Here is a 57671-nt window from a genome sequence, read left to right on the forward strand (position 1 = left end):
AGCGCTTCGATCAGGCCTGCGAACGCTGGCGGGGCCTCTACCGTGCGGCGCTTGCCCAACGCAATACCCAGGACCGCATTATCACCGATCCTTCGCGCAGTCACCAGGATAAGGAGAGTGCCCAGCGCCTGCGCGCCGAGGCCGAGTCACAACTGCTGCTGCTGACCAGTGGCGATCACGATAGCGATGTCAATGTCGAACAGTCCGACTTCTATAGCTATCGCTACTTTGCCAGTGAGGGCTTCTTGCCGGGCTACAACTTCCCGCGCCTGCCGCTCTCGGCCTATATCCCGGCACGCCGTACCAGGCAGCGCGATGAATATCTCTCGCGTCCGCGCTTCCTGGCGATTGCCGAATTCGCGCCGCGGGCGATCATCTATCACGAAGGCTCACGCTATGTCATTCATCGCTCGCTGCTGCCGCGGCAGGCTGATGGCTCGGGCGTCATCACCTCCTCGGCGTACCTCTGCTCCCATTGTGGCTACCTGCATCCGCTGACGGCAGAGCGTAGCCTGGAGGTCTGCGATGCCTGTCAGCGTCCGCTGAGCCGGCGCCTGGACCAGCTCTTCCGCCTGCAGAACGTCTCGACGCGGCGCCGTGACAAAATCACTTCCGACGAAGAGGAGCGTTTGCGCGAGGGCTATGAGATCTACACCGCCCTGCGCTTCTCCGAAAGCCGCGGGCGCTCCTTGCGTGTCGTCGCACGCATAGAGAGCAGGGGCCAGACGCTAGGCTCTCTGATCTACGGGCAGTCGGCAACGCTCTGGCGCATGAACTTCGGGCGGCTGCGACGGCGAAACGAGGCCAGGCGCGGCTTTGTCCTCAACAAGGAGACGGGCGAGTGGGGCAAGGAGGATGCCATTGCCAGTGACCCAACTGATGCCCTGCCGGCTGGCACCATTCGCGTCATTCCCTACGTCGAAGATACGCGCAACTGCCTGCTTTTCAAGCCGGAGCAGGAGCTGGATGTGGCACAGATGGCCTCGCTGCAGTCGGCGCTCAAGAGCGCCATCCAGCTCTGTTACCAGCTTGAAGATAACGAGCTGGCCGCGGAGCCATTGCCACACGCCGATCAGCGTCAGTTACTGCTCTTCTACGAGGCTGCCGAGGGTGGGGCTGGCGTCTTGCGCCAGTTGATCGATGTGCCGGAGGCGCTGGCGCGAGTCGCATGCGAGGCTCTGCGGCTCTGCCACTATGATCCCGAGACCCTGGAGGACCGGCGCCGGGCCTCGCGCGCCCGCGAGGACTGTGAGGCGGCCTGCTACTACTGTCTGATGACCTACGCCAATCAGCGCGACCATCGCTTGCTGGATCGCGCGCGTATCCGTGATCTGCTGGCCGAACTAAGAGAGTGTCGCGTCGTGCTGGCTGAGGAGACGGGTCCCGCGCTCGCTGCGACTGCGGCAGAGGAGGTGTCTGCCACGCTGCTGGATGAGGCCCGCGAGGAGATCGAGCGCGAGTGGTTGCGCTGGCTGCAGGAGCAGGGCTATCGCCTGCCGACCCGCGCCCATTGGCAGCCGCCGTATTGCTCGGCTACCCCTGACTTCCTCTACGATGGGGATGCTGATGCGGCAGCCATCTATGTCGACGGCGACGGGCCTGCCGGCGTTGCCCGCGCCGCCCGCGATGTGGAGAGCAGTGAGGAGCTGTACGATCAGGGCTATCTGGTCCTGCGTTTTGGCCCTCGGGAGCAGTGGGGTGAGCTATGTCGCCGTTATCCACACATTTTCGGGAGGGAGCCATGAATTACGCCGTCGGTTCTCTGGTCAAGGTGCGAGGGCGTGAGTGGGTGGTATTGCCGGAGTCGAGCGCCGATCTGCTGGTCTTGCGTCCCCTCGGCGGGACCGATGAGGAGGTCACAGGGGTCTACCTGCCGCTGGAGCCGGTTGAGCCGGCGCAGTTTGCGCTGCCTGATCCGCGTCAGTGGGGTAACCACCCCTCGTGTGCCTTGCTCCGTGATGCCGTGCGCTTCGGCTTCCGTGCCAGTACGGGGCCTTTCCGCTCGTTTGCCCATCTGGCGTTTGAACCGCGGCCCTATCAGCTCGTACCGCTATTGATGGCCTTGCGCCTCGATCCGGTACGCTTGCTGATCGCTGACGACGTGGGGATTGGCAAGACTATCGAGGCGGGTTTAATCGCGCGCGAGCTGCTGGATCGACGCGAAGTCAGGCGCCTGGCGGTGCTCTGTCCGCCGCATCTGGCCGAGCAGTGGCAGGCTGAGCTGCGCGAGAAGTTTCACATTGAGGCGGAGCTTGTGCTCTCCAGTACGGTGGCTCAGCTAGAGCGCAGGCTGCCTGAGCGGGACCTCTCGCTCTTCGAGTACTATCCCTTCGTCATTGTGTCGCTGGACTTTATCAAGGCGGACCGGAGGCGCGACGAGTTTTTGCGGACCTGCCCCGAGCTGGTGATTGTCGATGAGGCCCATACCTGTGCTTTCCCTGGCCACGAGCGGAGCGGGCGCCATCAGCGCTATCAGCTGGTCGCCGGGCTGGCGGCTGACCCGCGCCGTCACCTGATCCTGGTCACGGCTACGCCCCATAGCGGCAAAGAGGAGGCTTTTCGCTCGCTGTTGGGCTTCCTGAAGGAGGAGTTCAAGGAGCTGCCGCAGGACTTGAGCGGGCGGGAGAACGAGCGTCACCGCATCCGTCTGGCGGCGCATTTTGTGCAGCGACGGCGCGCCGATATCCGCTCCTATTTGGAGCGTGAGACGCCGTTTCCAGAGCGTGATGATCGTCTGGAATCTTATAAGCTTTCCGATAGTTATCGCCGATTGATGCAGAAAGCCCTCAGCTATGCCAGCGAGGTGGTGCGCGATCCCACTGGCGGGCAGACGCGGCGTCGGGTGCGCTGGTGGTCGGCGCTGGCCCTGCTGCGCTCGCTGGCTTCGAGTCCGGCGGCGGCAGCGGCCACGCTGCGGAGCCGCGCCCAGGTGGCTGGAGCCGAGAGCGTAGAGGAGGCCGATCAGATTGGACGCCAGACGGTGTTTGATCTGCTGGACAGCGATGCGACCGAGGGCCTCGATCTGGTCCCGGGCAGCGACTTCGAAGAGGGAGACGAGGAAGGGGCGGACATCAGCGAAGAGCAGCGGGTTCGACGCCGTCTGCTGGCGATGGCGCGCGAGGCCGAGGCTATTACCTCTGAGCAGGATATGAAGCTGCAAAAGGCGATTGAGCTGATCAAGGGGTTGGTGCAGGGAGGCTATCAGCCGATCGTCTTCTGTCGCTTCATCCCGACTGCCGAGTATGTAGCGAAGGCGCTGCGGAAGCGTTTGCCGGAAGAGATTGAGGTCTCGGCCATTACGGGTCTCTTGCCGCCGGCGGAGCGCGAGAACCGGGTCCTGCAGCTGGCTCGGCACGAGCGCCGGGTCCTGGTCTGCACCGATTGTCTGAGCGAGGGTATCAATCTCCAGGAATATTTCAATGCTGTGCTCCATTATGACCTGTCCTGGAATCCGACGCGCCACGAGCAGCGAGAAGGGCGTGTCGATCGCTTTGGGCAGGCCAGCCCACTGGTGAAAGTCATAACGCTCTTTGGGGAAGATAATCAGATCGATGGGGTGGTGCTGCGGGTCTTGCTTGAGAAGCATCGGGAGATTCGCTCGAAGCTGGGAATTTCGGTGCCGGTGCCGCTGGATACCGAGCAGGTGATCGAGGCGATCTTTGAGGGCTTGCTCTTGCATGAGAGCCTGACCGGAGCGCATGCGGGGCAGCTGCTGCTGCCGGGCTTTGAGGACCTGCTGAAGGGGGAGCAGAGGAATCTCTACCGCGAGTGGGAGGCGGCCTCTGATCGAGAGCGCCGCTCGCGCACGCTCTTTGCGCAGCATAGTATCAAAGTGGAGGAGGTCGCTCAGGAGCTGCGCGAGGTGCAGGCGGCCATCGGGTCGAGCGAGGATGTGGAGCGCTTTACGACCGAGGTGCTGCAAGCCTATAAGGCCTCTCTGAAACAGCTTCGCAGCGAGCCAGACGTCTGGGAGGTCGATCTGCGGGAGACGCCTGCACCTTTGCGTGATGCTGTCAATCTGCCGCGCTATGCTGGTCCCAACGGCCAGCATCTGCGGGTGAGCTTCAGACGCCTGGGCCTGCCGCGCACGCTCTATCTGAGTCGTACGCATCCATTCGTTGAGGGGCTGGCGACCTATGTGCTGGATACGGCCCTTGATCCGGTCGATGATGTGAATAATCCTCGCGTTGCTCGACGCTGTGGGGTTTTTCGCACCAGCCATGTCGAGAAGCGCACGACACTGCTGCTGGTGCGTCTGCGCTTTCATCTGCGGACGGCGACGCGCGGCGAGGAGGAGGCGCTGTTAGCGGAGGAGTGTCAGCTTTATGCCTTCCGTGGGGCACCGGCGCAGGCCGACTGGCTTGAAGATGCTGAGGAGATTGAGGCGCTGGCCCAGGCGCCTGCCGAGGCCAATCTGGCGCCGGAGCAGATTACGGATTTTCTGCAGCGAGTCATCGATGGGTATCCACAGCATCTATTGCCGTACCTGGAGGAACAGGCCCGCAGGCGAGCTGAAGCCTTGCGCGAGTCGCATCGGCGCGTGCGTCAGGTGGCGTCGCTGAGCCTGCGGCAGCTGGCGGTCGAGCCGCTGCTGCCGCCGGATGTGCTGGGTATCTATGTCTATCTTCCTTTGCTGGCCCGTTGAGGTAGGAGGCCCGGGCGAGAAAAAAAGAAGACGAACGAGCAAGTTCTTGCTCTGACAGGCGACCATCGATTCTCTCAAGGAAAGGCGGAGGCATCTATGCAGCAACGGCAGGAGATCACTTTCTCGACGATCGAGTCTGAGGGGGCTTTGCTGCCGCCGGATCTTCTGGCGCGCATCGATCAGGGGGATAAGGCGCTGGGTGGGCTGAGTTCTGCTGAGTATCATTGTCCAGGCGAGCAGTTGAACGAGGTGATCAGCGATGCCTGGGCGCGCGTCCGCCGGCGCTGGCTGCGCTTTCAGGAGGCGCTGGTGCGCTATCCGCAGATGGATGAGACGCAGCTGACGCATGAGCATTGGCTCTTGCCGCTTTTCCATGAGTTGGGCTATGGGCGGTTGGTGAAGGCACCTCCGCAGGTGATTGGGGAGAAGAGCTATCCGATCGCTTATTTCTGGGGGCAGGAGCCTGTACAGGTGCCCGTGCCTATTCATCTGGTCGGCTGGCGTACTGATCTTGATCAGACCCAGCGTCTCGCCAGCGGTGGCCGCAGCAGTCCTTTTAGCCTGGTGCAGGAGTGGCTCAATCGTTCGTCTGGCCATTTGTGGGGCATTGTCTCGAATGGGCTGCGCTTGCGGCTGCTGCGTCGCAACGTCAGCCTGACGCGCCAGGCCTATCTGGAGTTCGATCTGGAGGCCATGCTGCGCGGAGAGGTCTACGCCGATTTTGTGCTCTTCTGGCTGCTCTGCCATCAGTCACGCTTTGAATGTGAAGACAAGAATCCCGCTGAGTGCTGGCTGGAGCGCTGGTCACGGCAGGCGCACGAGGAGGGGGTTCGGGCGCTGGAGCATTTGCGCCAGGGGGTGACCACAGCTATCGAGGAATTGGGGCGTGGCTTTCTGGCGCATCCGGCCAATCATGCTTTGCGTGATCGCTTGCGCTCCGGTGAGCTGAGTGCGGATGATTATTATCAGCAGTTGCTGCGTCTGGTCTATCGTTTGATTGTGCTCTTTGTGGCGGAGGATCGCGATGTGCTGCTGCGGCCCGATGCTGATAAGGAGGCGCGGAGGCGCTATGTGAACTATTATTCGACGGCGCGGCTGCGTCGTCTGGCGCGCGCGCGGCTGGGGACGCGCCATAGCGATCTCTATCGGGCGCTGCGTCTGGTGATGGAGCGGCTGGGGAGCGAGCAGGGCTGTCCAGAGCTGGGGCTGCCGGCGCTCAATGGCTTTTTGTTCTCGCGTGAGGCCCTGCCCGATCTGGCTGACTGCGAGCTGACGAATTATGCGCTGCTGGTGGCGGTGCGGGCCTTGGCGACGGTCCAGGATGAGCAGAAGGTCCTGCGTGTCGTCAACTACAGAGACCTGGGGTCCGAGGAGCTGGGCAGCGTCTATGAGTCGCTGTTGGAGATGCATCCTTCCATCAATGTGGAGCAGACGAACTTTACGTTGGAGGTGGTCGCGGGCAGTAAGCGCAAGACGACGGGGACCTACTATACGCCGACCAGCCTGATCGAGTGCCTGCTTGATTCGGCGCTGGAGCCGGTGCTGGAGCGGGCCTGTGCGCAGCCTGATCCTGAGCAGGCTATTCTGAGTCTGAAGGTCTGCGATCCGGCCTGCGGGAGCGGCCATTTTCTGATTGCTGCAGCCCATCGCATAGCGCGCCGGCTGGCGGCGGTGCGCACGGGCAGCGAAGAGCCGGGACTGGAGGCCCGGCGGCGAGCCTTGCGCGATGTGGTGGGGCGCTGCCTCTATGGGGTCGATGTGAATCCGATGGCGGTGGAGTTGTGCAAGGTGAATCTCTGGCTGGAGGCGCTGGAGCCGGGCAAGCCTTTTTCTTTTCTGGATGCGCATATTCAGTGCGGCAATAGCCTGATCGGGGCGACGCCGGCCCTGCTGCGCGAGGGCATTCCCGATAGCGCTTTTGAGAAGGTTGAGGGCGATGACTCCGCGCTGTGTGGGGAGTACAAGAAGCTCAATCGGGCCCAGCGGGCGGGCCAGCTCAGTCTGTTTACGCTGGATGCGCAGCTCTGGCAGGACCAGGGCCGGATTGTGGAGAGTCTGACGCACATGGAGGCGATTGGTGATGATGATGTTGAGCAGTTGCATCGTAAGCAGGAGCGCTATCGTCAGTTGCTGAGATCGCAGGAGTATCAGCGGGCGCGCTGGCTGGCCGATGCCTGGTGCGCGGCCTTTGTCTGGCGCAAGCGGCGGACGGCTGAGCTGCCGTATCCGATTACGGAGGAGGTCCGGCGCAAGTTTGAGGAGGCGCCCGAGCAGGTGCCAGGCTGGATGAAGGCCGAGATTGCGCGCCTGCGCGAGCTGTACGGTTTCTTTCACTGGCACCTGGCTTTTCCAGGGGTCTTCCGTCTGCCGGAGCCGGGCGAGGAGCCGGAGAACCCCGAGACTGGCTGGTCGGGCGGCTTCGATGTGGTGCTGTCTAATCCGCCCTGGGAGCGCATCAAGCTGCAAGAGAAGGAGTGGTTTGCCTCGCGTCGGCCTGACATTGCCAATGCGCCTAATGCGGCGCAGCGGCGGAAGATGATCGCGGCTTTGCAGGACGAGGACCCTGCCTTGTACGCTGCTTTTGAGGAGGAGCTGCAGCGGGCAGCCTACGAGAGCCATTTCGTGCGCAACAGCGGGCGCTTTCCTCTCTGCGGACGGGGCGATATCAATACCTATTCGATCTTTACTGAGACGATGCGCCTGCTGCTCGCCCCGCGCGGGCGCCTGGGCTGCATTGTGCCCTCCGGGATTGCGACGGACGATACGACGAAAGCGTTCTTCCAGGATATCATGAGTGCGCGCTCGCTGCTCAGTCTCCATGATTTTGAGAATGCGGCTGGTATTTTCCCTGGAGTGCATCGGAGCTATAAATTCTGCCTGCTGACGCTGACCGGTTCCGCGGAGCCGGTGTCGCAGGGGGCGACCTTCGCCTTTTTCCTGCGCAAGGTGGAGGAGCTGCAGGAGCCGGAGCGCTGCTTTACTCTTTCCGCCGAAGATGTGGCTCTGATCAATCCCAATACGCGCACCTGCCCCGTCTTTCGCTCGCGCCGCGATCTGCAGTTGACGAAGGCCATCTATGAGCGTGTGCCGGTGCTCGTCAGGGAAGGCTCTGCTGAGGGGAATCCGTGGGGGGTGAAGTTTACTACGATGTTTCATATGGCTAACGACTCGCATCTCTTCCGCACGCGCGAGCAGTTGGAGCGCGAGGGCTGGCGGCTGGAGGGAAACATCTTTCGCAAGGGAGAGGAGACCTATCTGCCGCTGTATGAGGGAAAGATGATCACTCATTTCGATCATCGCTTTGCCAGCTATGCCGGCGAGCAGGCTGCACGCCAGGATAAGCCGCTGGAGTTGAGCGAGGAGCAGCATCACGATCCGTTTGCGCTGCCTTTGCCAAGGTATTGGGTTCATCAGACAGATTTTGCGAGCAAAGTAAAGACCAGCAGAACAGCATTGTTAGCATTTAGAGATGTTGCTAGATCTACGGATATGCGGACAGCTATATTTTCTATGATTCCTTTTGTACCATGTGGGCATAAATTGCCTATTTTCATTGAACCTGTAGACATTCAGTCTCTGGTTTATCTGGCTACTTGCTGTTCCTCAATGCTATTCGACTATGTTACGCGCCAGAAATTGGGAGGAACTAGCCTCGGTTTCTTCATCCTCAAACAGCTTCCTGTCCTGCCGCCGGCGCGCTACCAGCAGCCGTGTCCCTGGGAGAGCGACCGCACGCTCGGCGACTGGATCAGGCCGCGTGCCCTCGAACTCACCTACACCGCCTGGGACCTGGCCGCCTTCGCCCGCGACTGCGGCTACGACGGGCCGCCCTTCCGCTGGGACGAAGAGCGGCGCTTCCTCCTGCGCTGCGAGCTGGACGCCGCCTACTTCCACCTCTACGGCATCGCCCGCGACGACGTCGACTACATCATGGAAACCTTCCCCATCGTCAGGAGCGAAGACCTCAAGCGCTACGACGACTATCGCACCAAGCGGGTCATCCTGGAGATCTACGACGAACTGCAGCGTGCCAGCGCAACGGGCCAGCCCTATCGCACGCGCCTCACACCGCCGCCCGCCGACCCCGCCGTCGCCCATCCGCCGCGGCCCCACCAGTCCTAGTTATCCGCCCATCGGCCAGGCCCCAGCCCGGATCAAAGGGGCCTGGCCCTGGTGGGCCACCACCACCGCTCTCCCTCCTGCCAGCTCTCCTGGTCTCCTCACCCTGGCACGACAGCCACCAGCGGCGGCTCGCCCGCCGCACGCCACGCGCCGCCCGCTGTGCCCTTCCCTGCAGAATCCGCCAATCATTGGCGACGATTATTCTATCACCCTGCCTCAAAGCGTCTCTATAATACCCAGCGGATAGAGAGAAGCAAAGCAAAGACGCACTCCTCACAAGACAAAAACAGAACACTCCGATAGACGAGCGCACAAGCGAAAGGAGAGATACACGTGAAAGCAGCCATCTTCCGTGGCGCTGGCAACGTTGTCGTAGAAGAGCGACCCGATCCAGTCATTCAAGAGCCGACCGACGCCATCGTACGCATCGTCCGGGCCTGCGTCTGCGGCTCCGACCTCTGGTATTATCGCGGCATTTCGCCCCATCCCGAAGGTCCCATCGGCCACGAATTCATCGGCGTCGTCGAAGAAGTCGGCCCTGAAGTCAAGACCATCAAGCGCGGAGACTTCGTCATCGCCCCCTTTGCCATCAGCGATGGAACCTGTCCCCACTGCCGCGCTGGCTTCCACACCGCCTGCATCCGAGGAGGCTTCTTCGGCCAGGGCATTGAAGGAGTCGCCGGACAGGCCGAACGCACCCGCGTCCCCCTGGCCGACGGCACCCTGGTAGCCGTCCCTGGGGCCCCGTTCTCCGATGAAGTCCTGGCCTCGCTCCTGACCCTCTCCGACGTCATGGGCACCGGCTATCACGCCGCCGTCTCTGCCGCAGTCAAGGCGGGCGACACCGTTGCCATCGTCGGCGATGGGGCCGTCGGCCTCTGCGCCGTCCTCGCCGCGCGCCTGCTCGGAGCCGGGCGCATCATCATCCTCAGCCGTCACCCCAGGCGCCAGGAACTGGCCCGCGAATTCGGCGCCACCGACATCGTCGCCGAGCGCGGAGAAGCCGCCGTTCAGGCCATCCTGAAACTGACCGATGGCATCGGTGCTGATGCCGTCCTGGAATGCGTTGGCACCAACGAAGCCAACCAGACCGCCTTTGCCAGCGCGCGCCCCGGCGCCATCGTCGGGCGCGTCGGCGTCCCGCACGAAGTCGAGATCCCAGCCGAAACGACCTTCTACCGCAACATCGGCCTGCGCGGCGGCCCGGCTCCCGTACGGGCCTATCTACCCCAGCTCGTGGAGGCCGTCCTCGCCGGCCAGATCAACCCAGGCCGTGTCTTCGACTTCACCACTGACCTCGACCACGTCGCCGACGCCTACGCCGCTATGGACCAGCGCCGGGCCATCAAATCCCTGCTCATCGTCGGGCAATAGGCCGGGCGTACCCCTGCTCGTACCACTCGTACCAGGGAGCCGCCTCCTGGTCGCCGGTCCAGGTCCACAGGTCACGGCCTCGGGCCCACATGACAGCGCCAACAAGGCCGCTGCCAGCAGAGTGAACCATCTTCGTTTCCCCTGCCAAAAGGAAGGGGCAGCGGTATGACGCGGCTGCCCCCTCCTTCGTCCTGCGGCTAACGACCGACCTGCGGCCAGCCCTCGGCAGGCGCATCGCGATCATAGATCGTAATCGCGTAGCCATCCGGGTCCAGAAACGTAAACTGCCGACCGAAGCGCCCATCCGTAGGAGGGCGCAGAATAGCCACCCCCGCTGCCACCAGCGCATCGTGAACCGCCTGGCTATTAGCCGCCTTGAACCAGATTGCCGGCGTATCGATCGGGCGTGGCAGGGCCTCCCAATTCGTATCCGGCGGCGCCTGAATCAGACCGAAAGGAACAGGATAGGTCAGAAAAGCGAGTCCGCGGGGAAACACTTCAGGATCGCGACGCAACCCCAGAACAGTTTCATAGAACCGCGCCGAAGCCTCCACATCACGGACTTTCAGACCGACAAAAGCAGGGCCTTTCAGATCAAGATTGTTGGCCATCTCTTCTCTCGCTTTCCTCAATAAGTGTGAGCGCACCGGCAGACAAGCGCTGAACCCGTCCGCCTGGCGCTATCCACTGCTGCGTGCCCCTCTTGGCGCCGACCAGCCGCCACGACAGGCAAGAACGACGCCCGCCCAGGCTGGGCAGCATGGGCACCTACCAGTAAGACTGAGGCCAGGCCAAAAACTGTGCGCCCACGTGCCGGCCAAAAAAATATGCGCCGCCACCCCTTGTCACAACAGCAGCAAATAGACAATCGCGCGCCAGTAGCCAGGACAGACCCAATGTGATACAATAAAGACAACCGTTTCTTGCTCATCCCGAGCGAGCACCCAGACTGGGCAGTTGCCTGGTATTCGTGCATATGAGGAGCAGCCATGACGACGCACAAGCATGCGAGAGCGCACGCCCAGCGCACGCCCGGTGGTACCGAGCCATTTCCCGTTTCCCCGGCAACCGACGCAGACCTGGCCTCTGACGGTAGTCCCCTCCTCGAAGCCTACCGTCAAGAACTGCTCATCTACTGCTACCGCCTGCTCGGATCGCTCCATGACGCCGAAGACCAGGTTCAAGAGACGCTCCTGCGCGCCTGGCGCCACCTTCAGGGCCTCAAAGACCCAGCCTCCATGCGTCCCTGGCTCTACAAAATCGCCACCAACGTCTGCCTTGACGCCCTCAAGAAACGTCCGACCCGCACTCTCCCACTGGCTGCCTTTCCCCCCGCTGATCCGGAGCACCCCATAGCACCCCCACTTACCGAAGCAACCTGGCTGGAACCATTCCCCGATCACTGGCTCAGCGAAGCCACTGAAAACCCTGAAGCTCGCTACACGCGCACAGAAAGCATCTCGCTCGCCTTCCTCACCGCTCTGCAATTACTGCCTCCTCGGCAGCGGGCTGTCTTGATCCTCGCCGACGTCCTGGACTGGCGCGCCAAAGAGATCGCCCACCTGCTCGACAGCTCCATCGGCTCCATCAACAGCCTCCTACACCGTGCGCGCCTCACCCTTGAGCAACGCAATCGTGGACAGGAACCTGAGACCGCCCGCCAGCAGCCAGCGGACGAAGAGACGCGCCGTCTGCTCGCGCGCTACATGTATGCCTGGGAGCATGACGACATAGAAGGACTCATTGCGCTGCTTAAAGAAGAAGCTACCCTCTCCATGCCCCCTTACGCCGCCTGGTATCAGGGGCTGGCCGCCATCCGGGCCATCCTGGCCACCTGCCCTTTCCAGTCTGGGAGGCCCCAGCAGTGGCGTCTCTTGCCAACCGCGGCCAACGGGCAGCCCGCCTTTGCGGTCTATCGTCACAATGCCGCCCGAGATGCCTACATGGCCTATGGCATCCAGATGGTCAGCCTGGAGAAAAGCGCCGCCACAGCCGCCAGAGTCATCACCAGCATCATCATGTTCCACGATGCCGCACTTGTCGCCCGCTTTGGGCTGCCGGAACAGCTCCCTATCTCTTCGGAGCGGTACCACCCGGCAGGCAGCGCATTCGTAGCGCCACCGCCAACGTAGACATTGGGCTACGCCGGCATCGTCGTCACCGACCCCGTGGGAGCGTGCCCCACCTGATACGGCATCGTTCACAATAATGTCACGCCGTTCATCTTCGCGGCCCTGGCCCTGGAAATCTTCACCCTCTTTGAGCAGCTCAACGCCGCTGGCAAAACCATCATCTGTCTCACCCATGATCGTGGCCTGGCCGCCCATGCCAGCCCAGGACCGGCCTGTCTGAGAAGGGAGCAAGACAGGCTGAGGTCAACCACCAGAAAAGCCATCCAGGATCTGCTTCGGCGCAGACTACGCACAGCCCTGACCATCCTGGAGATTGCCATTGGCGTCATAGGATTCGCCGCCGTCATGCTGGCTGCAATCGCCTGGCTGCTGGCCCTGGTGCTGGGCCTCCCAGCGGGCTACAGTTTTCCCCTGCGCCTGAGAGAAGCTTTTGCTTGTCACTACACTTCATAATCAACTTGCTTATCATGCTGGCCATGCTGGCTCTTGATCCTGCTGCTAGCCAGCCTCGGCCCGGTCTGAAGCGCTGCCTGCCTCAGTGCAGTGCAGACACAAGGCACAATCGGCCAGCACCCCAGTAGGAGACCGCTCGCTGGCCGCAGGGCAAGCTAATCGACCATCCGTAGCTTGCAAGGGGTGGGATCGATGGCCACCAGGAAAGGCTGTATCATCCCATCCAGAGCAACAATCGCCTGACCTGGGGCCAGATTGGGTAGCCGCGTCCAGAGTCCCTCATCGATGCCGCCGATGCTCCGCTTCAGACGGCTGATCACGTTGGCATCGGTGATCTTATGGAGAACCACATTGTTAATGAGACCCAACACCTCGTCGGGCAGATGCTGCGGTAGCTGAGTCACAAAGACCAATCCCAGCCAGCGCTTACGCCCCCGCCGGGCCATGCGAGCCACCTGCTCGAACAGGGTTGGCATCTGGCGCACACGCTCCGCCGACAGGAACTCGTGCGCTTCTTCGATGATCACCATGACAGGGACCAATCCCTTGCCCTCTTTGACGGCCTGCGTCTGATCGGCTCCTGACGACGGTGTCGCCTGCCGCTCTGGCTGTCGCTCGAGCTGGGCATAGCGCTCATCCTGATGGCGATGCACTCCGCGTAGCAGCTCGGCGATCACCAGATTATTGATCTGTGGCGAGTCGGTATCGCTGAGGTCAATAATCGCAACCTGTCCTTGGTGCAGCATCTGGTCATACCGCAGCGGCTGGGCCTTGCGATTATCGAAAATGCGCAGATTCAGCAAGCGCCTGAGCTTCCCCTGCAGGGCTCGCCAGCTCGAGGGCGCTCCTGGCAGTCCCTTGGCTGCAGACTTAATCTTCTGAATGACGGTCTGGGAGGCTCCTTTCAAGTCTGGGCTACTGAACTCGATGTTTCCCTCGACCTTCTCGACGAGGGAAGTGCAGGCGCGGACCACATCATAGATGTGCTCCAGGCGCATGCCTCGATATCCCTCCTCTAGCTCATCCAGCTCCAACAGCCAGCTGGCATCTTCTCCAGCTCTCGGCGAGATTTTTAATTCATGCAAAATTTGCTTAGTAATATCGTAGGCACGTAGATAGCGCTCTTGCTGGGCCTCTGTCATCTCCAGCAGCTCGCACACAAGATACGGGGAGAGCTGCTCAAACAGGAGACAGAAGGGCTGGACGGTGGCCTGCTTCGGCTGCGGATTGGCGGTGCGGCGTCCTACCAGATGATAGATAGTGACCTGCCCCACGCCAGCAGGCTGCTTTCGGCGCCGCTCCAGAGCGGCGAGCATCGTTGCATCGTCCGTCGGTTCGTCAATAGTGGTATATTCTCCTTCGGTATCGATGAGTATCGTGGCGAAGCCCTGGCACTGGAGCTGACTCACCAGTCCGGAAACGGTCGTTGACTTGCCGCCGCCAGTTGTCCCGAGGATGCCGACATGGCGACACCAGAGCGACTTGCGCCTGGCGGGGACGCGCACGACCAGCTCCTCATGGCCAATGGCCAGGCCCAGCTCGATTTCTCCGTCCAATTTGAGCACACGGGCCATTTCTTCGCTGGTGAGCACGTAGACGGGGCTCTTGGGCAATGGGCGGAAGCGCTGCGGAACCAGCTGGCCGCCTTTGCCTCCTAGCTCCTCGCCCAGGAGCTGGACCTGGACGCGCCCGTGATAGTCTGGCAGGAAAACAGTGCCGTAGACGGAAGTCGTGACCACGATTGGCGAGTCGCCGCGGATGCCATCCGGTTCGGCAAATGGCCCGCGGACGACGATCCCCAGGTAGGAGCGCCCGTCAGTGCTCTCGATGCGGACCGGTGCCTGCGCAGGCACTTTCCCGATATTGGCCTGCGGGAGGACAACAGTCACGGTATTATCTTCGCTGGCCGGGGTGTCGAACAGGGTTTGACCCACATAGCCAGGGCCGTAATCTCGCTCCTGCCATTCACCGCCGGCGTGCTCTGCATCCTCTGCGAGGCGCGCGAAGACCTCGCGAGGGAAGGGCTTGATAGTCTCTTCTCCTCCTCCTCTCCCGTCTTCCTTCTCCTCAATCCGCTTCGCGGCGCCCTCTGCTGGTGCGCCGTTGCGATGACGCTGCGTCTGCGCGGGTTTTGCCGGGGGCAGCTCCTCAAAGGGCCAGAGGGAATTGTTGGAATCATCGTGCTGCTTCTTCATTGTGCGGCCTGCTACTTTCTGGCGCGTGTCCGGCGCTCACTCACAAAGCGGAATGGTTCACCTGCATGGACGTAGGCCGTGTGAATGGCATCTTCAAAGATGTCGTTGCCGAAGACCACGCGGCAGATGGCGTCTGCCAGATCGATGAGCAAGGGAAAGCCCCGGTGCTTGTGCAAGACACTATCTGCCAGAGCGATCAGCGCGGCCTCAAAGATATGGTCGATGTGACTATAGAAGATGTAAGGCTGGGCATAGGCCGAAGCGCGGTAGACACCCATCACCACCTGCGAGCCGACTTCGTGGCTGAAGTGCTCTGCCTGCTGTTTGAATTGAGCGGGATAGTGTCCCCTGGTGGCGATCTCAAGCAGCTGGTCCTCGATGGTCTCCAGAACGAGAAACTCCAGGGGCTCAAGGGCCTGGCCGATGGTCAGCCAATGGCGCCGCTGAGTGTCGCTCTGGACAAAGACCACCTTGCGATGACCAAGGAGCAGCTCCTCCAGCATGGCCAGGCTGCGCGTGAACAACTCCATGCTGCCCGAGCCAGTAAGCAGCTCATAGGGGACGGGAGGGCCGTGGCCCAGGCGCCAGGGCGCCTGAGCCTTCCAGGTGAGCACCGCCCGTTCAGCATAGCTCATGATGCCGCGGCGGGCCAGCATGCTCAAGCGGCTCTGTTCCTCGACCTCGATACTGCCGCGCTGGCTACGCTTTTCCAGCAGCGCCAGCAGATCCTCCAGTGGCTTACCGGTCGTCGCTCGCAGGTCGCGGCGAAAGAGACGCTGCGACCAGGACCCCTGGTCACCCTGATAGGAGACCAGGCAGACCCCTAACTGCGTGATCGTGATGGGCAGGCTATCGTAGCGCTGGCTCGTGCCATCACAGGCCTCGACCGCTCCGTTAAAGAGCAGGGCGCGGTGAGCGTAACGCAGGTCATCAAGCGAGACCCGATAGCACCCGGCGCCCCGCGCAGCGCCAGGGCGCCTGGCAAGGCGCGGAAAGACCTCGCGGCGAATTGGTTCGCGCTGAGCCCGCTCAAAGACCGCCGCCTCCCTGATTTCGGCCTCTAGTTTGCGATAGAGAGCCTCTAGATCACTACCTCCCTGCCACCTCTCAATGTCCAGCGTTTCCTCAAGCGACTCCCCATATGCCTCCTTATAGGTACGGGCATCCACCAGCGATGGCTCATCTTCTGGAGGCATCTCATCCACTCCTTCATTGAACAACCAATCCTGCAGCGTTTCTACTACATATTCCCTTCCTCCCGGAAAAGTGCGACAGATTCTGTAAATAGCCGGCGTCAATTATAAAAGCCGAGCAGATGAGCGATAGAGCGCTGGGTTGTCGCCGGAAAGAGCAGCGTGGCGTAGCCCTGAGCAATGGCCGGCGGCAGGCCATAGGTGACAACCAGCAGGCGCCGGGCGATGTGCCTCCTCTCAGCCGAGTCTGCGCCTTTCTGGAGCTGCTGGTCGACCTGCGAGAGCAGCCGCCTGGCGGGTGCGAGCAGTTCGAGGGCCAGGCGATCGGCCTCTCGCTCAGCGCGCAGCAGGGCACTGACCCGCTCCATATCTGCGGTTGTCCGCGGTAACAGGTCCAGATAGAAGCCGAGCTTGCAGCTGGCCAGGATGGCATTAAGCCGCTCCTCGAAGGTAGGAGGGCGCTCGCCATCGAGCACAGGAAGAATCGAAGGTCCCAGGCGCCGGATAGCGCGTTGCCGGGGCCGGAGGTAGTCGTGCAGAAAATGAGCTAGCTCGTGGGCCAGGGTATAGCGCTGCTCTTCGGGCGGATCGCTGCGATCCACAAAGATCAATCCATGTCCTCGCACTGCGATGAGGCAACCGTGAAGCGGGCGTTCAGCACAGCTGGAGCAGTAAGCGATTCCCCGCTGCTGCAGCCAGCGCTCAACTCGCTCCACGCTCAAGCGCGTGAGCGAGAAGATCGCGACCGGATAGGCGCGTCCGGCGATCGGAGCCAGATCACAGGGATAGGTTGGCGCACAGGCAACGGAGCGCCAGAAAGCGGCGGCCTCCTCCGTTACCCAGGCCGGCAGGGAAATCATCATGGCCCTTGCTCCTCCTCGCGATCGCGCGCTGCCTGCAGCAGGCTATCTCTCTGAGAAGCGCGCGCCATGTGGGTCTGCAAAGCCGCCATCGCCTCGACCTGGCGAAGCAAGGCCAGCAGGCGCCCATCCTTCAGCTGAAAGTGTCGAGTCAGTTGCTCTACATCGTCCAGGAAAGTCGCTGAGGTCCCCACGGGCCGGCGACACAGGGCAAGACGCGGCAGATCCTCTGGCGCACAGCCAAGGTCATGAGCCAGCCCTTGCTCATCAAGCTGATGCAGATCCTGATACTGGCGCAGGGCGCTGGCCAGGAAAAAGCTTCTCTGAGCCGCCCGCTGGGCCGCATAGACCAGCGCCGGTGAAGGGTTACTTCTCATCAAAGCGTACTCCGTGCCTCTTGAGTCGTAGACGCAAGCGATCCTTCACTCGCTTGACTTGCTTGCGCTGCTCCTCAATGGACAAGTATGTCAGTCCCAGTTCCGCCGCGTAGGCACTTGTCCGCCTCTCCCCCTGGAGCATGAGGACGACAATGCGCCATTCGATGGGTGTAAATGTCTCGCTGCGCAGGCGCTGAAGCAGCTCCTGCAGCGGTGGGGCACTCAGCGCAAGCCTTGCTTCCGCTTCCTGCCAGGGCCTCACCTCTTCTATGGAACTATTCCCTGCTGAGAGGGGAAGTGCGACAGAAGAAAGAGGAAGCTGGCGTTGCTGCTCGCGTTGGTAACGGCTGAGGGCGTTACGAAGATCGCCTTCGGCATTCATCATGAGGTAGTGCCACAGGCTGCCGCGCTCTGGCCGATAACGCTCCGGGTGTTCAAGGAACGTCAGCACTGAGTCTGTAACGGCATCCTGAATCAACTGAGGATCTGGAACGGAGGCATAGCGCAGGCGCAGCTGAGCGGTTAATGGATCAAGAACCAGCTCCGCAAAGTCGTCCGGTGCAGTGGGATCTTGAGCGAGCAAACGCTGATAGACAGCCTCTAGTTCCTGGGTTGATGGGGGTGACACTGGCAGACCCATCGGGGCCTCCTTTGGTGGGAACAACGCCGGACAAACGAAGCGCACCCGTTCGCCAGGGAGGGCGAAAGAGTGACTTCTGGCCTGTCCTCCTTCCTGCTGCTCTCGGCTATCAGCCTCAGAGGGAGGAAAGGGTAACGATCGTTTCGGTATGCATGCGCCTCTTCAGCAATGCCTGGTGAGCGGTACGTGGTGGTGGCAGGTAGCGACGGTTGGGAGGCAGTTCCCGCTCTTCCCAGCGCTCTAGCCGGAACCCCTGCCGCTGCGCCAGCAGCCAGAACAAACGGGCGTTCTGCAGGAAGGCGCCTCGCAGGCAGGAATTGCCCAGCACCACGATGGCGCGTCCGCCCGGGCGCAGCACGCGCCGCATCTCTGTGAGCAACGCCGCCAGATCCAGCAAGTAGCGCAGCAGCATCCCCTGCTCGCGGCTGGGCAGCTGCAGGAGCGTCTCCTGGCAAGCGGGGATCTCCTGCAGGGCCGTCAGGTCTGCGCCTGGGAGCGGCCCACGCTCGGCCCCGATACTGTTCGCCCGGATGGCGCGCAGCTCCCGCAAGCGGTAGCCGAGCCAGACCAGGGCCAGACGGTGCCCGCGCAGATAGTCGATGGCATTGAGATAGGGCGGAGAGGTCAGCACGACGTCGACGCTGTGATCGGCCAGCGAGGCCAGGTGGCGGGCGTCCTCTAAAGCGATCTCCGCTGCGCCGGCCTGGGGTGGCTGCGCTTCCAATCGGCTGGCGATCAGTTCCACGGCGCGAAGGAAGCCGTCCCGAACGGAGAAGGGCGTGTTCAGGCGCGTGCGGTGCGGGCGGCTGTGGGAGACATCGCGAGCCAGGGAGGCGCCCAGATCTTTGGTGATAATGATGCGGCTCAGGGCCAGCCGGAGGGCATCGCCGAGGGGGCCGTCCTCGTCGCGCAGGGCGGCGCTGAGGAGGCGGAGTGCTCCTTGTTGCGGTTCGGCAAACCAGTAATGGACGAAAGCGGCGGTCTCGGGATCGTCGTCGATCCAGGGCAGCGGGACCGGCGTCGCAGCGCCGCTGAGGCGCGCCACCAGCTGGTGGGCCCGTTGACGCAGCTGATCTGTATCCAGGGGGGTGGTCCAGACCCGGGCCATCAGGACGGCCAACGGGTCGATGTCGCGGCCAATGGCGCGCAGGCCGTGGTTGAGGGCCGCTCTCAGGACGGTGCCCGACCCCATCATCGGGTCCAGGACGATGCTGCCCGCCGGGAACTGGGCCAGCTCGCTCAGCGCGACCTCGGGGGCCATCCGCGCTGGAAAGGGGTGCACGGGCTTCAGGTCTGTCATCGCTCTTCCTGACTTTCCTTGCCGTAGGGGCGCTCAATGGTCTTCCGCCGGCTAGAGGCTGTGCCTGACTGCCGTTGTCCCTGCCTTGCCTTGCCATAGCGAAGAACGGGCGCGCGTCGCTGACGTATTGCAGTGAGATCTATCGATCGCTCAATTGTATTATATCACAGGATCTGCTGATCGTTAGGCTGGCTCATCTTCCTCACCTTGTGGCTGCTGAAAGAGTAGAACAGCATGGCTGCCCTGTCCCATCAGCTCTAGCCAATCTCTGCGACTACAGACTTTCTTATAGCGTGGAAGAACTGGCTGACCGGCGACCAGCCGGTCAGCCAGTTCGCTGCTCACGCAGGCCACTTTTCCCTTGAGGTGATCATTGTTTTGGTGGCCCCCCTTGATTTTTGATGGCCGGGACAGTAAAATGTCATTATGTTATGACATTTCAGAGAGCGGCGGAGGGAAGAGAGCGATGGCGGAGCCTCGCTATCGAGCGGCATCCAAAAGCAGCCCGGTGCCCATGCACTTCCAGGTCGAGCGAGACATGCGCGAGCGCATCCTCAATGGCACCTGGAAACCGGGGCAGCAACTTCCAGGAGAGATGGAGCTATGCAACCTCTACGGAGTCAGCCGTACCACGGTCCGTCAGGCTCTAGCGGTGCTGGTCGACGAGGGGCTGATCGTACGAGAGCGAGGGCGTGGCTCCTTTGTCCGTGATCTCACCATTACGGCGGGTGCCCGTGGGCTGACCTCCTTTAGCGATGAAATGGCCGCCCGAGGCATGCACGCTGGCGCTCGTGTGCTGAGCATTGGTCTGGAGCCTTCCACTCCCGACATGGCCCAGCGCCTGCATCTGGCTGCTGGCGAGAGCGTCGTCGTCATCCGCCGCGTGCGCTACGCCAACGACACCCCGATCGGCATTCAGACCGCCTATTTACCGGCTGCGCGCTTTCCCGGGCTAGAGCGGGCCGACCTCAACGAGCGCTCGCTCTACCAGTATCTGGAAGAGCGCTACGGTGTTGTGCCAGCTGAGGCCGTCGAAATCTTCGCGATGACCAGCATCAGCGGCCAGCAAGCGCAGCTGCTGCAGGTCAGCGAGGGGGCCTGTGGCTTCCACGTCGAGCGTCTGACCTTCGATGAAGCCAAGCAACCCTTTGAATTTGTCGTCTCGATCCTGCGCGGTGACCGCTATCGAGTCCAGCTCTTTCTGCGGGCTTCGCGCAGGCAGCGCTAGCGGCGTGGTGCCGGCTGGAAGGCGCTCTCGCGCACCATCTCTCCAGACTGAAGGAGTGAGCATGCACCAGGAAGTACCCTATCTTTCAGCAGTCGCCCACACCATTGACAAGCTTCAAGAGCAGAGCGAACAGATCCGCCTGGTCGCCGAACGCGCCGCCGACGTGATTGCCGCTCATCACTGGGTGCGCCTCTTTGGCAGCGGGCATTCTGTGCTGCCTGTACAGGACTGCTTCCCGCGCTATGGCGGCTATGTCGGTTTCTACCCGATGATGGACCCGCGGCTGATGTGGACCGCTGTCAGCGGGCCAGGTGGGGCAGAAGAGCTGCTCTGGCTGGAGCGTCAGGAAGACTACATACGCATCTTCTTGCGTCACACACGCTGGGACCCTGCCGACATGCTGATCGTCATCTCGCACGGCGGGCAGAATGCAGCGCCGGTAGAGATGGCCCTGGCGGCCAAGGCGGCGGGCCTCTACGTAGTAGCGATCACTTCCGAGGAGAACCATCGCTATCGGCCTGCCACTCACTCTAGCGGGAAGAAGCTCGGGGACATAGCCGATGTCGTGCTCTTCAACGGGGTCCCCTCAGAGGATGCCGTTGTCGCGGTCCCGGGGGTAGCGGGCAAAGTAGGCGGCCTCTCGACGCTGGCCGCGATCGCCCTGGTGCAGGCCATCGTCTCCGAAACGGCCCTGGCCCTCGCCCGCCGCGGCTACCTGGTCCGGCCCTTCGCCTCTCCCAACACCGAGGGCATCAGTCCCCGCAACAACGAGGAGGTCTACGAAGAATTTCGTCGTCGTTTGTACGGCGCTTGACTGAGAAGCGCTGTCCTGTCCACCATCGCTGTTGCGAGCTTCTTTCTGGCTGATCGATCTCCAACAGCGCCCACTCATGCGATCGGCGGCAGAGGCCAGCGCTCTTCTGGCCGACCCGGCCTGTGAAGCTGTCCCCCGGCCCCGGCCCAGCTCGTGCATGAGATACTTCTCTGGAGGTAGCTATGCTACGCTTTTCACTTACGCGCCCGACGCTGCGAGCCACGCTCGTGCTGGTCCTCTTCTCCCTCCTGCTGGCTGCCTGCGGCGGCACCAGCACAGGCTCATCCTCCGGTAAAGTGACGATTACCTACCTGACGCACTGGTCGGGTCCCCAGGTTGACCAGCTCAACCAGGCTATCAGCACCTATGAAAAGTTGCATCCCGAAGTGACGGTCCAGGTGCGCACCGTGCCGTTCGGCAACCTTTTGACGACGATCACCACCCAGGGGAGCAGTGCCAGCGGGCCGACGATCATGGGGATCTACAATCTCTGGCTGCCTCAGCTCGTGCAGGACGGCCTGGTAGCCCAGGCCCCGACCACCTTTGTCCAGGATATCCAGCGGGCCTATCCGCAGAACGTCGTTTCCGCCGTTCAGGTCGACGGCAAGACCTATGGCTATCCCAACGAAGTTGATCTCTACGCTCTCAATTACAACCAAGCCCTCTTCCGCGAAGCCGGTATAGCCAACCCTCCGGCCACCTGGGACGAACTGGTCAGCGATGCTGTGAAACTGACCAAGCGCGACAGTTCCGGCAAGATTCTCCAGCAGGGCTTTGGCGTCATCATCAGCTGGAATAGCGGCGTCGTCCACCCGTGGCTCTCGCTCGTGGATTCGGACGGCGGCCAGCTCCTGTCTGCCGATCACAAGCCCCTCCTGACCAGCCAGGCGGCCCTTGATGCAGCGAACCTCTACTATCAGCTGATTTTCCAGAAGAAGGTCACCGATCCGGCGATGGGCCAGGCCAACGCCTCGACAACCGGACCCTATCTTGAGAACTTCGTCGCGGGCAAGACGGCGATGATTATTATGGCCAACTGGTGGGAGAGCAACCTCAAGGCCGGCATGGGAGCGCGCTTTAGCGATGTCGGCACGGCTCCTATTCCGGTGGGACCGCACGGCAGCGGCTCCCATAGCGTGTCGTATTCCTGGAGCACGGTCGTCAACGCCAATGCTGACCCGGCCCAGCAAGAGGCGGCCTGGCAGTTCTTGCAGTGGCTCAACGGCCCTCAGAGTGGCAAAAATGGCTCCTCGGCAATGGGTGATATCCTGATGGGGATGGGGATTCTGCCAAGTCGTACCTCGGATCTGGCGGCCCATCAGGCCGACTTGAGCGAGCCGTTCATCAGCACCTATGTCCAGCAGCTCAAGAACAGCGTTCCGTTCCCGACGGTGCTGGGTGGCGATGAACTCACGACCAGCCTGCAGAAGTCGCTGGAGGCGCTCATGTACGGCCAGAGTTCGCCTCAGCAGGCGATGACTCAGGCGCAGAACAACCTCAGCCAGATTCTTAGTCGCTACTATGCCTGATATGGTGTAGGTGGGACGGAACAGGATTCCTGATACTGGGGGCAGGAGAGCCGGAGAAAGGAGGTCCTGCGGGGCCGCTGGCAGACGCTTCGATCTGAGCAGCGCTGGCCTCGTGCAGGCCGCCCAGGCGGCGCATACCCGGGAGAGAGTGAGAACGCTCCATCTCTCCCGGGAGGGCTGTACCTCCTTTCTCTTCCCTTCTCCAGGGTTGCCCATGAGGGAGCTGAAAGCTTCCTGTGAAGGGAGGGTCTGCAATTGATACAGCGGCAGCGCTCGCTGATCCGCTCCAGGTCGCTGGCCACGCTCGGTTTTCTCAGCCCGGGCCTGGGCTTACTGATCGTCTTTGTCGCAGTGCCGATTCTCTTAACGGCCTGGATCAGCTTGCATCAAGGCTCGATGGCCATTCCTTACTCGCGCATGCGCTGGGTCGGCTTCAGTAACTACGCGACCATCTTTGAACAGCCAATTTTTCGCACGGCTCTGCTCAATGTCTTTCTCTATTCGCTGGCCAATCTCGTGATCATTCTGCCGCTCTCTATTCTGCTCGGCCTTTTTCTGTACCAGGCCCAGGTTTACGGGCGCAATGTCTTGCGCACGGTCCTCTTCCTGCCCTATATGATACCGACGGTGGCGGTAGCCATTGTTTGGGGCTATCTCTATGAGCCTCAGTATGGCCCCCTCAATGAGATCCTGAGCTGGCTGCATTTGCCTGCGCAGGGCTGGCTAGGCTCCGTCTATGAAGCCATGCTCTCGCTGGTCATTTTGAATGTCTGGCAGACGCTGGGCTACTATGTGGTCATGGTGGTGGCGGGCCTGACAGAGATTCCCCAGGAGTATTACGAGGCCGCTGCTCTTGATGGGGCCGGCTGGTGGCGCCGTCACTGGTCTATTACCCTTCCCCTGCTACGGCGCACGCTGGCCTTTGTCTTTGTGATTCTGACCATCAATACGCTGCAGGTCTTCGATCCTGTCTATGTGCTGACGCAAGGCTCGCCGGTCAATTCAACCGATGTCGCTGCCTATGAGATGTACATCACAGCCTTTAACTATGGGCAGGCGGGACTGGCGAGCGCGATGGCGATGGTCATGCTGGCCATTGTGCTGGTGCTCTCCCTGCTCCAGCTGCGTCTCTTCCGCTCCCTGTGATGACCAGCAAGGAAGGGATGGGGAGCAAGCCGCGCGAGGGCGGGAGCAATCTGACGCGCAGGTCCCCTCCAGGGGCTTGAATGAATCCAGACGACGAAGGAGAGCAAAGATGTCGGTCTATGTCAAGAGCTATCGGCGCCACAGTCGGGGACGGCGCTGGCTCTCGCTGGCGCTGCAGTATCTCTGTGTGGCGCTCATCCTGGCGGTGATGCTGTTCCCCTTCTTCTGGTTGCTTGCTTCCAGTTTGAAGTCACCAGAGGACCTGGAGGCGCTGCCGCCGGTCTGGTGGCCTGCGCACCCGGCTTTTTCTTCGTATCGGACCGTCTTCGAGGTCACGCCTTTTGCGCGCGCTATTCTTAATTCGCTGATCGTGACTGTCTGCTCAACGACGGGCATTCTGCTCACCAGTATCATGGCCGGCTATGTCTTTGCCAAACATCAGTTTCGAGGGAAAAATACGCTCTTCGTCGGCGTTCTGGCAACCATGATGGTTCCTCAATTTGTCATGTTGATCCCCCTCTATCGCATGATGGCGGCCCTGCATCTCGATAATACCTATCCGGGCCTGATTCTGCCCAATCTGGCCAACGGCTTCGGCATCTTCTTGATGCGTCAGTTTATTGCCGGGATTCCCGATGAGCTGCTGGAGGCCGCCCGTCTGGATGGAGCCTCGGAGTGGACGCTTCTCTGGCGCGTAGTGGTGCCTTTGCTGCGTCCGGCGGCGGCGGCGCTGGTCTTATTCGCCTTCGTCTTCCAGTGGAACAATTTCCTCTGGCCTCTCTCGATGGTCTACTCGCCGGAGATGAGCACGGTGGTCCTCTCGCTGAATGGACTGCGGACCTATACATCGAGCGTCACCTTCACCAATATTGTCATGGCCGGCACGGCGATCGGCATTCTGCCCAGTGTGCTGCTGACGCTGTGGGCGCAGCGCTACTTTATCGAAGGGATCTCACTGACCGGCATTAAAGGCTAAGCTGGTCTGGCGTTGAGCATCACAATGGCAGCAGGAGGTCTGCAGAGACAATGGAGCTGGGCATCGATGTCGGCGGTACGAAGATCCAGGGTGCCTACCTCACCGGGACCGACGAGGTGATTCTGACGCCCCGTATGAGAACCCCGGCGAGCTATGAGGAGTTTCTGAGCACGCTGGTAGAGCTGGTTGAAACGGTGGCTCAGCAGCAGGGAGAGCCGGTGATGCGCATTGGTCTGGGGCTGCCAGGTACCTGCACCCGGCGCCGCTCCCTCTGGGTGCCGAATCTCCCCTTTTTGCATGAGCGCGAGCTGGCTGCGGAGTTGGAGCAGCGCCTGGGGGCGGCGGTGGTCTTGAGCAATGATGCGCAGCTGGCGCTCCTGGGTGAAGCCTGGCGGGGAGCGGCGCGCGGACGCCAGCAGGTCGCCCTGGTGAGTGTCGGCACGGGGGTCGGCGGGGCCTTGATGCTGGGGGGGCGGCTGGTCAGGGGGGCACATGGGAGCGCCGGCGCCTTTGGCTGGCTCACTCTCGATCGCACTCATCTCCCTGATCCCGATCATGGCTTTCTGGAGTTAGTGGCTTCGGGCAGCGCCCTGGCTGCTCGCGGCCAGCAGCTTGACCCGCCTCTGACCTCGTATGAAGTAATTGCTCAGGCCCGGCAAGGGCAGCCAGCCTGTCTGGCCCTTGTCAAAGAGATGGGCCACCTGCTAGGGCTGGCCCTGGCAAGCATTGCGAGCCTGTTTGATCCTGAGCTGATTATCATCACAGGTGGCCTTTGTGAGGCGTTTGATCTCTTCTCCCCCTGGTGGCGCGAGGATCTCGCGCGCTATGGGGCGCCAGCGGTGCGCGAGACGCCGATTGTCCCTGCGCTTCTTGGGGACAAGGCCGCCGCCTACGGTGCCCTGCGCGCCGCTCTCTCAGGCGCTGATTTCCTCTGATGGCCTGGCCTTTCTTTGCCTGCTTGACTGCTGGAAGGGCGGGCGCAGCTCTGCAGCTCTTTCCCTACTACAAGGGAGCCTGGTCCCAGCGGAAGCGGCCAGCTCACCTGCCAGGCCAGGACCAGGCCCTCGCTGACTGACCTAGCTGCTGGCGGGCTTCTGACCGTAGGTGACTACGAAGGGACAGCGGGTCTGCAGCGTGTTCCATTCCTGGCTCGCACGCTCAATCAGATCCAGCACCTCCTGCTCCGGGACGTGGGAGAGGGTGGCGATCGGCCCGCTTACGGCTTTAGAGGCCTCGCGGAGATCAAGCGCCAATAGGGAGCCAAGCCGTCCCCCCCAGTCACCGACGGGAGCCTCAACCAGCTGGCGCTGAATATTGATGAGGCCAGCCTCCACCAGATAGCGCTCCAGTGAGCGCAGTACAACCCCTTCGACGTCCAGTCCACGTAGAGCAGCCAGGGGCCTCCCCAGCTGATAGAATGCGCGCGTAGCTGGCCCCGCCGGTACGAAATCGTGCATAGTGCTGGTCTCAACCAGCTCAACCCAGCCACCAGGAGCAGTGACGCGCGCCAGCTCCTGCACCAGCCCTGGCCACGAGGGCAGAGGCACAGCCAGAATCAGCAGTCGCTGGTGAACAAAATCGAACGAGCCACTTTCGAAGGGCAGCCCCTGCAGGGCATCGCCTTGCACGAAGCGAAAGTTCGCTGGAGGCGTGCTGGTGACCTTGACCTGCTCCAGATCGAAGCCGATGACTTCAGCGTGAGGAAATTGCTGGGCCAGCTCAAAGGCCCACTGACCTGTGCCGCACCCCACGTCGAGGATACGGCGCGGCTGACCAATCGGGGCCAAATAGTTGCCGCGTAGCAGGCTGCGCAGGACATAATGCTGGAAGTCGAGCCGGTTCACCTCGCCGAGGTCTTTAGGCAGCAAGTAGGGCTGCTCTTGGAGATAACGACGGTTGCCCTGCAGGCGCGGTAGAGCACCCTCGCCAGTTTGCCGATCAGGCGCGGACGGAGTCGAACCTGTTGGACCAGCGGCAGTGGCTGGAACGCGGCGGCGACGGAAGAACCACCAGGGCATCGGCAGCTCCTTTCCCCTCTTCGGGTGTCAGATCTCCTGTGAGGACGTTCCTGCCTCTGCTCAGTACCCTCCCTCTTATGATACCTTCCACCTGCCAATCAGCTGCCTGCTTACTCGCCAGCCAGGAGCACGGCCCAAAAGAAAAAGCAGCAGGCCACAACCACAGAACGAAAGCCAGGCCGGGCCTCTGGAGAAGTCAGGATCGTTTCCCTCTCAGGCCAGAGGCATCTCCTACTAGCTGGCAGGAGACGCTTCTCTGCCAGGAGTCTAGAGAAGTAGACTGGTCTCTGTCAATGTGTAGCAGAGGGAAAAAGGCGCTCCCCTTTATTTTTATGGTTTCTTAATGCGTTGTCTGTCTCCTGCCTGCCCGTCCGTTTAGCTGAGCCGTTCCTCAATAGGGCCTCATAAGAGGCGCTACGACCAGGCCGGGCGCCGAGACTGCCTTAGAGCGCTGATACTGAGAGGAGGCGTTGTCAGCTCTTCTGGCTCACCAGCCACCACGGCCACCAGATAGGCATCAATCAAGGGGCTTTCTGTAGATCAGATCAAGAGAAGACGAACCAGCAAAGAGCGTTGCGGGCCTGCTGATCGTCAAGAACCAGCTCACGAATGGCGTCGGGCAGTTGATCGCGCTGCCATTGGCACTCACGCAGCCGAACGCGCTCGCGCTCGCCCGCCGGTGCGGCAGCCTGAGCGGCCTTGATCGCATAGGCGGCGGCGCCCAGTGCATGGGCGGCGACATGGGCAACAACGGCAGCCTGACCAGCGGCATAGGCGGCGTAGCGAGCGGCCCCGCGCAGGTCTCTGGCTGCTGCCATTGCATGCCCACCTGCCGCGCGGGCCTCCATCATCTTGATCTCGCCAAGGACCCAGGCGCGGACAGAGGCGATGGCCTGACGCGGTCGAAGATCTTCCGCGCGCACCGACTCGAAGAGCGGCAGCACGTGCTCAGCGCAGGTCGCTGCCCAAAGGGCGAGCAAGTGGTGATGCTCATCGGTGAGCGTCCCCCCGCGGCGGATGGTCACCAGGCGCGGATCGCGCTCCTTCGGTAAAATCATATCCCTCGTTCCTTTCCAGCCAAATGTGTGCAGGAATCTACTGAGGTGAGCCAGATCCATGTGGGCCGTCTCGCCAGCGGTCTTTGCCCGGCCCGACGGAAACCTGACCGCGAGTTGGCGAGGAGGCTGATGATTTGTTTGTCTCCTCGTGATGTGCCCGAGACTTAACCTGGGCGCGCGTCGCTCTCCGATCCACTCAGGTTGGAATCAGCCTCGTCAAGCCTGGCTGGCGAAGCCTTGCTCTCCTGAAAGCCCGGCAAGGAGCGGACCATGCCCTGAATCTCGCGCCATTGCTGGTGCGCCGAGCGCAGACGGCAGCGCATAAAATCGATACTCATGCTCAGGTCCTGCTGGGTGCGTCGCTGGGCGGCATCGCGGATCACCAGCGTTCCCACAACCGAGGCAGTCTCTCCCACCAGAGTGCCAGCGACCTGCCCGATCAGCGAGTAGAGCAGGCCGTTGTTGGTCAGCGTGACCTCAAGGAGGGCTCCGGCAATATTAAAGACGATCACTACTATGGGGGACCAAACCCTCAGCCGGATATGCTGTCTTCTCTCTTGCATCAGATGGGCAATTTTTCTTGTCAAGCGCATGTAGCTCTCATACACATGAGCGGCGCCACCGTCGGCGAACGTCTGAGGTTGGGCGAGCAGGGTCCGCAGCTGCTGCATGTAGTGCTGCCATTCATCCATGCGGCGGATCTCGGCCACATCCTGCAGACTGAGCAGATGCAGAGACGGAAGGTTCAGTCCTTGTTGGACGAGATCAAAGGCCAGGCGCTTCAGGTGCTGCACGATCTCCTCGCCGGTGATCAACGGCAACCGTTGGGGGGCAGTCAGCTCCTGCAAGGAGATACGTGGCAGGCTATCGGCGGGCGTCAACAGATAACTGCCCAGAGCATCAGGCAGATTCGCATTATAGCGCAGATCGAAGAGCTGCTTCAACTCGGCAGCGAAAGGCTTGCGGCGATCGTAGCGCCGCTCTGCCGTATTTGGCCCGGTGACCACAAACTCCTTATAGAGAGCATCGCGCGTCACCTCCTTGCCGGCGGCGGTCAGATCGAGACAAAAGCGTTCGACCTCGACCAGGCGCTGGCGAAAAGGCTCCCTGGCGCTTTCTGGCAGGCCGAGGTCCTGCAGCCAGAGATCGAGATCATGCTGGGTAATGGACTTGGCGAAACTGGCAAAGGGATGCACCAGCAGCCGCCTGGCCCGGCGTGCATTCTCCTGATCATCCCAGGAAAGGCGGAGACAGCGAGGGCGTACCTCCTGGCAGATCTCCCGCCACTGCTCGAAGGCAGCCGTGACGCCAAAAGCTTCTCCCTGGCCTGCTGGCAAGGACTGCGGCGGGTCTGCCGGACTGCGCTCGTGGAGCAGGAAAGGGACAATGACCGCCTTTTCGAGCAACTCCTCGAAGATCAGGCGCGCCGGATTACGTCGACCGACGTAATCCTGGGTCACTGCTGACGAGTTATAAAGGTAAGCGCGATTAAGAATAAGCTGTTCGCTGTGGATCAGGAAGCGGATATACTCCGAGCGCACGTGATGTCTTAAAATTTGCTTGTGGTCCGATGTCATTTCCCCCGCCTGAAACGCTGGCTCAAGCAAGCTGCGCGGAAGCCACTGATTATCGAGGGCCTGAGCTACAACTGGAATATTCTCCAACTCATCGATGTTCAGACGCTCAAATTCAACGTTGCCTTCGCGTCCAATCCTGTCCGCTGGCTGGGGCTGCGTTGGCTGGGCCTGGTCCCGGCTCGGTGGTAAAGATGATTCGGGAGACTGATTCAAGGCCAGACTCCTTTCGCTCAGAGAAGTAGCGTTCTGCTCTACTGTCCTATGCGTCGCTCCTTGGATGAAGGATAAGGCTGAGTTCCCTCTGATTACTCCTAAACGCTACTGCTTGCTCCATCCTCCAATGGAGAGGTCAGGCTGTCTGCTACCAGGGTTATAACGCAGGTCAGGAGAAGGGATTGCCGGTCCGGCCACTCTCCAGGGGACCGACTGCCATGCTGGCTGAAGACCTGGAGCCTGGAACGGGAAAGCCTGGAGCGGTTGCCTGGCTTGCAGTAGGAGACCGGACGGAGAGAGGTCGAAAGCTTGTCTCCGGGAGGGGTGTCCTGGTGGAAAGGAACCGGGCCGTTGGTGGAGGAGAGACGAGGTCGGCGAGTGACCCAGGACCCTGGCGTGAGTCAGCGTGCTGCGCAACTGGCTGAAGGCCCGCCGAGGAGGCTGCGAGTCAGAGAGGAGCCCGTGCGCTGCCTGGCAATCATGGGCCTTTGCTCCGTAGCGAATCAAGGAATTGGCTCCTGTGGCCACGAGTACATGCCCAAAGAGAGATACGGGAATTGTATCATACTTCCTTCTTCTGCGTCAAGCTATGATCAGCCAGGGTGATAGAGGCGGAGCCGGCTGAGAGAGGGTCTGGCCGGAGGCGCACCTTGACAGCGACGAAAAGGCTGGACTACTCTGGAACGTGTTGGGCATCGTGGATCTGCTGAAGGCGCGGCCAAGCCTGCTTGCTCATGAACCGAGCTCCTGCGTGCGGCCTGGCGCCTTCCCTGACGTAGTGACTGAGGATCTTACCAGGTTTTGCAGGAGCAAGAACGAGATGAAGAATCCAGAGCAGTACTTCGAACTGGTTCAGGAGCGCCCCCAGCTCTTCAGCAATCCCGAGGGGACTGCCATTACAATCCTGCTTGATCAGGAAGCGATTGCTCAGGCCGAGGCCGTCATGCAAGCGGCACTCATCGAGCAAGGAATAGACCCGGCCAGGGCCAGGGAATGGTCGCAGGCAGGCCTCGCCTATCGTGATCAATACCTGCTTGTGCTGCGCGATGCGGTACGTTTCCCAGATGGCGCGCTCGGTACCTATCTCCGCCTGGTGGAGCCGAGAGAGCATACGCCCGGTGTCGCGATCCTCCCGATGTATCAGGGAAAAGTCCTGCTGCTACGTCATTTTCGTCATGCCACGCGCACCTGGCATCTAGAGATTCCACGAGGATTTGGTTGGCAAGGATGCACCAGAGAAGAAAGCGCCTATAGAGAGCTGGAAGAAGAGCTAGGGGCAAGACCTTTACGTCTCGTCCCTCTGGGACAGATCCATCCCAATACCGGCATGACGGCGGAGTGCGACGAACTCTTTTACGCTGAAGTCGCGGCCTACGGCGAGACAGACAGGCGGGAGGCCATTCAAGAGATTCTGCCGACGCCGCTCCCCCTATTTGAGCGTCTGCTCCGTGAAAACGAGATCACCGATAGCTTCACACTAGCGGCCTATGCGCAAGCCAAAGCCCGGGGACTCCTCTAGCCATCCTGGGCAAGATGCTGTGTCCGGCGGAGGCACCGCTCGAAGCGAAGGTGGGGGCGGGGACTCCGTTCGCTGCGCTGCTGGGTATGGTATACTCTGCTTCGGAATGCTGCCTGTAAAGAGGTCGCCGCTGATCGATCAAGGAGGCTGCGCAATGATTCGCGTCCTGATAGCAGACGATCACAAAGTAGTGCGTCAAGGATTGCGCCTCTTTCTCCGTATGGACCCAGAGATCGAAATTGTAGGTGAGGCAGCGAACGGCGCCGAGGCCGTCGAACTGGCGCGCCAGCTGATGCCCGATGTCGTCCTGATGGACATTCTGATGCCTGTCATGGACGGCATCGCCGCCACAGCAGCCATTCGCAAAGAGCTGCCCGAGATCGAAGTGCTCGGGCTGACCAGCGTGCTCGATGAGAAAACCATTGTCGAAATTATGCGAGCTGGCGCCATTGGCTATCTGCTCAAAGACCTCGACGGCGAAGAACTGTGTCGCTCCCTGCACGCAGCAGCCGCTGGCCAGGTGCAGCTTGCCCCCTCGGCCCTCACTCATCTGATGCACGAGCTGCGCGGGCAGGACCAGGTTGAGAAGCTTACTGAGCGCGAAAAGCAGGTGCTTCAGCTTGTCGGCCAGGGCCAGTCGAACAAAGAGATTGCGCGCTCACTCCGTCTGCGCGAAGAGACAGTCAAGACCCACGTCAGCAACATTCTCCACAAGCTCGGCGTACAGAGTCGCACCCAGGCCGTCCTGTATGCCATGCGCAATGGCTTAATGCCCGCGCCCTAGCACCTTCCTCGTCTATCCCACCGGGGAGGTGCGCCTCAAGGGAGGTACCACCATGTTAAGCAGCTCGCGACCCGCCCTGACCTCTCGCAGAGCAGGGGGCAACCACCTGCCCCTTCAGCACCTTTTGCATCTCAGTCGGTTAGACCCGACCATCGTCGCGCCTTTGCTGGATCTGTCTCCAGACGGTTACCTGATCAGCAATGCCGAGCAGATCTGTCTCTATGGGAATCGGGCTGCCGCCGAGATCTTCGGACGTGAAGCCAGCAGCCTGCAGGGCCAGCCTCTGAGCGTCCTCTTCCCCCAGCAGCAAAGCGATAGCGCCCAGCTCTTCAGCCTGCGGGCCGGGCGCTGGTCTGCGGTCATTCTGCGTTCCAGTGGAGAGAAACGGGAAGTAGAATGCCAGCAGAGCGTCATCGAGAGTCAGGGAGAGTGGTTCACCATCATCGTCATGCGTGACCTCACCTTCCAGCGCCAGCTTGAACGCAAAGCTGAAGTGCTGGCTCAGTTTGCCAGCACGCTGGTTGGAGCCGGCTCGCTGGAAGCCACGCTCAACGCCCTAGCCCGGAGCGTGGTCCAGGCAACAGGGGTCATGGCCTGCCTCGTACCGCTTATCAACGGTGATCCTCCTCTCTTCCGCGTGGTCGGCAGCTACGGTCTCCCGCCAGGCTATGCCCCCGGCCTGGTGCGACTGGTGCAGCAGGGCATCTGCCTCCCTACCATGCAGGCTTACGCGGAGCGGCGGACGGTCGTGGCGACCGGTCTGCGTCAGGCATTACTGGCCGACCCCCATTACGAGCCTGTTCACCCTTTCCTGCGCGCATCCTGCTGGGAGACCATCGTCTGCATTCCCTTGATCTATGGCAGCGAATGCCGGGGCGTCTTTACCGTGTATTGTCCGCCGGGGCCGCCGCCCGATGAGAGCGAGATCGCCTTCTTCTCGGCCATTGCCGATCAAGCAGCCGTTGCTGTCGAGAACGCGCGGCTGCTCCTGACCGCTCAGGAAAAAGCCGCCCTGGAAGAGCGTCAACGCCTGGCGCGTGAACTGCACGATTCAGTTGCTCAGGGTCTCTATGGCATCATCTTGGGGGCGCAGGCGGCCCGGGCTGCTCTGGAGGCTGATCAGGCGCACGCGCGCGAATCCCTTGATTACGTGCTTTCCCTGGCCAGAGCTACCCATGCAGAGATGCGCTCGCTAATCTTCGCCCTCCATCCCGAAGCCCTGGAGAGCAACGGCATCGTCGAGGCGCTCGCCCGGCGCGCCGCGGCCATTACAGCCCTGCACCAGCTAAACGTAGAGACACGGCTTGACGCTGAGCCAGCGCTCCCCCTGGAAACCAAAGAAGCGCTCTATCGCATTGCTCAAGAGGCTCTCTACAACGTGGTCAAGCATGCGCGTGCTCATCGCTGTCAGCTGGCTCTTTACAGAGAGACACGGGCGATAGTTCTGGAAGTAGGCGATGATGGCCAGGGCTTCGATACCTCTGCCGCCTTTCCCGGCCATCTGGGGCTGCACTCCATGCGCGAGCGCGCCAGTCAGATTGGGGGCATCCTGGAGATCATCAGCGTGCCGGCCCAGGGCACACTGGTCCGCGTCACACTCCCACTGGCCACTTAAGGACGGCCTCCTTCCCCTTTTTGGGGGAGGAAGCCCTCCCTCGAAAGTCTCTCCCTCCGACCATCCTTTGTCCGATGTATTCCACCCTGCCGGGATGCTACGCTAGGAAAGGAAGCGACAGCGGCGCGGAGTGACCTTATAGCTGTCCCCTGGCAGGAGTGTGCACTGTGATGGACATCCGTCGAGCCGATCATGTAGCTCTGCTGGTAAAAGAGGTAGACCGTTCGCGCCAGTTCTATAGCCAGGTACTGGGTATGCAGGAGATTCCTCGTCCTCCCAACTTTGACTTCCCCGGGGCCTGGTTGACCAGAGGAGATTTTCAGATCCACCTAATTGGCGAAGAAGTTGCCGGGCGTGCCTTGGAAACGCATCCTGGCTATCTGCCCGAGGAGCTGGCCCTCGGGCGTGTCACCCACCTGGCCTTTGAGGTCGCGAACCTGGAGGTGGCCAGACAGCACCTGCAGGCTCTGGGAGTGCCCATTGTTGGAGGACCGCGACCACGCGGTGATGGCGTCATGCAGCTTTACATCTGTGATCCCGATGGCCATGTCATCGAACTCTTCACCTGGACATCGCCCTCTTGAGCAAGCAATGGAAGAAGCGATGATCAGAACAGACAGCAAGGATAGTCGCCCTTGCTCCGAACGAGATCGCAGGGCTACCGCCTGCTCTCTGGCTGACGGCCCCTGACCTGAAGGACTCCGAGACGAGAAAGGAAGGAAACTGCTCATGAAGCCAGCGCGTTTCCGCTATTTTGCCCCACATACCATCACTGAGGCCGCGCAATTGCTCGACGAGCAGGGTGATGAGGCGCGTCTTCTGGCTGGTGGCCAGAGCCTGCTTCCCTTGCTCAATCTCCGTCTGGCGCGGCCCTCGGCCCTCATTGACCTCAACGAGATCCAGGCACTGGCCTTCATTCATCCGCGGAATGGTGGCCTGGTCCTGGGCGCCCTGACACGCGATGCTACCCTGGAGCGCGAGCCACTGGTAGCAGCCCGGCAGCCCCTCCTGGCCGAAGCCGCCCACTACGTCGGGCACCCCGCCATTCGCCACCGGAGCACGCTGGGTGGTAGCCTCGCCCATGCCGACCCGGCGGCGGAGCTACCCGCCGTGATGCTGGCCCTGGACGCTGCCTTCACCCTGCAGAGCAGCACTGGCAGCCGCACCGTCGCGGCTGCGGCCTTTTTCAAGGGACCATTTCAGACGGCTCTGCAGCATGGGGAAATTCTGACCGAAGTGCACCTTCCTGGCTTGCCGCCCCGCAGTGGTAGCGCCTTCCTCGAATTCGCGCGTCGTGAGGGCGATTACGCCCTGGCCGGTGTTGCCGCTGTCATCTGCCTGGCCGAAGATGGCACTATCGCCCAGGCTCGCCTGGCTCTCTGTAGCGTTGCCCCTACCCCCCTACAGGCTATCGCCGCTGAAACCGTCCTCCGGGGCCGCCATCCCGACAATGCGGCCTGGCAGGCCGCCGCGGAAGCCGTTGTCGATGAACTCAAGGAGCCGCCCGCGGATATCCACGGCTCTGCCGAATATCGCCGTCACCTGGCTGGCGTCTTGACCCGGCGTGCCTTGGCGCTGGCCGCCCAGCGCGCAGAAAGGAGTCACTCATGATGGAAGACGACTTTATCCCAGTGCGCGTCTCTGTCAACGGAGTTCCCCATCGCCTCTTCGTCGAGCCACGTCGCACCTTGCTGGACATGCTACGAGAGGACCTGGAACTGACAGGTACCAACGCCGGCTGCGAGCACGGCAGCTGTGGCGCCTGCACCGTCCTGCTCGACGGCCAGAGCGTGCGGGCCTGCCTGTTGCTGGCTGTCCAGGCCAATGGCCATGAGGTGATGACCGTCGAGGGCCTGGCCCTTCACGGACGTATGCATCCCCTACAAGAAGCCTTTTGGGAAAAACAGGGGCTGCAGTGCGGCTTTTGCACGCCGGGTATGCTCATGACGGCCTATGAGCTACTTCAGCAGAATCCCGATCCTGGCGAAGAGGAAATCCGTTCCGCCCTCTCCGGCAATCTCTGCCGTTGCACGGGCTATCAGCACATCGTCGAGGCCATCCGCCTGGCGGCCCAGCGCCTGCGTGAGGAGGCGGAGGCGGCCACCCCCTCGGGGACGACAGCTTGACCTCACGAAAGGAGCGTGCCCCATGACCACCACCGTCAGCGAACGAGCCTGGATCGGCAAGGACCTCAAGCGGCGAGAAGATCCTGCCCTGCTCATGGGAACGGTCACCTATATCAACGATTTCAAGATCGCAGGCATGCTGCACGCCGCCGTTCTGCGCAGCCCCTATGCTCATGCCCGCATTCGGGCCATCGACACCAGTGCGGCGCGCGCTCTGCCGGGAGTGCAGGCTGTGCTCACGGGCAAGGAGGCCGCCGAAGTCATTGGTCCTGTACCGGCTTTCTGCGCTGAGCCTGTAGTCGAACACGCCATCGCCGTCGAGAAAGTGCGCTATGCCGGCGAAGCAGTGGTCGCTGTCGCTGCCGAGAGCCGCGCCATCGCTGAGGACGCCCTTGACCTGGTTGAAATTGACTGGGAGCCGCTTCCAGCGGTGACCGACGCCCTCAGCGCCATGCAGCCCGGCGCGCCGCTCGTCCACGAGAACCTTGGGACCAACGTCGTCTATGACCATGTTTTTACCTTCGGTGATGTTGATGGCGACTTCGCCCAGGCCGATCATGTCATTCGGCGCCGCTTGCGCTGGCCGCGGGCCACAGCAGCCCCACTGGAGCCGAACGGGGCCGTCTGCGCTTACGACCCGGCCAGAGACACGATGGAGATCTGGTCGAATACCAACATGCTCAACTCGGCCTCCTGGGTCATGTCCAGCATGCTCAAGATCCCCCCTCACAAGCTCAACTTCTACCCGATGTACACCGGGGGCAGCTTTGGCAGCAAGCATTTCCTGGCCAAGGTCATCGGCATCGCCGGCGCCCTCACCAAAGTTACAGGCCGCCCGGTCAAGTTCATGGAAGATCGCCTGGACAACCTGATGGCCAACGATTCTCAGGGGCCGGAACGCATCTACGATGCCGAGCTGGCGGTGACCAAAGATGGCCAGTTCCTCAGTCTGCGCCTGCGGACCATCGACGACTATGGCGCCTACTTCATCTTTGCCATTACCGGCAATACCAACATGATGGCGCAGATTACCGGCCCCTATACCATTCGCAGCGTAGAAACGGGCATCAAGGCCGTCTTGACCAACAAAAATCAGCAGACCGTCTTTCGGGGAGCTGGCTCCGACGTTGGCAACTGGGTGCTTGAGCGCCTGGTCGATGCTGCCGCCGAGCAGCTGGGGATCGATCGCGTCGAGATCCGGCGGCGCAACTTCATTCAGCCCGACCAGTTCCCCTACAAGATCCCGACCGGCAACGTCTACGACAGCGGTAACTATCCTGGCGTCCTCAACCTGGCCCTGGAGCACTTCGACCTTGACGCCTGGCGCCAGGAGCAGGCGCGGGCGCGCCAGGAGGGGCGCTATCTGGGCATTGGGCTGGCGACAGCTCAGCAGCGCAGCACCTACAGCTCGACTGAGTTCTGGTTTCACAACCCCGCGCCAGCCACGGGCCTCAACTCAACCCCGGAAAGCGTGCGCATCAGCGTTGGCCCAACCGGAGGAGTGACGGTCACCATGTTCTCGCCGTTCTGGGGCAACAGTCCCGAGACCGTGGCGGCGCAGGTCGTGGCCGAAGAGCTGGGCATTGATCCCCGCGACGTCAACGTCACCTACGATAGCACCGCTCACGCCCTGCCAAGCGCCGGCCCGGGTGGCAGTCGCATGACCGTCATGCTGGCCGGCGCTGTACATGGTGCTGCCGCCCGCCTCAAAGAAAAAATCTTCAAAATTGCCGCTCATATGCTCGAGGCCAGCGTCTCCGATCTGGAACTCGTTGGCGGCCAGGTGCGCGTCAAGGGCGTTCCCTCCTCCTCTGTCAGCCTGGCTGATATCGGCATGCGCGCCTACTGGTTCAAGCTTGACCTGCCGCCCGAGCTGGAGAGCGGCCTTGAAGGCACCTTTACCTACGATCATCCCTATACCACGAAGCCGCACGACGACCGCAAGGATCTGGGGGTCTTCTATCCGATCATGGGGCACGCCGCCCATCTGGTGGCCGTCGAGGTGGATATCGAGACGGGCGCGGTGCTCTTCAAGAAGTATGTGGCCGTGCACGACGTTGGCACCGTGCTCAATCCGCGTTCGCTGCAGGGCCAGATCCGCGGCGGCATCGCCCAGGGCATCGGGCTGGCGCTCTTAGAAGAGGTGCGTTACGGGCCGGATGGGCAGAATCTCACGTCGACCTTTGTCGACTATCTCTTGCCCTCGGCCAGCGATGTGCCTGCCATCGAGGTCTACCATCAAGAGACACCCTCGCCCTTCACTGCCTATGGAGTCAAAGGTGGTGGAGAGGGCGGGCGCATGGTGGCGCCGCCAGCGGTCACGAGCGCCATCGAAGATGCCCTCAGACCCTTCGGGGTCAGCATTGACGAGATGCCGATCACTCCCGAGAAGATTGTCCGCTGGGTCAAGGAGGCCCAGAGCCGCCGCCAGGGGCAGAGCAACTGAGGCGACGACCCTACCACCGCAGGCAGCCCGCTCCAAAACGAGCGGCTGCCTCCTCTTTCGTCTGGCTCTGCACAGCGTTCCGCTGAGGAGGCATTGCATATGCTCTTGCAGGAGAAAGTGGCCGTCATCACCGGTGGCGGACGTGGCATTGGTCGCGCGATCGCCCTGGCCTACGCCCGAGCCGGCGCTCGGTTGGCGCTGGCCGCTCGCTCTGTGGCCGCCCTTGAAGAAACGCGCCGGATGGTCAGCGACCTCGGTGGCGAGGCCGTGGTCATTCCGACCGACGTCAGCGAGGCGACGGCGGTCGCCGGACTTGCTCAGGCCGTGCGCGAGCATTTTGGACGGGTAGATATCCTGGTCAATAACAGCGGCACCGCTGGACCAACCACCCCCCTCTGGGAGGTCACCCCTGACGCCTGGGAAGAGACCTTTGCTGTCAATGTCCGCGGCCCCTTTCTCTGCTGCCGGGCCTTGCTCCCGCTGATGATCGCTCAGGCTTCCGGCTGCATTCTCTTCATTGGCTCGATGACCGGTAAACGGCCCCTGTTCGGACGCACACCCTATGCAGCCAGCAAACTGGCGCTGGTGGGGCTGGCGCGTACCTTGGCCTGGGAGGTTGGCCCCTATGGCATCCGCGTCAATGTGATCTCTCCTGGTCCCGTCGAGGGCGAGCGCATCGAACAGGTCATCCGCAAGCAAGCTGAGATCAAGGGTATCAGTCTGGAGGAGGCGCGCGCAACCTTCCTGCGCGATGCCCCTCTCGGGCGGCTGGTTGCGGCGGAAGAGGTCGCTGCCGCGGCGGTCTTCCTGGCCTCGGAGCAGGCGGCTTCCATCACAGGGGAGGACCTCAATGTCTCAGCGGGCATCGTCATGTATTAAGAGCAAGAGGCCCATCAGGTCAGCTATTCTACACGCGGAGGGATTGCGAACAATGACACGCCTGATCGACCTATCCCAGGAAATCTACCAGGGCATGTACGTCTATCCGGGTCACCTGAAGACCGTGATCTGGGAGCACCATTCGCATGAAGAGACGCGCAAGAACTTCGAAGGTGGTTTCTCCTACCAGTCGCGCGGGCTGCTCATGAGCGACCACGGTCCCACTCACGTTGACGCTCTCAGCCACCTTGATCCGCGTCCCGAGGCTCCCTCGATCGACCAGATGGCGCTCGATCTCTTCTATGGTCCAGCGCTCTGCCTTGATGTCTCCTTTAAGGAGCCGCAGAGCTACATCGGAGCGCGCGATCTCGATCTGGCCCTGGAAGGCTCCAGAAGCGAGCTGCGGCGCGGCGATATCCTGTTGCTCTACACTGGCACCTACAACCGTTACCACGGTACCGCTGCCTATCTGAGCCAGTACCCCGGCCTCGATGAGGCTGGAAGCAGCTGGCTGGTTGAGCATGGGGTCAAAACCTTCGGCGTGGATGCGCCCAGCCCAGATAATCCCATCAGCCGAACCTATCCCTGTCATATGATGTGCCGTGCCCACGGAATCACCCATTACGAGAACCTGGCCAACCTTGAGCAACTGGTGGGGCGACGCTTCATCTTTGCCGGCTTCCCCCTGCGCATTCGCCAGGGCACCGGCTCGCCGGTGCGCGCTGTCGCCATTCTCGAAGACGAGATCGATGACAAGCGGTGAAATGCCGCCCGGGGCGAGGCCCAGGGCCAGGGAGAAGAAATGACTGAATCACTCAGGAAAGGAGGAGGAGGAAAGATGAGGCCGGAGCCGTCAGTTACGTCTGGGCCTCTTCCAGAGCGCACGCGCGAGACCCATTACGGCAGAACGGTCCTGACCTATGCTCGTCGCCCACGGCATTTCAACGAGGTACTGCGCCGCTCGGTGGAGACCTTCCCAGAGAAAACCGCGCTGGTCTTCGAAGGCCAGCGCTGGAGCTATCGTCACCTCTGGGAGGAGGCCTGTTCGCTGGCAGCAGTTCTGCAAGAGGATTACGCTTTCGGCGTTGGCGAGCGCCTGGCGGTTCTTACTGGCAACCTCCCGGAGTTCGTCATTGCCGCAGTTGGCTGCTCGTTGCTGGGGGCGGTGCTGGTACCACTCAATACGCGCCTGCGTGGGCCGGAGCTGGGGGCTTTGCTGGCGCATTCTGGCAGCCGGGTGCTGATTACAACAACAGAGCACTGGGAGCAACTGGCCCCAGAGCAGGCAGCCTTGAAGGAACTCCGGGGCGTCTTTGTGATTGGCGACGAGCACGCCCAGGGGCAGGCGGGAACTCGTCCCTGGCGCGACCTGCTGCGCGGCGGCCACCCCAGGCCGGTCGAGATCAACGAAGACAGCCCGGTCTACCTCTGCTATACCTCGGGGACCACCGGCCTGCCCAAGGGAGTCATCTGCACCCACTTTAACCTCATCCACACCCTCCTCAACTACGAGCTGGTCAAGGGACTGAGCGCTGACGACGTCACTCTGCTCGGCGTTCCCATCTTTCATATTACCGGGCTGGCGGCCCAGTTCGCCCAGTTTCTCTATCAGGGCGGCACGCTTGTCCTGCAGCGCCTGCCTTTCCGGCCCGGCCCGGCACTAGAGCTGATCGAACGCGAGCGCGTGACACACTTCTTCGGCGTGCCCACGATGTACATCATGCTCATGAATCACAGCGATTTTCGGCAGCGCGACAGCTCATCGCTGCGCCTGGCGGCCTCGGGTGGGGCCCCTTTGCCACCAGATGTCGTGCGGAGCTGGACGCAGCAAGCCCCGCAGGTGCGGTTTTTCAACTTCTACGGCCTGACCGAGACCACCTCGCCTGCGACCTGCCTGCCGGACCGCTACAAGCTAGAGCGACCCGGCTCGGCGGGGTTGCCCCTGCCGGTCAGCGAGCTGCTGGTTGTAGGCGATCATCATGAGCCGGTGCCTCCAGGGGAGGTCGGCGAGCTGGCTATTCGCGGCCCTATGGTCTTCAAAGAGTACTGGCGCAATCCAGAGGCGACGCAGGCGGCCTTTCTCGACGGCGGCTGGTTCCTGACAGGTGACATGGCCCGCCTTGACGAGGATGGTTTCGTGCACATTGTGGATCGCAAAAAGGATATGATTAATAGAGCAGGAGAAAAAATCTACTGCGCCGAAGTCGAAAATGTTCTGTATGGCCATCCCGCTGTGCTGGAAGTGGCCGTCGTTGGACAGGCGGACCCGTTCTACGGAGAAATCGTGAAGGCGGTAGTGGTGCCGCGTCCGGGTCAGGTGCTGGATAGCGAAGCGCTGCGGACCTTCGCGGCGCAGCACCTGGCCTCGTTTAAAGTGCCAGCGCTGATCGAAGTGCGGGACGAGCTGCCGCGCAACCCTGGCGGGAAGGTCATGAAGCAGCTACTGCGAGGGAGATGAACCATCATGGGGTGCCTCGACATTCCGAACGAAACCGTCTTTGTCATGGAGATGACCCCCATCAAGTTTGGCGTAGGAGCAACTGCCGAAGTGGCCTATGATGCCAAACGGCTGGGTATCCAGCGCGCCTTGATCGTCACCGATCGCGGCCTCATGCAGCTCGGCCTGCCCGAGCGCGTGCGCCGTCTGCTCACCGAGGCGGGCCTCCAGGCAGACATCTACGATGACGTTCACGTCGAACCGACGGATCGCTCGTTTGAAGAGATCGCCCGCTTCATCGAGGGCCGCAACTACGATGGGATGATCGCCATTGGCGGAGGCAGCAGCATCGATACTGCCAAGTGGGCGCGCCTCTATGCCACCTACCCGGCGCCGCTCATGGACTACGTCAATAAGCCCATCGGCAAGGGGCAGCCCGTCCCCGGACCGCTCAAGCCGCTCATCGCCATACCGACAACCGCCGGCACAGGCAGCGAAACAACGGCGGTGGCCATTCTAGATATCCTCGCTCTCAAAGTCAAAACTGGCATCTCGCACCCCTTTCTCCGTCCCACATTCGCTATTATCGACCCCCTCAACACAGTCACCCTGCCACCGATGGCGACGGCCTATCCTGGCTTCGATGTCCTCACCCACGCGCTGGAGTCCTATACCAGCCGGCCTTACCAAGCTCGCCCGCGCCACAAGCCGGAGGAGCGTCCGGTCTATGTAGGGAGCAACCCCATCAGCGATCTCTGGTGCGAGAAGGCGCTGGAATATCTCGGGCGCTACCTGCGCAGGGCCGTCCTCAACGGCATGGATGTCGAGGCCCGCACCTATCTGGCGCTGGCAGCCACCTATGCCGGCATCGGCTTCGGCAACGCCGGCGTCCATATTCCGCATGCCCTCGCCTATCCCATCGCCGGCATGGTCAAGCGCTTCTCGCCGCCTGACTATCCGCGCGAAGAGCCGCTCATCCCGCATGGCCTCTCAGTGATCGTCACCGCGCCAGCAACCTTTCGCTGGACCTATCCCGCTGACCCGGAGCGTCATCTGCGGGCAGCCCAGTTGCTCGGGGCCCAGGTCAGCGGCTTGAATGAGGCGCAGCGACGCGAGATCCTGCCACAGACCTTGCTGACCCTCATGCGCGATACGGGGGTGCCCAGCGACCTGGGGGCGCTCGGCTATACAGGTGAGGAGATACCAGCCCTCGTCGAGGGAGCGCTCAAACAGCAGCGCCTCCTCGTCAACAGTCCACGCGCTGTAGGTGCCGAAGAGCTGCGCCTGCTGATCGAGCAGAGCTTTGAGGCTGCTCCCAGGACCTGAGATTGCACAGGGCCTGATGCCCCGGTGCCTTGGCGCTCAAAGATCCCTCTGGTGGGCTGCCGCTCTCGCCCACTGTTCCACCCTGGCCTGCGCTCGCGACCAGCAGCGGACGACAGGGCGGCAGCCAGGCCCTGCCCCTTGACAATCAAAACGTTTTCCCTTATACTTCCCCTATCGAAATCAAAACGTTTTGATTACCTGGTGAAAGGTCCTAAGCGGAGCAGGGATGACCACCATCAAAGATGTTGCGCGGGCGGCGGGTGTCTCGGTAAGCACGGTCTCGCATGTGCTCTCGGGGCGGAGACCGATCAGCGAGCCTACGCGCCTGCGGGTTCTGGAAGCCATCGAGCGTCTGGGCTATCGCCCGAATCGGCTGGCCCAGGGCCTGGTGAGCAAAAGCAGCCGTTCGCTAGGGCTGCTGGTGCCGGACCTGGCCAACCCGTTCTTTGGCAGCATGGCTGAGGCGATGGAGATCGCCGCGCACGACCGGGGCTATAGCGTCATTCTCTGTAACACGAATCTTGATCCGAAGCGGGAGGCCGACTATCTTTCGATGCTGCTCAGTCGTCAGGTTGACGGCCTGCTCTATTTCCCCGGGACGCGCGTTCCCAATCGAGCGCTGCTGGAGGCGGTGGCTGCCGGGGTGCCTGTGGTAGTCGTTGACGAGCGTATCGATAATCTGCCAGGCGTCTTCGTGGACAACTTTGATGGGGGGCGCCAGCTTGGGCGGCTGCTTGCGCAGTTGGGGCACCGCTCGCTGCTCTTTATCGGCGGGCCGGAGGGTCTGCCCACTGTCACCGATCGCCTGAATGGTCTCCGCGCCGGCCTGGCCGAAGGCGGGAGTGCGTCCGCCACCGTAAACCTGCTCCTGCGCTTTGGCGAGTATCGCGCCAGTCACGGTTACGAGACCATCCATGCCTGTGCGCGTGAGGGAGTCTTTGCTGCTGTGGGGGACGAGCGTCCGACCGCGGTCGTGGCGGCCAACGATATGATTGCTCTTGGGGCGCTGCGCGCCTTGCGTGAGCTGCAGCTACAGGTGCCGCGCGACTGCTCGCTCACTGGCTTCGATGGCGTTGAGTTCACGGCCATGATCACGCCATCGCTAACGACGGTCCAACAGCCATCGACGCGGGTAGCCACTGCCGCCGTGGAGCTGCTGCTCCAGCGCATCGAGGCCCACGAGCACCACCGTGACCGCGAGCGCGCCAATCATGAGCATCAGCCCTCTGCGGAGGCCACGCCTGTGATCCCGCACGTCGTTCTACCGGTCACGCTCGTGGTACGCGAGTCGGTGGCGCCACCGCCGCAGCGGCGCTAGTGACTTTCATCCATCGCCGCTTGTCCATACGATCGGTTTCGTCTCAGGAGGTGGGAGCAGCGCTACAATCTTTTTTCCTCTTTTCCTTGCCTGTCAGGCCAGTCGTATGTCCTGATCTCTGGACATCATCGCCACCTGGTTCTCTCTCACGGTGAGCTGCTTTTACCGGGAGGGACAGCTATCGCTGTTGTCCGCTGTTTGCATTCCCCTGCATCTGGAGGGAGGATCTGATGTCTACCGTCAGCAAGGGAACAGCCGGCACCACGACGCACTTTGTGCGCAATGCCACCGGTCTGGTGCGCGAGCTGTCGCCGTTTGACGCCTTCAACCTGGTGTTTTCCGCTGTCCTCATTCCGGTGGGGATCACCCAGGTCTTCTCATTTGCGCCCACCTTCTGGCCTGGTGCGAATGTCCTGATCTCCTTCTTGCTCTCCCTGCCGCTGGTCTTCTGCTTTGGCATGGTCTACCTCTATTTCACGGTAGCGATGCCGCGCTCCGGCGGTGACTATGTCTGGGTCAGCCGGGTACTGGGGCCGGGGATTGGCTTCTTGACCAATCTGACGCTGACCTTTGTCTTCACGACCTGGATCTCCTTTAATTTCACGACCATGCTCACGCTGCTGGGTCCCAGCCTGGGCTTTGTGGCCGGTTTCACCTGGGCCCCCGACCAGCTCACGCAGTTTCTGATCGCGACTGTCCTCACCGTGGTCTTCGCTGGCCTGATGGTGCTGGGGGCCCGGCGAGTAGCGCGCTACATGTTGGTGATGTTTGTCGTGGTCTGGCTGGGCATGCTGGTCTGGCTGATTGGTCTGGCGATGACCGATCACAGCGCATTTGTCAGCAATTTTAACGCGCATAGCGGGACCACCCTGGCCACAGTTGTCAGCACGGCGGCGAAGGCTGGTTTCTCGTCGGGTGCGGGTCTGGACTGGGCTGGGACGATCTTTGCCATGATCTACGCCTTCCAGGTCTTCACGGGTTTCCAGTGGACCGGCTACTTTGCGGGTGAGATCAAGAATGTGCGGCGGACCGCGACCTTCTCGATTCTGGGGGCTTTGCTTATCAGTGCTCTGCTCTACATCTTGGGGAGCGCCCTGATCTATCGCACCTATGGCTCGGAATTTGGCTCGCTGGTCTATCTGGGCTTCAACGTCTCGCCTTCGCCCTTGTCATTTGCTCCGTACTTACCGTCGCTGGTCAAATTCCTCTCGCTGCCCACTTTCCTACAGGTGTTTGTAACCGCCTGCTTTGTGCTCTCGGTGCTCTGGTGGACGCCGACCGGCTTTATGATCGCCACGCGCAACCTCTTCGCCTGGTCCTTTGATCGTCTGGCGCCGGCGGGGGTGGCGGAAGTGAGCGAGCGCCTGCACACGCCGGTGATCGCCACAGTGGTCATTGCCCTCTGGATCGAGTTGCTCAATTACCTCAACATCTATCAGGGCCTGAGTGCCCTCCTGATCAACGTGATTGCGGTCATGGCGCTGGCCTTTATCGCTGTGGCCCTGGCGGCGATCTTGATGCCCTTCACGCGCCCATCGCTCTTTGAAGAGGCGCCGGCGATGGTGCGCGCACGCCTGCTCGGCATCCCTGTACTGACGCTGGTCGGCATCGTCATGCTCTTGAGCTGGGCCTTTGTCCTCTATGTCACCTTTGCGACGACCGCCTTTGGAAAGGTCTCGCTGCTCTCAATGGCGGAGGCCTTCGCCGTGCCCATCTTGGGCCTGATCTACTATCTGATCGTACGCTTGATCCGCCAGCGCCAGGGCATCCAGCTCAGCGCGGCCTTCCGGGAGATTCCTCCTGAATAGGGCAGGAGAACAGGAGAAGAAGAGGGGGGCGCCTGGGGACAGATAGACAGACAGACAGCCAGACAGACAGCAGCCTCGGCCTGCCAGCCAATCAGCCAGGCTGAGGGCGAGAGAGACCTGTCCCAAGGCCGCTTCTGGTCCTGGTCTGGGAACGAGGGAAGGCATGGGCGAGAGCCGTGCCGTCTCCTCTCTACCTGGACCAGGACCAACAGACGATCAGGTGAGACCGGTCGCGAGGACAGTGCAGCCACTTGTCTGTCACCTAGACCGATGTGCTTGTGCGCTAAGTCGCTCACAGGAGAGAAAGAGAGAAGATGTCAGAGAGAGCAGCAGGGCCAGGCTCCGTGCTTGAGCAGCTCTTCGGACGCCCGCGCCCGGTGATCGCCATGATGCATTTGCCGCCCTTACCGGGGCGACCGCTCTATGACAGTCGCGGCGGGATGGCCGCCATCGTCGACGCCCTGCGGCGCGATCTGGAAGTCCTTCAGGAGGGGGGAGTAGACGGGTTGCTCTTCTGCAATGAAGGCGATCGTCCCTATGCCCTCAAGATCGATCGCGCTCAGGTAGCGGCGATGGCCGCTGCCATTGGCGAGCTGCGTCCCTATCTGAGCTTGCCTTATGGGGTTGACCTGCTCTGGGACCCACTGGCGGCGCTGGCGGTCGCCCAGGCGGTACGAGCCAGTTTCGTGCGCGAGGTCTTCACTGGTGTCTACGACAGTGACATGGGCCTCTGGCAGCCTGATGCCGCTGCGGCCCTGGACTATCGCCGGCAGATCGGGGCCGACAACATTCGGCTCTTCTTCAACATCGAGCCGGAGTTTGCCCGTCCACTTAGCCCGCGCCCCATTGGAGCGCTGGCGCGGAGCGTCGTTGTTTCCTCACTGGCCGATGCCATTCTGATTTCCGGTCCAATGGCTGGAGCTGAGGCCGATCTCAGTCACATTCGCGAGGCCAAGGCGGCAGTTCCTTCCACACCAGTGCTGGCCAACACCGGGGTACGTATTGAGACCGTGCGCGCCACCCTGGCGGTGGCGGATGGCGTGATCGTCGGCACTGGTCTCAAGCGCGACGGCTATACCTGGAACCCGGTCGACCCGGAGCGTGTGCGGCGCTTTATGGATGAGGTGCGGGCTGCGCGCGAGGAGGCCTGACGATGCCCACACAGAAGCGTTATGCGCTGGGGCTGGACGTGGGCACGACCGCCTTGAAGGCCGTCGCCCTTGAGCGTGAGCGCGGGCTGGTGGCGCAGGTTGAGCGCCCGCATGAGCTGCGCTCACCTCAACCCGGCTGGGCCGAAGAAGATGCCGAGCAATGGTGGCAGACCTGTCAGGAGGCGCTGCGCGAGCTGTTGAGGCAGATCCCTGCTGACGAGGTGGCGGCGATCGGCGTCTCGGGCATGGTGCCAGCGATGGTGCTGCTCGATAGCAGCGGGCGCCCGCTGCGCCCGGCCATTCTGCAAAACGATGCCCGCTCAGCTCTGGAGGTCGAGGAGTTGCGGGCCGCCGTCAATGCGGACGAGTTTTTCCAGGTGACCGGAGGTGTCGTCAACCAGCAAAATATCGATCCGCGCTGGCGTTGGCTGCTCAAGCACGAGCCCCAGGTGGTGGCGCGTACCGTCTCTCTGTGTGGCTCCTATGACTTCATTGTCTGGCGCCTGACCGGCCAGCTGTCGCTCGAAGAGAACTGGGCCGTGGAGAGCGCGCTCTATGACGTGCGGCGGCGGCAGTGGCATCAGCCCTATCTGGATCAGGCTGGTATCGCCCGCAGCCTGTTGCCGCCGGTGCATGCCCCAACCGAGATTGTGGGGGGAGTCAGCGCAGCGGTGGCGGAAGCAACCGGTCTGCAGGCTGGGACTCCAGTAGTGGCCGGGAGCGCTGACCATGTGGCGGCGGCCCTGGCTGCTGGCCTGACGCAGCAGGGCGATATCTTGTTGAAGTTTGGCGGGGCCGGCGACATTCTCTATTGCTCTGATCAGCCAGAGCCTGATCCCCATTTCTACTTTGATTACCACGATATCCCTGGCCTGACGCTCATCAATGGCTGCATGGCCGCCAGCGGCTCGCTGGTGAAGTGGTTCATGACCCAACTGGCCCCCGGCTGCTCGCTGGCTCAATTGGATGAGGAGGCGGCTGCCGTGCCCGCCGGTGCTGATGGCGTGTTGGCGCTGCCCTATTTTCTGGGAGAGAAAACTCCCATTTTCGACCCGATGGCGCGTGGCATCTTTGCCGGCCTCATGCTTCATCACCGGCGCGCTCATCTCTATCGGGCCGTGCTGGAAGCCGTCTGCTATGGCTTTGCCCATCATCTGGAGCTCCTGCGCGAGGCGGGACGGCCTATCCGGCGCATCTGTGCCGCCGATGGGGGCAGCCGGAGCGCCCTCTGGATGCAGATCGCAGCGGATGTCGTCGGTCAGCCAGTGACGGTGGTAGCGGGTGAGGCGGCCTCGGCCCTGGGCGTAGCCTACGTAGCCGGGATGGGGGCCGGCCTCTTTGATCGCTGGGAAGAGATCACGCGCTTCATCGTTCAAGGACCGACCTACTGGCCGCGTGCCGAGCAGATGGCGCTCTATCAGCGGGGTTTTTTCCTCTACCGCGATCTCTACCGTCGTCTGCAGCCCCTCTTTCCCGAGCTGGCTCAGCTTGCGGATGTGGCGCGCCTGATTCAGGCCCAGGCAGAGGAAGACCTATCTGTCCGGTCCAGTCTCAACTCAGCTCAGACTGAATTGAACCGAGAGAGAAAGCCGTAAGGAGGACCAAGGGAGATGCTCTTAGCTGGTTTGCGAGGTTTCATCACTGGTGCAGGTACCGGGATTGGGCGCGCCATTGCTCTGGAGATGGTGCGTGAGGGGGCCGATCTCTATATTACCGATCTGGATGGAGAGGCCGCTCAGCGCACCGCGGCTGAAGCCAGGGCGCTCCGGCCAGAGGCTCGTCTCTACGCTGCGGCCCTTGACGTGCGACAGGGCGCGGCGGTGGCCGCCTGCATTGAAGAGGCCCAGGCTCGTCTGGGGGGCCTGGAACTGGCGGTCAACAATGCCGGTGTTTCTTCGATGGCCCGCGTCGTTGACCTGACCGAGGATGACTGGAACTTTAACATGGACGTCAATGCCAAGGGGGTCTTTCTCTGCTGCCAGGCCGAGGTACGCGCCATGTTGCGTCGTGGAGGGGGTGGTAGCATCGTCAATATTGCCTCGATGGCTGGCAAGAAGGCGGCGCCCTTCCTGGCCCACTATTCCGCCTCCAAGTTCGCCGTCGTTGGCTTCACCCAGGCTCTGGCGCTTGAGACTGCCGAGGCCGGCATTCGGGTCAATGCTGTCTGCCCAGGCTATGTGCGGACCTCGATGCAAGAGCGTGAAGTGGTTTGGGAGGCTCAACTACGGGGCATCACGCCCGATGAGGTCATCGCCGACTACCTGCGGGCGATCCCTCTAGGCCGCCTGGAAGAGCCGGAGGATGTAGCGCGGGTGGTGGCCTTTCTGTTGAGTGAACGTGCAGCCTACATGACCGGTCTGGCGGTCGATGTGAATGGTGGGGCGTTCATGTCCTGACCGACCGCCGGGCTGGCCAGGCGCGGGTGGTAGGTAGGTAGGTTATCCGGTCTGGCGCGCCTCGCCTGCCGATGGCCTTGGGGCGTGTAGTCGCTGGGCGTAGTCGAGCTGGCTGGCCCTGGGGCGGGACGCTGGAGAGAGCGGGCCGGGCCGCCGCTCTGGAAAGGGAGTTGTCTCGCTGATGTTTGGCACTCGTCGAACCACGATCTTCTTTGCTACCGATATTCACGGCTCCGAGCGCTGTTTTATGAAGTTCATTAACAGCGCCAAGTTTTATGGCGCCAATGTCCTGATCCTGGGGGGCGATATTACTGGCAAAGCACTGATCCCCATTGTGCGCGATGGCCATCATAGTCGCTATCGAGCCACCTTTCTGGGGGAGCGAGTGACGCTCGAGTCTGAGGAGGCCGTCGCTGCCTTCGAGCGTCAGGTGCGCCATGCGGGCGCCTATCCGTTTCGAACCACGGCGGAGGAGCTGGCCACCCTGGAAAGCGACCGGACGCTGGTCGATCGTCTGTTTACGCGCCTGATGGTCGAGAGCGTGCAGCGTTGGTGTGAGCTGGCGGAGGAGCGCCTCCGCGGAAGCGGTGTGCGCTGCTTTATCGACGCGGGAAACGATGACGAGCCGGAGATCGTGGAGGTTTTGAAGCAGGCCAGTTACGTGGAGATGCCCGAGGGCCGGGTGGTACTGATCGATGATGAGCACGAGATGGTCAGCGCAGGCTTCGCGAACCTGACGCCCTGGCAGGCCCCGCGCGACATTCCTGATGAGGAGTTAGGTCGCTTTATCGAATCAATGGCCTGTCAGGTTGAGCATCCCGAGCGAGCGATCTTCAACGTCCATGTCCCGCCGTATGGCTCCGGTCTGGATACCGCGCCGCAGCTGGATGAGCAGCTCAAGCCGGTCGTCGTCGGTGGCGAGATTGCCACCGGGCCGGTGGGCAGCAAAGCCGTGCGCACGATGATCGAGCGATTCCAGCCCCTGGTCTCGCTGCATGGTCACGTTCATGAGTCGCGAGCGGTGAGCAAAATCGGGCGCACGACCTGTATCAATCCGGGCAGCGAGTATGGCGACGGGCATCTGCGCGCTGCGCTGGTCACGCTCAAGGGGCCGAAGCTGCTCAGTTATCAACTGATCACTGGATGAAGCCCACTCACTCGATCCGTCAGTCAAGACGACCAAGGAAAGGCGGTGGCCATGACAAGGCCGGGAGACTTTGAGGCTGGCTTGCCCGCATCGGCAGAGGCGGGGAGCGCCAACGGGCCGGGGCCGACTCTGGCCGACGGCGTGGCGGAGGCCCAGCGTCTGGTGACAGCGCTGCAGCAAGAGGGCCTGACGCTGCGCCTCCTGGGCGGCCTGGCGGTGAGGCTGCGCTGTCCCAGCGCCCGTCATCGCTCTCTCGCGCGCTCCTATGCCGATCTGGACTTTGTGGCGCCCAAGAAGCAGGCTCGTCCGTTACGGGTTGCTCTGGAGGCCAACGGCTATGTTGCTGACCGACGCTTTAACGCCCTGCACGGCGAGCGGCGTCTGCTCTTCTACGATCAGGTCCACCAGCGCCAGATCGATATTTTTCTCAGCGTCTTTGAGATGTGTCATAAGCTCGTGCTGGAGCCACGTCTCCAGTTGCATCCGTTGACGCTATCGCCAGCCGATCTCTTGCTGACGAAGCTGCAGATTGTGGAGCTGAATGCCAAAGATATTCAGGATCTGCTGGCGCTGCTGCTGGACTTCCCTCCCCAGGAGACGGCAGCCAATCCTGGCGAGCAGCTTGATATGCGCATCGTGACGCAGGTCTGCGCTCACGATTGGGGCTGGTACACGACCGTCACTGATAATCTGCAGCGCGTGGCCCAAGAGGCGGATCAGCTTTTGCAGGCCGAAGAAGCAGCCCGTGTCAGGCGGCACATTGAAGAGATGCTGCGCCTGCTGGATCAGGCCCCGAAGTCCAGCGCCTGGAAACTGCGGGCCCTGGTCGGGCGGCGTCTGCAGTGGTATGAGTTGCCGGAGGAGGTGCATCGCTAGTCTCCTCGCTTCTCTCTGGCGGTCTGCCTCCGCCTCGAACTGAGAAAAACACGTTCCTGTCAGCCCTGCACCTCAACCGATTGGAGGCAATAGGGGCTTCGAAGCCTCTATTGCCTCCTTGCTTTTTGGGGCTCCGAGCTGGAGGCCGATGCGCTGTCTCTCTTCAGAGATGAGCCGGGGCGGTGTTCTGCGAACCATGACCCTTCCGCAGCCGGGCTGCTGTCTGCTACACTTGAAGAAGCAGCGTGAGAAACAGGTGCCATCACTCTGGACAGGTGTCAAAGCCCTGCCTTTCCTGAGCCAGGCCAGAGCTGCGCTGAGGGCAGGACAGGATCAGGGGACCGGGCCGGTTCTCTGCTCTGTTCGGGGAGAAGGACGAGCGGCTGCTTTTGGGCAGGCGCCCGGCGCCTCTTCCTCTGGCCGTGGCGTCGGGCCTTGAACACCTGGTAACGCAGCGGCCCGTGTTGGCCTGACCGGGGGCGCCATCAATCTAACAAGCGAGGAGCAAGAAGCATGGAAGAAGCCACCAAGCATACCTATATCATCGACCCAGAGAATGCGGGCGAGTTAGCGCGCTTAATGCAACAGGACCGGCTGCTGACCGAGGGCATGGGGGGACTCTTTCCCGAGGGGCAGCAGTTGCCGGAAGGGGGGAGAGTGCTCGATCTGGCCTGTGGTCCTGGTGGCTGGGATCTGGAAGTGGCCTTTCACTATCCGCACGTCGAAGTCATCGGCATCGATATTAGCCAGCAAGTGATCGAGTATGCCCGGGCCCAGGCGCAATCGCGTGGACTGGAGAACGCCCACTTTCAGGTGATGAATGTGATGGAGCCATTAGCGTTCCCCGATAGCTCCTTTGACCTGATCAACGGACGCTTGCTATGTGGCTTCATGCTGCCGGAGGCCTGGCCCCGCTTGCTGAAAGAGTGCTTCCGCCTGCTCAAGCCTGGAGGGATCGTGCGCCTGACCGAAATGGAGTCCCCTTTGACCACCAGTCCGTCCTATGAGCACTTCTTCCATCTTGGCACCCAGGCCCTCAAGCTGGCCGGACAGAGCTTTTCGCCCGATGGGGGGCATGTCGGCATCACGCCGGTGTTGCCGCGGCTGGTGCGGCAGGCGGGCTTTGAGGAGGTGCGACTGCGAGCGAGCGTGATCGAGTGGTCGATGGGGACCGAGGGGCACTATCCCGTTTTCAAGGATGCCTTGCTCTTCCTGGAACTGGTGCAGCCGTTTCTGATCAAGATGGGGATGGGGACAAAGGAAGAGCTAGAGCGTCTCTATCAGCAGGCTGTAGCAGAGATGCAACAAGAGGACTTTTGTGCGCTCTGGAACCTGCTGACGGTCCGGGGACGCAAGCCCGGCACGACAGACGAAGCCGCGTTATAAGCATGAGTTCCGAAGCTGGCGGGGCGTGGTTGGCTCGGGCCAGGCTGGCTGCTTTGCTCTACTGATCAACCTGGCCCAGACTTGCTTAACCAGTTCTTTGGCAGCATGGCCGGGGCAATACCTCCGCAATAGGCAGCGAAGTGGTTTGTACTAGCCTCCTCCCTCTCTGTCCAAGAGCGAGCCGCCTGTGAAACAGGCCCATAGGAGGTCAAGCCTGATGGTATTTGATTGTTCTCCAAATGCCGAGTGGCATGCGAAACATCGACTGCCTCACCATCCAACTTTGGAGCAACGCATACAGTGACACATGGAGCATGCCTGCAGATGCCCCTGTCCTGCTCAGGATGAGGATCTCCTGGAGCTTCTTAATACGAATGCAATTAGACTGAGATACGTTTGTAAGTAAGGCGAAAAGGTAGCATCGTCGGCAAGGCAAATCAGAGGTAAGCTAACCTGGCAGCTGATGATACCGATGAGGCCAGTCTGCCAGGTTGCCCCTGATTGGTTCGCTTACTCTCGCTTATGAACTGAGAGAGAGGGGATATGTACATCCGCTTCCTGCGAATGACAGGCGCGATACCAACCATTGCCCTTTACCACGTCCTTCCCTACGTGGATCAGCTCCCCCCACACAAGCAGCTCCCGCAACTCTGCCAGGTCGCCGACGAAAGTCGCCTGCCCCACCAGACCGCCAATGGGAGTAGCGCGTCGCAAGCGACGTGAATAACTGGGCATATCCTGCCAGCGCATTGTATGCCCCTCACAGCGCACCGCCGCCGCCAGCGCTAGCAGGTGTTCTCGCTGCTCTGCCAGGGCGCGCGCCTCTTCGGCAGCGCCGTAGGCCAGTCCCAGTTGCTCCAGGCGCTCAAGCAGTCGCTGCACGAGGGTAGCGAAATCCGGCTCCTTGCAGAGCGCGCCATGCCGTACCAGGCGCAGGGGGGTCAAGAAAGTCAGCGTCACCCGTTGCTCCGGCAGCGTCAGCGCGCGCTGGCGCACATCCTCCGCCTGCACTGCCAGCGTCGGCGTTCTGACCTGCTGGGCCCCAGCCCGATAGAGTTGCTGCCGCTCCCCGCTAAAAGGATGATAGGCCTCGATCCTCTCGATGCGTAGCTCGCCGCGCCGGGGAGGCGAGCCGTTCTCTGGCAAAGGGCGCCCCAGGCCCTGGCGCTCCAGTTCCTGGCTGCTGAGCATAACATAGGGCAGCAGCTCCACGCGTCGGCCAATGAGCGTCATTCCAAACACGAGTCGCTCGCCTGGCTCGTAGCGCCGCCCGCCCTCTAACGGCGGCTCCAGCACATAGGGGCGAGGAATATCACGCCCCCAGGGCTGCCCGTTCAGGCGCTGCAGCGTTGGCGCTTGCGGGTCATCCGCTGGCGCTAACAGCGCACTGACAGGGCAGACCTGCAACAGAGGACATTCCAGGCAGGTGCGCGCCTGCTTGTTCGTACAAAAGCGATGCCAGATCGCTGAAAAAAGCGCGCCGCGCAGCGCCGTTCCTGGAGAAGCGTCCAGCTCTAAAGGCGTCTCAACGCGCATGGTCCACAGCAAGTGATAGGTTGTTAGCATAAGCCTCCCTTCCATGTGAGTAAGGTCATGTCCATAAGTGGAGCCTCTTCCCTTCCCTGGCCAGGACGGGGGACGGCGCGGCACGCAAGCTGCGTGGCTGGTCATCTCCCCTCGTATCACGGAGGTGGCAAGCGCCGGTACCAGCTATAGGAGTGGGAAGAACGCCAGCGCTGATAAGGGAGCACTACATGACGGAGCACGCGGTCCCGGTTCAGCACAATACGCTCGTTCGTATAGATGTTGGCCTGAGCGAAGGTCAGCTTCGGCCCGCAGTCATCGAGCACCTGCAGCGTCCCCTGCATAGGAAACGCCTCCTGCCGTGAGGCGGTCAGCAGCAGAAAGCTGCCAGCGGGCAGCTCCGCACTTTGCGCAGGAGGCTGCAGGATCTGGATGAAGCCGCCGCGCTTGCCCAGGTAGTTGAGACCGACCAGCAGCTCCGGCAGCACTGCCGCCAGAGGACTCCCTTCAGCTACCTCGCAGGCCAGACGCAGGCTTCCATAGTAGCTAATGTACTCACGATAAGCGATTGTCGGCTGAAAAGGATACTCTTTTTCTAGACGTGCGCGAGCGGCCTTTTCGGGATTGCTCTTGTCCTTCAGCTCGCGGCGGATCTTGCTGAAGCCCTTGATGACGACCGCCTGTTCCGGTGGTTCCAGGGCGATAGGCAGGTCGCGCAGAGCGGGGAAGAGGCGTTCCCCCTCTGCCAGACCGCGAGTGCGGATCAGGGTGCTAAGCAAGGCCATCTTGATAGCGAAAGGGGTCGGCACCAGCAGCGTCTGACCACCCGAGGATGTAGCGCTGGCCGGTCGCAGCGAGAAGAAAGAGACCGGCAAGTAGTGCGCGACGATCCACATTGGTCGTCTGCCTCCTTTCTGTGTGATCTGCCAACCGACCAATCGACCCCTAGGCCGACGCCGCCTCGGGGGTAATGCTATCGATCAGCGAGCGCATCTGCTGCGAGAACTCGGCCAGCGTATCGAAGGTCTGCAGGCGCACGTGCTGGGGACCAGTGCCGTTCAGGGCACGAACAATGGCCTCTGCCTGCTCGCGGTAGGCCTGCGGCTCATCGCTGCCACCCAGCAGCGGACTGACCAGCGGCGCCGGCGTCGCGGTGTCGCTGGTGCTGATGAAGCCTTCCAGGGCCAGCAGGTGAGGGAGCTGGGTCGAGCGCATGGCGCCGTTGAACTCCAGGAAGCTGTAGAGCAGGCTTTCAAGCAGGACGCGGGTGCGGCGCTGGCGCTCTTCGGCACTGATGGCGTATCTCTGCGCGATATCGTTGTAGCCTACCCGGCTCAGCTCGACGTGGCAGACCACGGCGTAGACGCCGCTGGAAGCCGGGCGATGGAAAATGCTTTGTCCAAGGTTGGCCCCTTTGTGTTCGTTGCTCTCCTCCTTGCGCGCCGCGCCCGGACCGCGCTCCAGGGCGTACTTGACGTGGAAGTAGCTATCGGTCCGTACGCGCTCAGGCAGGGCCACAACCCAGCCGAATTCACAGACCGACTTGCGCGGGACCGAACGCCCGCCTTCAGTCACCAGAATCCCACCAACGTCGTCCATGGCGCAGCGCTGCAGCAGGCCATCGATGAGGGCTGCGCCGGTATCGCCAGCTCCCTTAATAAAGTCGCTGTCGGCATTGATGCGGTTGGCATCGAACTGCTGACAGCCAGCGCAGAGGCTCAGGCCCTCCTCACGTGCGCGGCGATAGAAGTGCTCCATAAGGACATGCTTGAGCATGTCGCCAGAGATGGCATTGACGGTGTGCAGCAGACCGTCGTCGCCGACGATATCGACCATGCGCGTCTGAATCTGGTTCCCCTCGCCGCCTTCGTTGTTGAGGCTGTGCATGTTCAGGGTCATGCGCGCAGCGATGGACAGAGAGACCGCTGTGTTTGCCATAGTGCGATTACCTGCCTTTCTTTATGATGATCGTTATGGGTGCGATTATTCTTGTTGGAAGTGAACGATGAATCAGACCTGTGCGCTTTGAGCGGCAGCCGCCTCTGTATCCTCCTCGCTCTGGCTGCTTTCCGCGGCCTTGCCCCAGCGGGCGTAGCCATAAGAGAGCAGCATCGAGGCCACCAGCTCGCAGGGATACTGGTCGAAGAGGGTCGTAAACTCGTCGATGTCGCTGGTCGTGACGGGGTAGCGCAGATGATGCTGGCTGTAGTCCTCTGAACGCAAGGCGCGTCCCAGCTTCTGCGCCACCTTCTCCTCTTCGCGCGCGGTCTCGGCGTTGTAATGCAGCAGAAACTCGCTGAGGGCTTGCATGAATTCGTCGCGACGATGGATCTTGCGCAGCAGCTCCTGCCCCAGTCCGTAGCGCACCTCGTAGGGATAGTTGTTATCCTGGAAGCGGCGGCGCTGGGCGTTGACCGTTGCCTCGCGGATGGCCGAGGCGATGCGCTGGAAGCCTTTGTTCTGAAGGATGGGGGTCAGTTTCAGGTCCTGGGTTCCTTTTTTCGTTTCCATTGCAGCACTCTCCAGTAATACAAGTTTGTCCAAGCCCTGGCTGGCAAACTGCTTGAGCCAGCGCTTCTCGTTTTTCTCGCGTTCCCGCTGACGGAAGAGGTAAGGGCCATAGCTGGCGGCGAAGCGCCAGAAGCGGCGCAGATCGTGACTGGAGAGAAAGTCGCGGTAGATGCGCAGCAGCTCTAGCTCTTCGCTGCCTTCTTTCCCCTGTGGTCCCTCGATGCGGTTGATGATGGCGATGTGCTCCTCCAGCAGCTCATCGATCTGCGTGGCCTCGGCGACGGAGCGCGGTCGCGGCGGCAGCCACGAAGGCAGATTGATAGTCGAGACGTTCATCACCGCGTGGGCGCTGCCCATGTCCTTGTAGAAAGCCACGTCAAGCCCGTGGGTGATACTGACCAGGGGAGGAAGCTCGTCCGGGTCAAGGTTCTGGCTGCTCGCCAGCTCGTTGCGCCGGTGGTTCACAAGAACCTGTGCCAGGCGCAGGGCGGCCAGGATATCCTGTTTGATGGCCGTGCTGGACCAGCAGATCTCGCGAAACTTCTGCATAATGGTCCTGAGCGTCTCCAGCT

At 61.9% G+C, this 57671-nt stretch carries 46 protein-coding genes (1 of these 46 running past the window's edge); 30 read left to right on the top strand and 16 right to left on the bottom strand.

Translation table 11 applies throughout. From position 1 onward, the window contains the following. From BGC09_RS12485 to BGC09_RS12500, 4 genes are all read left to right on the top strand, one after another. A partial coding sequence (locus tag BGC09_RS12485; protein WP_141727769.1) for a DUF1998 domain-containing protein occupies positions 1 to 1745 on the top strand: 1745 nt, incomplete at its 5' end. Further along, entirely contained in the window at positions 1706 to 4645 is a 2940-nt protein-coding gene (locus BGC09_RS12490; protein WP_069804327.1) for a DUF8741 domain-containing protein, read from the top strand. The genes BGC09_RS12485 and BGC09_RS12490, both read left to right, overlap by 40 nt. 96 nt (positions 4646 to 4741) lie before the next feature. Further along, a complete protein-coding gene (locus BGC09_RS12495) occupies positions 4742 to 8767 on the top strand; it encodes an Eco57I restriction-modification methylase domain-containing protein (protein ID WP_069804328.1) in 4026 nt (1341 codons plus the stop codon). A 333-nt stretch (positions 8768 to 9100) separates the two neighbouring features. Next, the gene (locus BGC09_RS12500; protein WP_069804329.1) at positions 9101 to 10141 is read left to right on the top strand and encodes a zinc-dependent alcohol dehydrogenase family protein; all 1041 of its coding nucleotides are present in this window, start codon (positions 9101 to 9103) and stop codon (positions 10139 to 10141) included. Here BGC09_RS12500 and BGC09_RS22900 read toward each other — a convergent pair. Together BGC09_RS22900 and BGC09_RS12505 are read right to left on the bottom strand one after the other, a co-directional pair. Next, on the bottom strand, positions 10125 to 10271 hold the full coding sequence (locus BGC09_RS22900) for a hypothetical protein (RefSeq protein ID WP_176728915.1): 147 nt from the start codon (positions 10269 to 10271) through the stop codon (positions 10125 to 10127). The genes BGC09_RS12500 and BGC09_RS22900 overlap by 17 nt on opposite strands. A 67-nt stretch (positions 10272 to 10338) precedes the next feature. Further along, positions 10339 to 10752, bottom strand: coding sequence for a VOC family protein (locus tag BGC09_RS12505; protein WP_069804330.1), 414 nt, complete (start codon positions 10750 to 10752; stop codon positions 10339 to 10341). 378 nt (positions 10753 to 11130) lie between these two features. Between BGC09_RS12505 and BGC09_RS12510 the strand changes: the two genes are divergently transcribed. Then, on the top strand, positions 11131 to 12273 hold the full coding sequence (locus BGC09_RS12510; protein WP_084658631.1) for an RNA polymerase subunit sigma-70: 1143 nt from the start codon (positions 11131 to 11133) through the stop codon (positions 12271 to 12273). Between the two features lie 608 nt (positions 12274 to 12881). Here the strand turns inward: BGC09_RS12510 and BGC09_RS12520 are convergent. The 7 genes from BGC09_RS12520 to BGC09_RS22905 form a co-directional block, all read right to left on the bottom strand. Next, positions 12882 to 14921, bottom strand: a complete 2040-nt coding sequence (locus BGC09_RS12520) for an ATP-binding protein (RefSeq protein WP_084658634.1) — start codon at positions 14919 to 14921, stop codon at positions 12882 to 12884. Positions 14922 to 14932: 11 nt separating this feature from the next. Beyond that, a complete protein-coding gene (locus tag BGC09_RS12525) occupies positions 14933 to 16117 on the bottom strand; it encodes a hypothetical protein (RefSeq protein WP_069804332.1) in 1185 nt (394 codons plus the stop codon). A 98-nt stretch (positions 16118 to 16215) separates the two neighbouring features. After that, positions 16216 to 16977: an ImmA/IrrE family metallo-endopeptidase gene (locus BGC09_RS12530; protein ID WP_084658638.1), complete on the bottom strand. Its 762-nt coding sequence runs from the start codon at positions 16975 to 16977 to the stop codon at positions 16216 to 16218. Next, on the bottom strand, positions 16974 to 17351 hold the full coding sequence (locus BGC09_RS12535; protein WP_069804333.1) for a hypothetical protein: 378 nt from the start codon (positions 17349 to 17351) through the stop codon (positions 16974 to 16976). Before BGC09_RS12535 ends, BGC09_RS12530 begins: the two co-directional genes overlap by 4 nt. Further along, positions 17341 to 17991: an RNA polymerase sigma factor gene (locus BGC09_RS12540; protein ID WP_069804334.1), complete on the bottom strand. Its 651-nt coding sequence runs from the start codon at positions 17989 to 17991 to the stop codon at positions 17341 to 17343. The genes BGC09_RS12535 and BGC09_RS12540 overlap by 11 nt, the downstream gene beginning before the upstream one ends. 115 nt (positions 17992 to 18106) lie before the next feature. Further along, positions 18107 to 19291, bottom strand: coding sequence for a hypothetical protein (locus tag BGC09_RS12545; protein ID WP_069804335.1), 1185 nt, complete (start codon positions 19289 to 19291; stop codon positions 18107 to 18109). Positions 19292 to 19474: 183 nt separating this feature from the next. Next, positions 19475 to 19636 (bottom strand): hypothetical protein, encoded by a 162-nt coding sequence (locus BGC09_RS22905; protein WP_176728916.1) that lies wholly within the window; start codon positions 19634 to 19636, stop codon positions 19475 to 19477. A gap of 121 nt (positions 19637 to 19757) precedes the next feature. Between BGC09_RS22905 and BGC09_RS12550 the strand changes: the two genes are divergently transcribed. The 6 genes from BGC09_RS12550 to BGC09_RS12575 all read left to right on the top strand — a co-directional run bounded on the left by BGC09_RS12550 (position 19758) and on the right by BGC09_RS12575 (position 25919). Beyond that, positions 19758 to 20519 (top strand): GntR family transcriptional regulator, encoded by a 762-nt coding sequence (locus tag BGC09_RS12550; protein ID WP_069804336.1) that lies wholly within the window; start codon positions 19758 to 19760, stop codon positions 20517 to 20519. Between the two features lie 61 nt (positions 20520 to 20580). Further along, positions 20581 to 21333 carry a sugar isomerase domain-containing protein gene (locus tag BGC09_RS12555; RefSeq protein WP_069804337.1) on the top strand — a complete coding sequence of 251 codons (753 nt, stop codon included), beginning with the start codon at positions 20581 to 20583 and terminating at the stop codon, positions 21331 to 21333. A gap of 182 nt (positions 21334 to 21515) precedes the next feature. Next, a complete protein-coding gene (locus tag BGC09_RS12560; RefSeq protein ID WP_069804338.1) occupies positions 21516 to 22862 on the top strand; it encodes an ABC transporter substrate-binding protein in 1347 nt (448 codons plus the stop codon). A 255-nt stretch (positions 22863 to 23117) separates the two neighbouring features. Beyond that, a complete protein-coding gene (locus BGC09_RS12565) occupies positions 23118 to 24008 on the top strand; it encodes a carbohydrate ABC transporter permease (protein WP_084658644.1) in 891 nt (296 codons plus the stop codon). A 109-nt stretch (positions 24009 to 24117) separates the two neighbouring features. Beyond that, positions 24118 to 24984 (top strand): carbohydrate ABC transporter permease, encoded by an 867-nt coding sequence (locus tag BGC09_RS12570; protein ID WP_069804339.1) that lies wholly within the window; start codon positions 24118 to 24120, stop codon positions 24982 to 24984. A gap of 50 nt (positions 24985 to 25034) precedes the next feature. After that, positions 25035 to 25919, top strand: a complete 885-nt coding sequence (locus BGC09_RS12575) for an ROK family protein (protein WP_069804340.1) — start codon at positions 25035 to 25037, stop codon at positions 25917 to 25919. A gap of 141 nt (positions 25920 to 26060) precedes the next feature. Here BGC09_RS12575 and BGC09_RS12580 read toward each other — a convergent pair whose 3' ends face one another. The 3 genes from BGC09_RS12580 to BGC09_RS12590 form a co-directional block, all read right to left on the bottom strand. Beyond that, entirely contained in the window at positions 26061 to 27002 is a 942-nt protein-coding gene (locus BGC09_RS12580) for a class I SAM-dependent methyltransferase (protein ID WP_069804341.1), read from the bottom strand. 545 nt (positions 27003 to 27547) lie between these two features. Beyond that, a complete protein-coding gene (locus BGC09_RS12585; RefSeq protein WP_069804342.1) occupies positions 27548 to 28060 on the bottom strand; it encodes a putative immunity protein in 513 nt (170 codons plus the stop codon). A 164-nt stretch (positions 28061 to 28224) separates the two neighbouring features. Then, positions 28225 to 29850: a hypothetical protein gene (locus tag BGC09_RS12590; protein ID WP_069804343.1), complete on the bottom strand. Its 1626-nt coding sequence runs from the start codon at positions 29848 to 29850 to the stop codon at positions 28225 to 28227. A gap of 820 nt (positions 29851 to 30670) precedes the next feature. Here BGC09_RS12590 and BGC09_RS12595 point away from each other — a divergent pair. From BGC09_RS12595 to BGC09_RS12690, 19 genes are all read left to right on the top strand, one after another. Further along, complete coding sequence (locus tag BGC09_RS12595; protein ID WP_069804344.1) at positions 30671 to 31369, top strand: NUDIX hydrolase; 699 nt, start codon at positions 30671 to 30673, stop codon at positions 31367 to 31369. Positions 31370 to 31523: 154 nt separating this feature from the next. Beyond that, positions 31524 to 32153: a response regulator gene (locus BGC09_RS12600; RefSeq protein WP_069804345.1), complete on the top strand. Its 630-nt coding sequence runs from the start codon at positions 31524 to 31526 to the stop codon at positions 32151 to 32153. 52 nt (positions 32154 to 32205) lie between these two features. Further along, positions 32206 to 33768 carry a PAS domain-containing sensor histidine kinase gene (locus BGC09_RS12605; RefSeq protein ID WP_069804346.1) on the top strand — a complete coding sequence of 521 codons (1563 nt, stop codon included), beginning with the start codon at positions 32206 to 32208 and terminating at the stop codon, positions 33766 to 33768. A gap of 170 nt (positions 33769 to 33938) precedes the next feature. Next, a complete protein-coding gene (locus BGC09_RS12610) occupies positions 33939 to 34352 on the top strand; it encodes a VOC family protein (RefSeq protein ID WP_069804347.1) in 414 nt (137 codons plus the stop codon). A gap of 145 nt (positions 34353 to 34497) precedes the next feature. Then, positions 34498 to 35379, top strand: coding sequence for an FAD binding domain-containing protein (locus BGC09_RS12615; protein ID WP_069804348.1), 882 nt, complete (start codon positions 34498 to 34500; stop codon positions 35377 to 35379). Then, positions 35376 to 35894 carry a (2Fe-2S)-binding protein gene (locus tag BGC09_RS12620; protein ID WP_069804349.1) on the top strand — a complete coding sequence of 173 codons (519 nt, stop codon included), beginning with the start codon at positions 35376 to 35378 and terminating at the stop codon, positions 35892 to 35894. The genes BGC09_RS12615 and BGC09_RS12620 overlap by 4 nt, the downstream gene beginning before the upstream one ends. Positions 35895 to 35916: 22 nt before the next feature. Next, positions 35917 to 38340: a xanthine dehydrogenase family protein molybdopterin-binding subunit gene (locus BGC09_RS12625; RefSeq protein WP_069804350.1), complete on the top strand. Its 2424-nt coding sequence runs from the start codon at positions 35917 to 35919 to the stop codon at positions 38338 to 38340. A 99-nt stretch (positions 38341 to 38439) separates the two neighbouring features. Next, positions 38440 to 39219: an SDR family NAD(P)-dependent oxidoreductase gene (locus BGC09_RS12630; RefSeq protein ID WP_069804351.1), complete on the top strand. Its 780-nt coding sequence runs from the start codon at positions 38440 to 38442 to the stop codon at positions 39217 to 39219. A gap of 52 nt (positions 39220 to 39271) precedes the next feature. Beyond that, positions 39272 to 39982 carry a cyclase family protein gene (locus tag BGC09_RS12635; protein WP_069804352.1) on the top strand — a complete coding sequence of 237 codons (711 nt, stop codon included), beginning with the start codon at positions 39272 to 39274 and terminating at the stop codon, positions 39980 to 39982. A 75-nt stretch (positions 39983 to 40057) separates the two neighbouring features. Next, a complete protein-coding gene (locus tag BGC09_RS12640; RefSeq protein WP_069804353.1) occupies positions 40058 to 41677 on the top strand; it encodes a class I adenylate-forming enzyme family protein in 1620 nt (539 codons plus the stop codon). A gap of 6 nt (positions 41678 to 41683) precedes the next feature. After that, positions 41684 to 42982 (top strand): hydroxyacid-oxoacid transhydrogenase, encoded by a 1299-nt coding sequence (locus BGC09_RS12645; protein ID WP_069804354.1) that lies wholly within the window; start codon positions 41684 to 41686, stop codon positions 42980 to 42982. Between the two features lie 226 nt (positions 42983 to 43208). Further along, positions 43209 to 44300, top strand: coding sequence for a LacI family DNA-binding transcriptional regulator (locus BGC09_RS12650; RefSeq protein ID WP_069804355.1), 1092 nt, complete (start codon positions 43209 to 43211; stop codon positions 44298 to 44300). Positions 44301 to 44530: 230 nt separating this feature from the next. Further along, positions 44531 to 46108, top strand: a complete 1578-nt coding sequence (locus BGC09_RS12655; RefSeq protein ID WP_069804356.1) for an APC family permease — start codon at positions 44531 to 44533, stop codon at positions 46106 to 46108. Between the two features lie 314 nt (positions 46109 to 46422). Continuing rightward, positions 46423 to 47259, top strand: coding sequence for a BtpA/SgcQ family protein (locus BGC09_RS12660; RefSeq protein WP_069804357.1), 837 nt, complete (start codon positions 46423 to 46425; stop codon positions 47257 to 47259). Between the two features lie 2 nt (positions 47260 to 47261). After that, positions 47262 to 48854, top strand: coding sequence for an FGGY-family carbohydrate kinase (locus BGC09_RS12665; RefSeq protein WP_069804358.1), 1593 nt, complete (start codon positions 47262 to 47264; stop codon positions 48852 to 48854). 15 nt (positions 48855 to 48869) lie between these two features. Beyond that, positions 48870 to 49655: an SDR family NAD(P)-dependent oxidoreductase gene (locus BGC09_RS12670; protein ID WP_069804359.1), complete on the top strand. Its 786-nt coding sequence runs from the start codon at positions 48870 to 48872 to the stop codon at positions 49653 to 49655. 181 nt (positions 49656 to 49836) lie between these two features. Then, positions 49837 to 50802, top strand: coding sequence for a metallophosphoesterase family protein (locus tag BGC09_RS12675; RefSeq protein ID WP_069804360.1), 966 nt, complete (start codon positions 49837 to 49839; stop codon positions 50800 to 50802). A gap of 51 nt (positions 50803 to 50853) precedes the next feature. Further along, positions 50854 to 51678 carry a nucleotidyltransferase family protein gene (locus BGC09_RS12680; protein WP_084658650.1) on the top strand — a complete coding sequence of 275 codons (825 nt, stop codon included), beginning with the start codon at positions 50854 to 50856 and terminating at the stop codon, positions 51676 to 51678. A 513-nt stretch (positions 51679 to 52191) separates the two neighbouring features. Beyond that, the gene (locus BGC09_RS12690) at positions 52192 to 53064 is read left to right on the top strand and encodes a class I SAM-dependent methyltransferase (protein ID WP_069804362.1); all 873 of its coding nucleotides are present in this window, start codon (positions 52192 to 52194) and stop codon (positions 53062 to 53064) included. 510 nt (positions 53065 to 53574) lie between these two features. On the opposite strand, the gene cas6 is transcribed toward BGC09_RS12690, so the two are convergent. The 4 genes from cas6 to BGC09_RS12710 form a co-directional block, all read right to left on the bottom strand. Next, entirely contained in the window at positions 53575 to 54630 is a 1056-nt protein-coding gene (cas6, locus tag BGC09_RS12695) for a CRISPR system precrRNA processing endoribonuclease RAMP protein Cas6 (protein ID WP_069804363.1), read from the bottom strand. A 116-nt stretch (positions 54631 to 54746) separates the two neighbouring features. Continuing rightward, positions 54747 to 55484 carry a hypothetical protein gene (locus BGC09_RS12700; protein WP_069804364.1) on the bottom strand — a complete coding sequence of 246 codons (738 nt, stop codon included), beginning with the start codon at positions 55482 to 55484 and terminating at the stop codon, positions 54747 to 54749. A 49-nt stretch (positions 55485 to 55533) separates the two neighbouring features. Beyond that, complete coding sequence (locus BGC09_RS12705) at positions 55534 to 56526, bottom strand: DevR family CRISPR-associated autoregulator (protein WP_069804365.1); 993 nt, start codon at positions 56524 to 56526, stop codon at positions 55534 to 55536. A 72-nt stretch (positions 56527 to 56598) separates the two neighbouring features. Further along, on the bottom strand, positions 56599 to 57671 hold the 3' portion of the coding sequence (locus BGC09_RS12710) for a hypothetical protein (RefSeq protein WP_069804366.1). The gene runs 838 nt beyond the window's last position; 1073 of the gene's 1911 nt are visible here — the last part of the coding sequence; its start codon lies beyond the right edge, outside the window; it ends in the stop codon at positions 56599 to 56601.

This window comes from Thermogemmatispora onikobensis (genome assembly GCF_001748285.1).
GTDB lineage: Bacteria > Chloroflexota > Ktedonobacteria > Ktedonobacterales > Ktedonobacteraceae > Thermogemmatispora > Thermogemmatispora onikobensis.

What these genes read in the sequence shown, in the direction of transcription:
- BGC09_RS12700 (WP_069804364.1), bottom strand. Translation starts at nt 55,484, where the DNA reads ATGTGGATCGTCGCGCACTACTTGCCGGTCTCTTTCTTCTCGCTGCGA.
- cas6 (WP_069804363.1), bottom strand. Translation starts at nt 54,630, where the DNA reads ATGCTAACAACCTATCACTTGCTGTGGACCATGCGCGTTGAGACGCCT.
- BGC09_RS12610 (WP_069804347.1), top strand. Translation starts at nt 33,939, where the DNA reads ATGGACATCCGTCGAGCCGATCATGTAGCTCTGCTGGTAAAAGAGGTA.
- BGC09_RS12625 (WP_069804350.1), top strand. Translation starts at nt 35,917, where the DNA reads ATGACCACCACCGTCAGCGAACGAGCCTGGATCGGCAAGGACCTCAAG.
- BGC09_RS12535 (WP_069804333.1), bottom strand. Translation starts at nt 17,351, where the DNA reads ATGAGAAGTAACCCTTCACCGGCGCTGGTCTATGCGGCCCAGCGGGCG.
- BGC09_RS12580 (WP_069804341.1), bottom strand. Translation starts at nt 27,002, where the DNA reads ATGCCCTGGTGGTTCTTCCGTCGCCGCCGCGTTCCAGCCACTGCCGCT.
- BGC09_RS12570 (WP_069804339.1), top strand. Translation starts at nt 24,118, where the DNA reads ATGTCGGTCTATGTCAAGAGCTATCGGCGCCACAGTCGGGGACGGCGC.
- BGC09_RS12545 (WP_069804335.1), bottom strand. Translation starts at nt 19,291, where the DNA reads ATGACAGACCTGAAGCCCGTGCACCCCTTTCCAGCGCGGATGGCCCCC.
- BGC09_RS12650 (WP_069804355.1), top strand. Translation starts at nt 43,209, where the DNA reads ATGACCACCATCAAAGATGTTGCGCGGGCGGCGGGTGTCTCGGTAAGC.
- BGC09_RS12510 (WP_084658631.1), top strand. Translation starts at nt 11,131, where the DNA reads ATGACGACGCACAAGCATGCGAGAGCGCACGCCCAGCGCACGCCCGGT.
- BGC09_RS12600 (WP_069804345.1), top strand. Translation starts at nt 31,524, where the DNA reads ATGATTCGCGTCCTGATAGCAGACGATCACAAAGTAGTGCGTCAAGGA.
- BGC09_RS12690 (WP_069804362.1), top strand. Translation starts at nt 52,192, where the DNA reads ATGGAAGAAGCCACCAAGCATACCTATATCATCGACCCAGAGAATGCG.
- BGC09_RS12585 (WP_069804342.1), bottom strand. Translation starts at nt 28,060, where the DNA reads ATGATTTTACCGAAGGAGCGCGATCCGCGCCTGGTGACCATCCGCCGC.
- BGC09_RS12620 (WP_069804349.1), top strand. Translation starts at nt 35,376, where the DNA reads ATGATGGAAGACGACTTTATCCCAGTGCGCGTCTCTGTCAACGGAGTT.
- BGC09_RS22900 (WP_176728915.1), bottom strand. Translation starts at nt 10,271, where the DNA reads ATGGTTCACTCTGCTGGCAGCGGCCTTGTTGGCGCTGTCATGTGGGCC.
- BGC09_RS12630 (WP_069804351.1), top strand. Translation starts at nt 38,440, where the DNA reads ATGCTCTTGCAGGAGAAAGTGGCCGTCATCACCGGTGGCGGACGTGGC.
- BGC09_RS12645 (WP_069804354.1), top strand. Translation starts at nt 41,684, where the DNA reads ATGGGGTGCCTCGACATTCCGAACGAAACCGTCTTTGTCATGGAGATG.
- BGC09_RS12665 (WP_069804358.1), top strand. Translation starts at nt 47,262, where the DNA reads ATGCCCACACAGAAGCGTTATGCGCTGGGGCTGGACGTGGGCACGACC.
- BGC09_RS12640 (WP_069804353.1), top strand. Translation starts at nt 40,058, where the DNA reads ATGAGGCCGGAGCCGTCAGTTACGTCTGGGCCTCTTCCAGAGCGCACG.
- BGC09_RS12555 (WP_069804337.1), top strand. Translation starts at nt 20,581, where the DNA reads ATGCACCAGGAAGTACCCTATCTTTCAGCAGTCGCCCACACCATTGAC.
- BGC09_RS12575 (WP_069804340.1), top strand. Translation starts at nt 25,035, where the DNA reads ATGGAGCTGGGCATCGATGTCGGCGGTACGAAGATCCAGGGTGCCTAC.
- BGC09_RS12520 (WP_084658634.1), bottom strand. Translation starts at nt 14,921, where the DNA reads ATGAAGAAGCAGCACGATGATTCCAACAATTCCCTCTGGCCCTTTGAG.
- BGC09_RS12550 (WP_069804336.1), top strand. Translation starts at nt 19,758, where the DNA reads ATGGCGGAGCCTCGCTATCGAGCGGCATCCAAAAGCAGCCCGGTGCCC.
- BGC09_RS12505 (WP_069804330.1), bottom strand. Translation starts at nt 10,752, where the DNA reads ATGGCCAACAATCTTGATCTGAAAGGCCCTGCTTTTGTCGGTCTGAAA.
- BGC09_RS12705 (WP_069804365.1), bottom strand. Translation starts at nt 56,526, where the DNA reads ATGGCAAACACAGCGGTCTCTCTGTCCATCGCTGCGCGCATGACCCTG.
- BGC09_RS12635 (WP_069804352.1), top strand. Translation starts at nt 39,272, where the DNA reads ATGACACGCCTGATCGACCTATCCCAGGAAATCTACCAGGGCATGTAC.
- BGC09_RS12660 (WP_069804357.1), top strand. Translation starts at nt 46,423, where the DNA reads ATGTCAGAGAGAGCAGCAGGGCCAGGCTCCGTGCTTGAGCAGCTCTTC.
- BGC09_RS12525 (WP_069804332.1), bottom strand. Translation starts at nt 16,117, where the DNA reads ATGCCTCCAGAAGATGAGCCATCGCTGGTGGATGCCCGTACCTATAAG.
- BGC09_RS12495 (WP_069804328.1), top strand. Translation starts at nt 4,742, where the DNA reads ATGCAGCAACGGCAGGAGATCACTTTCTCGACGATCGAGTCTGAGGGG.
- BGC09_RS12655 (WP_069804356.1), top strand. Translation starts at nt 44,531, where the DNA reads ATGTCTACCGTCAGCAAGGGAACAGCCGGCACCACGACGCACTTTGTG.
- BGC09_RS12530 (WP_084658638.1), bottom strand. Translation starts at nt 16,977, where the DNA reads ATGATGATTTCCCTGCCGGCCTGGGTAACGGAGGAGGCCGCCGCTTTC.
- BGC09_RS12560 (WP_069804338.1), top strand. Translation starts at nt 21,516, where the DNA reads ATGCTACGCTTTTCACTTACGCGCCCGACGCTGCGAGCCACGCTCGTG.
- BGC09_RS12595 (WP_069804344.1), top strand. Translation starts at nt 30,671, where the DNA reads ATGAAGAATCCAGAGCAGTACTTCGAACTGGTTCAGGAGCGCCCCCAG.
- BGC09_RS12670 (WP_069804359.1), top strand. Translation starts at nt 48,870, where the DNA reads ATGCTCTTAGCTGGTTTGCGAGGTTTCATCACTGGTGCAGGTACCGGG.
- BGC09_RS12615 (WP_069804348.1), top strand. Translation starts at nt 34,498, where the DNA reads ATGAAGCCAGCGCGTTTCCGCTATTTTGCCCCACATACCATCACTGAG.
- BGC09_RS12540 (WP_069804334.1), bottom strand. Translation starts at nt 17,991, where the DNA reads ATGGGTCTGCCAGTGTCACCCCCATCAACCCAGGAACTAGAGGCTGTC.
- BGC09_RS12490 (WP_069804327.1), top strand. Translation starts at nt 1,706, where the DNA reads ATGTCGCCGTTATCCACACATTTTCGGGAGGGAGCCATGAATTACGCC.
- BGC09_RS12680 (WP_084658650.1), top strand. Translation starts at nt 50,854, where the DNA reads ATGACAAGGCCGGGAGACTTTGAGGCTGGCTTGCCCGCATCGGCAGAG.
- BGC09_RS12675 (WP_069804360.1), top strand. Translation starts at nt 49,837, where the DNA reads ATGTTTGGCACTCGTCGAACCACGATCTTCTTTGCTACCGATATTCAC.
- BGC09_RS12605 (WP_069804346.1), top strand. Translation starts at nt 32,206, where the DNA reads ATGTTAAGCAGCTCGCGACCCGCCCTGACCTCTCGCAGAGCAGGGGGC.